Origin of the sequence: Prevotella sp. P3-92, from assembly GCF_002251205.1 — a bacterium.
Lineage (GTDB): Bacteria > Bacteroidota > Bacteroidia > Bacteroidales > Bacteroidaceae > Prevotella.
The window spans coordinates 57,672-115,342 of record NZ_NPJE01000059.1; the positions used below are offsets into that span (position 1 = coordinate 57,672).

Here is a 57,671-nt window from a genome sequence, read left to right on the forward strand (position 1 = left end):
TGGTTCATGTGCTAATGTTCTGGTGAATGATAAGATGTTTTTGCGTGACATAACCTCGATGAAACCGCAGAAAATTGACGACAACTACCTGTTGCAAGGTGATTGTGGCTATGTGGTATATAAGACAACCAGTACACCATTGAGTCTGCCGCTTGCCAGTTCTTCTACCTATAAATATATGCAGATAGATGCGAAAACTGGCGATATCACCGAGAAAGGAATGGTACGACGGCAAATAGAGTTTACCGAACGAGGTATATACTGGATTCGTAAAAAATGACTTAAATAATGGGAAAAATCGGTATTTCACGATTTTTCCCATTTTCTTATTTGTTTTTTCGGTTGATATAAATCAATTCTTCTTAACTTTGTCATCAGAAAACAAACAAACTACTACACACATATACTACCTAACAACGATGACTACAGAAACGCAAAGAGCGCGTACTCAGACGCTCCTCACCGAATTCAGCAAGGGCAGCGATGCAGCCTTTGCCGAGTTGTACGAAATGTATGTACAACCTTTATATACTTATGGATTGCGCATGACACATAATGAAGAGTTGCTGAAAGATTGCATTCAGGAAGTTTTCCTTAAGGTATATAGTAAACGAAGCGAGCAGACAGATATTAAGAATTTTGCCTCTTATCTGGTCATCTCTATGAAGAACCGTCTCCTTGACGCCTTTCGTCATCAGTCATTTTGCAGCGACAATGAAGTAGAGTGTTATGCAGGACGAGCAGCTGACTGCGATGTGGAACAAGGATACTTATTGATCGAAGACGAACAGATGCAATTTCAACAAGTGGCAGCATTGATGCAATGTCTCACACCGCGACAGCGTGAAGCCATCACCCTTTACTATTTGGAAGGTCGTAAATATCCTGAGGTGTGTGAGCGTATGCAGATGAACTACCATTCAGTACGTAACTTGATGCACCGTGGTATGTTGAAATTGCGCGAATCAGCAGGTGTCTTACAGACTATTCAGTGATGACAACAGATGTGCCTATACGTCATTAGAAAAAGACGAGGTACGTGAAAAAGCACTATTATACCCAGGTTGATGAGTTTTTGTGTGATGATGATTTCATCCGCTACGTACTCGACCGCGACACATCGATGGTTTCCCGATGGGAAACCTATATTACTGCGCCCTATCGTGCCCATCATGCATTTCTCACCGCATGCGATATTTTGATGCATCTTGATGATTGTTCATTCCTCAGCAGTGAGGAAACTGCTAGATTGAAAGAGCGAATTTTTCTTTCTTTGGGAAAGAAGTCTCGATAGCGTATTTGTCATGCAGTTCTTACATGTGCTTTTTTAATTTGCCTCTTACTACTATTCTATCTTGTCCTATGCCCTTAGGATAGTCCAAGTATGCTGTGTATAGATGATGACATAACGTGTACTCGTGCGTCCTTATTATAAAATAAATAACGACATGAAACGACTGATTTTTTCTGCTCTGGCTTGCATGGTTATCCTTGCAACTCAGGCTCAACCGTCGGTAGAAACCGAACGACAGTATCTCTCCGGGCACGGTGCTGACGATATGGTGCAGTGGGATTTCCGGTGTACTGATGGTCACAACAGCGGACAATGGACTAAGATTGGAGTGCCGTCGTGCTGGGAACTGCAAGGTTTTGGTACTTACCAATATGGTATGCGCTTTTATGGCAAGGCAACTCCCGAAGGCATTGCTGATGAGAAAGGACATTATCGTACTACCTTCCAATTGCCTGAAGCATGGCGGGGCAGACAGATTCTGCTTACCTTTGAAGCTGTCTTTACCGATGCGCGAGTGACCATCAATGGGCGTAAAGCTGGTTCTGGACTGCATCAAGGCGGTTTTACCCGTTTTCAGTTTGATGTTTCTGACCGTGTTTTCTTCGGCAAAAAGGCTAATCGCCTTGAGGTGGAAGTGTCAAAGGAGAGTGCTGATCCACAAGTGAATCTTGCTGAACGTCGTGCCGATTATTGGAATTTCGGCGGTATTTGGCGCCCTGTCTTCATCGTGGCGAAACCAGCTCTCAACATCCAGCGAATAGCCATAGATGCGAAAGCTGATGGTCGTATGCGAGCAGAAGTCAATCTGAACCGTGCTGTTCCCGGTTCTACAGTAGGAGTGGAAATTGTTGATGAGGGTGGTAAAACCATTGCCCATAGTAACAGATTTGCTGTTGGTAGTGACCATACCCTGATAGATTTCATGGTCAGCCATCCCCGCTTGTGGAATGCCGAACAACCTTATCGCTATACAGCAGTATTCTCTTTGCGTGATAGTGGTGGCCGTTTGCTTCATGTGGAACGTCAGAAGTTTGGTTTCCGCACCATTGAATACCGCCATACTTATAATGGCGATGCCGAAGATGGCGTGTTTATCAATGGCAAGAAAGTTATATTCAAGGGCGTCAACCGTCATTCTTTCCGTCCAGAAACCGGTCGCACCCTGTCAAAAGCCAAAAATATAGAAGACGTCAAGCTTATCAAGTCAATGAATATGAATGCAGTACGCTTGTCTCATTATCCTGCAGACCCTGAATTTCTTGATGCTTGTGACTCGCTCGGACTCTATGTAGAGTGTGAACTTCCTGGTTGGCATTGGGCACACGGCACTATTGTTGGGTCGCAACTAGCGGAAGAAATGGTCACTCGTGACTGCAATCATCCTTCTATCATCTTTTGGAGTAATGGCAATGAAGGCGGGTTTAACTACGACCTCGAACCTGTTTTCCATCGTTTCGACCTTCAACAGCGTGTGGTGCTCTATCCTTGGGCCAATCGCAATGGCTTTGAAACCAAACATTACCGTTCGTGGGGTGAAACGGCAGAATACATGAGACAGAAAGAAATCTTCATGCCTACCGAATTTCTTCATGGCCTCTATGATGGCGGACATGGAGCTGGACTGAAAGACTACTGGCACCTCATGATGTCCAATCCACGTTGTGCTGGCGGTTTTCTATGGGATTTGATGGATCAAGGTGTGGTGCGTACCGATATGAATGGGCTTGTCGATTGTATGGGTAACTTTGCCTCCGATGGCATTGTAGGTCCCCATATGGAGAAAGAAGGCTCTTATTATACTATCCGCGAAATATGGTCTCCCGTACAAATCAGTAGGGAGGGCAACCGATTGAAAGTGGCAAACCATTATGATTTTACTTCGCTGAAGGATTGCTGTTTTACCTATCAGTATGTGGTAATGCCTCGCTACGGGGAATCAGCCACTAAGGTATTGGCACAAGGCTCATTGCCTTCACCCGATATCAATCCTCATGGCGAGGGATATATTACTTTACCCCAACAGTCAGAAGGCACACTCCTCGTGACAGTATGTAATCCGCAAGGTGAGGAAATCTATACCTGGCGCTTCGCAGAGGAGTTCATTGCTGATAAACCTGTCGTAGCTCAACAGCTCCAACCGCATGAGACCGACACTACAACCACTGTTGCCGTGGGTGGTCGCCACTATACGTTCTCGAAGAAAAACGGTTGTCTTCAGTCTGTTACGGTGGCAAATCGTATCATTTCCTTTGCTAATGGTCCCCGTTTCGTAGCAGCCAAACGTAGCGACCGTTCCGATGATGGCTTCTATAACCATGATGATAAAGAGGCATTTAAGAAGAAAACCGACTATATCACTTATGCTGATCAAGGTACTTTCGATGGTTTTTCATGGAATGATTCCACACTCGTTGCTACCTACAGACATGGTTCTCTAAGTCAAGTGGAATGGACCTTTATGGCCGATGGTAGTGTGAGACTGACCGCCCATTGGTATTTCAATGGTGTGGTAGATCTGTTGGGTATTACTTTCGATTATCCAGAACAGCAGGTGAAAGGCAAACGCTGGGTGGGCAATGGCCCTTATCGTGTATGGCAAAATCGCCTCGATGGCCCACAATATGGCTATTGGACCACTGCCTATAATGATCCCATTCCTGGTGAAACCTTCGAATATCCTGAGTTTAAAGGTTATTTCTCTACCGTCAACTGGATGCAACTTGAAACAAAAGAGGGCGTTATCGGCATCCGTCAGCCTAATGCCTATGTAGGTATTTACCAGCCACGTGATGGCCGTGACCACTTGCTCTATACCTTGCCAGAAACTGGTGTTTCGCTCTTGAGAGCCATTCCTGCTGTGCGCAACAAGGTTAATACCACCGATCTCAATGGTCCTTCTGCACAACCCTATTGGGCAGAAGGTTCAGATTCCATCACCGCAATACTCTCGTTCGAATGAAGAAATATCTCATCAGCATTGCCCTTTTGACACTTGGCATGCAAGCACATGCCTCGTCGCGCCCCTGGACATTCTGGTATTGGATGTACGGTGCAGTAAGCAAACAAGCCATCAAGGCAGATCTTCAAGCCATGAAAGATGTGGGATTGGAAGGCTGTTACCTCATGCCCATACGTGGTGTGGGTGAACGGCCCGACTATCAAGGCACTGCCCAGCAACTCACACCCACCTTCTGGCAGATGGTTGACTATGCCATGGAGCAGAGTGATTCACTACAGATGCAGATGGGTGTGCATATCTGCGATGGCTTTGCCTTGGCAGGCGGTCCTTGGATTAGTCCTGAAGAATCGATGCAACAGGTGGTATGGACCGACACCATCGCACATATCGACCGACGTCATTCCACATTTGCCTTGCCCCAAGCTCATCCCGGCCATTTGGGTTTCTATCGTGATATTGCCGCTTTTGCCGTTCGTGTGGCATCACCATTGCCCCAACCCCATGAAGGCGGAACGATCAAACGCGATGAAAAGGGAGTGTTTCGTGCGAAAACACCCGGTTTTATCGAGTTTTCTTTCGATGCTCCGCAACAAGTACGAAGTATCCATATCGTGCCCAGTGGCAACAATGTGCAGGCGCAGCGATTGCGTATTGAAGCCAGTACGGATGGTGTAACCTATCAGTTGGTACGCCAATTGACACCTCCCCGACAAGGATGGCAGAATACCGATCAGAACTATACCTATAGTCTTCCTGCCACCACAGCCCGATATTTTCGTTGTTATTGGACGCCTGTAGGCACCGAACCCGGTAGTGAAGATCTTGATGCTGCTAAATGGGCACCTACGTTGAAAATACGTGATATCCGTTTGGGAGCCGATGCTGTCATCGATCAGTATGAAGCCAAGAATGGTAGTGTGTGGCGCATAGCCACCAACAACAGTCCTTCGACAGATTTTCCAGAAGTGGTGATGCTCGACAAGTATGGTAGCCCCAGACATCCGTTGGGCAATGGAATATGGCGTATTGTTCGTTTTGGCCATACCGCTACAGGTCACACCAATGCCACTGCAGGTGGAGGTAAGGGACTGGAGTGTGATAAATTCACACAGAAAACAGTAGAGAAACAAATTGATAGTTGGTTTGGACAGTTTATGAAAAGACCCCATTCCAACGTAGTGCGCTATATGCATATTGACTCTTGGGAATGTGGGTCGCAAAACTGGTCAGCGTCGTTTGCTGATGAGTTTCAGCGGCGTTGTGGTTACGACCTTTTACCTTTCCTTCCCGTTTATGCAGGCATTCCGATGCCAGGAGATGATCGCGTGTTGCGTGACATCCGTACCACCATTGACCATCTCATCAACGATGTGTTCTTTGCCACGGCAGCCCGTAAGGCCCGTCAATATGGGGTGAGTCTCTCCTCAGAGAGTGTTGCCCCCACTATGATTAGCGATGGACTGACCCACTACCGCTATGTGGATTTTCCGATGGGTGAGTTTTGGCTCAATTCTCCCACACACGACAAACCCAACGATATGCTTGATGCCATCAGTGGAGCGCATGTTTATGGCAAAACCATCGTTCAGGCAGAGGGATTTACCGAGATTCGTGGTGTTTGGAATGAAACTCCAGCCATGATCAAACCATTGCTTGATCGCAATTTGGCATTGGGCATGAATAGACTGTTCTTTCATGTCAACACCCACAACCCATGGATGGACCGCCGCCCCGGTATGACTCTCGATGGAATCGGACTTTTCTTCCAACGTGACCAAACTTGGTTTCGTGAGGCCAAGGGTATGGTCGATTACATCACCCGATGCCAAGAATGGCTTCAACGTGGTGTTCCCGTAGTAGATATTGCCGTATTTACTGGTGACGAAATGCCGTCTCGATCACTTACTCCCGACCGTCTTGTGCCCATGTTGCCCGGTCTTTTTGGTACCGACCGCATAGCTGATGAGGCACGGCGCCTTGCCAATGAGGGGCAACCCATGGAAGAAAGTCCCGTTGGAGTGCGCCATTCTGCAGGTATCATAGACCTCAAGAATTGGGTCAATGCCCTTCATGGCTACTGCTACGACTCGATGAATCCTGACGGATTGCAGAATGGAAGGTTTGATTATAAGGCGCTCGTCGTGCCACAAGGCTCATTCGTCTCCGATGCCTCCAAGCGTCGCATTGCTGAACTCGAAAGTCAAGGCGTGCGCATCATCCGCACACCTTATTGCCAAGACACCCTCGATGTCATCGGCCCTGATGCCTTATTGCCCGAAGGAGTGGCATTCAACCATCGTCGTGATGGCAATACAGAGATATATTTCCTTGCCAATCAGCTGGACAGCGCACGCACCATGACCATATCGCTGCGCACCACTAAAGGTGTTCCTCATATCTATTATCCTATCGATGGGAAGCAGGAACAACCAGTTTTCCGCCATTCCAACGGAAGAACCGAACTGATGTTAACCTTGTCAGCCTATGGTTCGGCATTTGTTATATTTACAGATGAGTCACAAGGAAATGCGCCCGAAACAACGCTTCAACACCATGTGCTCACCACAGCACCATGGGATATCCACTTCCACAACAATGGTGTCAGTCTCCAGCAGCAACCACTTGCTGATTGGACAGCGTCATCCAACGATAGTATCCGCTATTATAGTGGTCGTGCTACTTATACCACAAACTTCAAAATCAAGGTAAAAAAGGGACAACGCTATTATCTCTCGTTGCCTGATGTTAGAGATGTGGCGCAGATTTGGGTCAACGAAACCGACTGTGGCATTGTATGGACATCCCCTTACGAGGTAGATATTACCAATGCTGTGCATCGTGGCAACAATACGTTGCGCATCGCCGTTACCAACACTTGGCATAATGCTTTGCGTGGTGCTGATGCAGGCAAAGCCCCGTTTGATGGCATTTGGACCAATGCCCGATACCGCACCAAGGGCGACAGCCTATTGCCTGCAGGTCTCCTTGCCCAACCCATTATCCGTATTACTAAAGCAACAAAACAACAATAATGAAAAGACTTCTACTATCCCTTCCGCTTTTGTGTCTCTGCACCTTGGTGCAAGCCAAGGTCGTGATGCCTCGCTTTTTTGCCGATGGCATGGTGCTTCAGCAGCAAACTGAATGTCGGCTTTGGGGCACAGCGACACCTGGTGCCCCTTTGGTCGTTACTGCTTCATGGACTCATGGTAAATGGAAAAGCCGTGTTAATGCCGACGGCAGTTTCTCTATCACCATCACAACTCCCACAGCAGGAGGCCCTTTCACCATCTCTATCGACGACGGTGAAAAGACCATGCTTAGCAATGTGCTCGTTGGTGAGGTATGGATTTGTAGCGGACAGTCGAATATGGAGATGCCCATGAAAGGTTTCAAGATGCAGCCTGTAGAGGGAACAACCGAAGAACTCTTGCGCTGTAAAGATACAAAAATGCGCCTTTTCACCGTCAAACGCCATGCTGCAATCACTCCACAAACCGATGTAGAAGGCGAATGGAGCGAGGCCAACAGTGAGAGCGTGCGCAATTTCTCTGCCACCGCCTATTATTTCGGACGTGCGCTGCGTCAGCAACTTGATGTTCCCGTAGGACTCATCGTCACCGCCTGGGGTGGTTCTGCTTGTGAAGCATGGATGGCAGCCGACTGGTTGAAGGCATTTCCAAAGGTGACACTCCCTCGTGATGAGAAGGATGTGAATCGGTTGAAGCAGCGTTGCCCCACCGCTTTATATAATGGACAGCTTCGTCCCCTTATCGGTTATGCCATGCGTGGTGCTATTTGGTATCAAGGTGAGGATAATGTGCCCCGTTACGACTACTATGCCTCACTGTTGGAAACCATGGTACGAGGATGGCGTGCCGACTGGAAGCAAGGCGATTTTCCATTCTACTATTGTCAGATAGCTCCCTACGATTATAGTCTCATCAATTGGAGCGGTAGCCAACTCTTGCGCGAACAACAACTCTTGGCTGAGCAGCGCATACCCCATGCCCGTATGGCGGTGTTGATGGATGCCGGTTTGGAATATGGCATTCATCCACGCATGAAACGACAAGCCGGCGAACGACTGGCTCTGCTTGCCCTTACAAACACTTACGGCGTGAAGGGATTGCCCGATTTCGCTACTTATAGCAAAGTGGAATTTCAGGGAGATACTGCCGTGGTACAGTTTGACCGGAGTAAGGAATGGGTTTATTTCGAACATGGCACCACCTCAAAACTCTTTGAAGTGGCTGGTCGCGACAGTGTGTTCCATCCTGCTAACCATGTGTGGATAGCCCGTAATCGCGTTTATGTGAAGTCCGACTGCGTTGCCCATCCTGTGGCAGTACGCTATGCATGGTCCGACTGGGCAGTGGGTGATTTAATGCACGATGGTTTGCCTGTGTCATCATTCCGTACTGATTTCTGACCTTTGCCTCAGATGGTGTGTGGTCATCCATACATTCCGCCGAAGCAGGATGTAGCATGACGACAGACGTAAGAACAAAGATAAAATCGAACATATTCCCCTTTTTCGTGCAGATGGCCGATAGGGGCAGAACATAGAAACAAGTAATAAACAATGAACAGACTTTATACCTTATTACTCATGGTGACGCTTGTCATGGGACTCCATGCAGCCGATGTACCATCCGTTGCAGGATTGTTCCCTCTCGAAGGCAGTGGCAGAACCGTGTGGAATTTCAACAACGGATGGCGTTTCCATCTGGGCGATGTGCCTGAAGCCAACCGCACTGACTATGATGATCACGCTTGGGAAGTGGTTTCCACTCCCCATACCGTACAGTTGATGCCTGCCGAAGCCAGTGGCTGCCGTAACTATCAGGGTGTGGCATGGTATCGTAAACGCTTCGTGATGCCAACCCAAACTGCTGGTAAAGACGTCAGCCTCCATTTCGAAGCCATCATGGGCAAACAGGTGGTTTATGTCAACGGTCGTGAAGTGAAACGTCATGAAGGCGGCTATCTGCCTATTACCATATCGCTGACGAAGCTCGGACTGACTGCCGGCGATGATGTTTTGGTAGCTGTTATGGCTGATAATAGTGACGATAAGAGTTTTCCTCCAGGCAAACCACAGATGACGCTCGATTTTGCCTATCATGGCGGCATCTACCGTGATGTATGGCTGATAGCCAAAGGTATGGTGCATATCACCGATGCCATCGAGGCAAACCGTGTGGCAGGAGGCGGTATTTTCGTACATTGTGAGAACATCAGTAGCGAAAAAGCCGTGGTGTGTGTCAATACCGAAGTGGCTAATACTGGTCAGCAGCCTGTGACGCTGACCGTGACCAATGTATTGCAGGAGACAGGAAAACGTGTCGTTACCTCGTTGCGACTGGCTCCTGGCGAGACACGCACAGTCTGCCAGCGCATCAAAGTGGCTCGTCCCAAACTGTGGACTCCAGAGTCACCAACCCTTTATCATGTCAACACCTATGTGCGTCAAGGTCGTCAGCCCATGGATGGCGGTACTACCCGCATCGGCATCCGGTCATTTGAATTTCGTGGCAAAGACGGATTCTGGCTCAATGGCAGTCGTTACCACCAGTTGGTAGGTGCCAACCGTCATCAAGACTTTGCATACGTGGGCAACGCACTGCCCAACTCTCAGCAGTGGCGCGATGCTCGCAGACTGCGTGACGCTGGTTTCACTATCATCCGCACCGCCCACTATCCACAGGATCCTGCATTTATGGATGCTTGCGACGAACTCGGTCTCTTTGTCATTGTGGCAACACCGGGATGGCAATACTGGAATAAAACACCTGGGTGGGACGAGAAGGTACATGCCAATACCCGTCAGATTATCCGTCGCGACCGCAACCATCCATCGGTTCTGATGTGGGAACCCATCCTCAACGAAACGCGCTATCCCAAGAAATTTGCCCTCGATGCCTTGCAAATCACACGAGAGGAATATCCCTATGAAGGTCGTCCTGTGGCTGCTGCCGATGTTCATTCGGCAGGAGTGGCAGACCATTATGATGTTGTCTATGGTTGGCCAGGCGATGATTTCAAGGATGACAAACCCCGTCAGTGCATCTTTACGAGAGAGTTTGGCGAACTCGTTGACGACTGGTATGCTCACAACAATCTCAACAGGGCTTCGCGGTCATGGGGTGAACGACCTATGCTGATGCAGGCGATGAGTCTTTTCAAGAGCACCGACGAACTGTTTCATACCACCGGACAGTTTATCGGCGGTTGTCAATGGCACCCCTTCGACCATCAGCGCGGTTATCATCCAGATCCCTACTGGGGAGGTATTTATGATGCGTTCCGCCAACCGAAAACTGCCTTGCAGATGTTTTCTGCCACATTGCAACCGTTTGTGTCAGATCCGAAACCTCAGGTGTTTATAGCCCATGAAATGACGCAATTCTCTGATGCTGACGTCACCGTGTTCTCCAATTGCGATTCTGTGCGACTTTCTATCTACGATGGAGTTCATTCTTGGACATTGCCTGTGGTTCATTCCGTTGGTCATGCTCCCTCACAACCCGTGGTATTCAAAGGCGCATGGAACTTCTTTGAGGCACGCAACTGGAGTTATACGCAGAAAAACTGGCAGCGTGTGCACATGGTGGCAGAAGGTATTGTCAATGGTAAGGTGGTTTGTCGTGATGATCGTATGCCTTCACGTCGAAGCACCAAACTGCGTCTTCGTGTAGATACATTGGGACGTCAACTGGTGGCAGATGGCAGCGATTTTATCGTTGTGGTATGTGAAGTGACCGACGATCTCGGTCATGTACGTCGTCTTGCTAAAGACCAAATCCGTTTCACCGTATCGGGTGAAGGCTCTGTCATCGGCAATGCATCCATTGGCGCCAATCCCCGTGTGGTAGAATGGGGTAGTGCTCCTCTGCTGATACGTTCCACTCGCACTCCTGGAAAAATACGTGTTCATGCCGAAGTGGCATTCCCTGGCACTCACGCACCTACCGCGGCCGACCTTGAACTGACGAGTGTGGCAGCACCTTTACCCATGCTTTCGGGCGATATTCAGCCTACATCAGGTGAAAATGCCGCTGTTTCTACCACGAAAACAGCTTCTCGCCAACTTTCAGAAGATGAGCGCAACCGTCTGTTGCAAGAGGTAGAAGCCCAACAGGCCGACTTCGGATTGCAGAAATAAAGTATAAGGGCAGACGTCAAGCGATGCGTTGTTATTGTCCGTCTGCCCTTCGTAAGGCATAGTGCTGTTATGCGCAATGTTTTAAATTCGATTCAGACGCTTGCTTCCCTGTGTGTTCGGGATGTCAACGAGATATAGTTCGCGGAAATCTATAGGATCGGAGAGAGATAAAGACCTTATTATTCCTCGCATACATACGCGCACACGAGCGCACGCAGGCACACACGCGATGTCGAAAAAATCGACCACTCGACCACCAATGCCGCTTAACCGACAGAGATACAATGGCTTAACTGGTGGTCGATGACATTTTCCTGACGCGCTTCGACCACCATTCGACCACCAACTGACCAACTACAGGGCACATCCCCATCAAATACAGCCCACATTCCTATCAACTACCAACCATCTTTCCACCATCGGCTATCATCTGGGTTACGAGCACCAAAGCCACTTCTGCACTGCCTTCAAGCGCAAATATGGCGTATCGCCATCGCTGTTTCGCGACCAGCAAAACAAGGTCCTTGCAAGTGCATGACAGTCAAAAGGATAGTGCGCTGTTTTGCAAATTCATTGAATTTGGTCAGCAAATTCAATGAATTTACTCGGCAGTTTCAATGATTTTGCCCTACTGTCACGATGATATTCGTGCGCTAAAGAACTGCTGCATGTCTCAAACGAAAGTCGCTCTCACACTTCTATCCGGCTACTCCTATGAGGCACAGAATACCAGTAGTAGTATGTCGGCATGATTAGAATGAACTTTGAATATGCGTATCAACAACAAGGGCACAACCGTCATGGTTGTGCCCTTGCAGCTATAGGGATAGGATAGAGGTGGGTTAAAGCTTCTGTTCCACTTCGATTTCTGTAAAGGTCTCGATGATGTCGCCCACCTGGATATCGTTGAAGTTGACGAGTGAAATACCGCACTCCAAACCAGTGGCAACCTCTTTGGCATCGTCCTTATAGCGCTTCAGCGCATCGATGGCAGCGGTGTGAACCACAATACCGTCGCGGATGACACGAGCCTTGTCCTTGTTGTGTACTTTTCCTTCGGTCACCAAACCACCGGCAACAGTACCGACCTTTGAAATCTTGAACACCTGTTTTACCTCGATTTCACCAGTAAGAATTTCCTTCTTCACCTTGTCGAGCATACCCTCCATAGTAGATTTCACTTCATCGAGTGCATCATAGATGATAGAGTAGGTGTTGATCTCCACGCCTTCGCGCTCTGCCAGTCGGCGTGCATCAGCAGAAGGACGAACCTGGAAGCCGATGATGATGGCATCTGATGCAGAAGCCAGCATGACATCGTTCTCGCTGATCTGACCCACAGCCTTTGAAATGACGTTGACCTGTACCTTCTCAGTAGAGAGTTTGAGGAACGAGTCGCTGAGTGCTTCGATAGAACCGTCGGTATCACCCTTGACGATGATATTGAGTTCGTGGAACTCACCCAAGGCAATACGGTGTGAGATATCGTCGAGTCCAAGTGTCTTAGTGGTACGGAGCGACTGCTCACGCTGCAACTGTGTACGCTTGTTGGCTATTTCTCGTGCTTCCTGCTCTGTCTCCATCACATGGAACGAGTCACCGGCAGTAGGTGCACCATTCAGTCCGAGAATGATAGCGGGCTCTGCAGGTCCAGCCTTTTCAATGCGCTGGTTACGTTCGTTGAACATGGCTTTGATGCGTCCGAAAGCTGTTCCTGCAATCACCACATCACCTTGTTTCAGTGTACCGTTGCTTACCAGCACGGTAGAAACGTAGCCACGTCCCTTGTCGAGTGACGACTCGATAATGCTACCCGTAGCTTTTCTGTTGGGATTAGCCTTGAGATCGAGCATTTCTGCTTCGAGCAATACCTTTTCAAGGAGAGCATCAACGCCGATTCCCTTCTTGGCAGAGATTTCCTGACACTGGTATTTACCGCCCCATTCCTCTACGAGGAGGTTCATATTGGCAAGGTCTTCACGAATCTTGTCAGGGTTTGCACCGGGCTTATCAATCTTGTTGATGGCAAATACCATTGGCACATTGGCAGCCTGAGCATGTGCGATGGCCTCCTTGGTGGTAGGCATGACGCTGTCGTCTGCAGCGATAATGATGATGGCGATATCGGTCACCTGAGCACCACGGGCACGCATGGCGGTGAACGCCTCGTGACCTGGAGTGTCAAGGAACGTAATTTTTCTACCGTCTTTCAGTTTCACATTGTAGGCACCGATGTGCTGGGTGATACCTCCTGCCTCACCGGCAATCACGTTGGTCTTGCGGATGAAGTCGAGCAGCGATGTCTTACCATGATCGACGTGACCCATCACGGTGACGATAGGTGCACGGCCGATGAGGTCGTTCTCGTCGTCGGCTTCTTCGGTGATGGCATTTTGCACTTCAGCACTTACGTATTCGGTGGTGAAACCAAATTCCTCTGCCACGATATTGATAGTCTCTGCATCGAGGCGCTGGTTGATACTTACCATGATACCGATGCTCATGCAGGTGCCGATTACTTCGTTGACACCGACATTCATCATCGTGGCAAGTTCGCTAACCGTTACAAACTCGGTCAGCTTCAGTACCTTACTCTCTGCAGCCTGTTCGGCCATCTCGCTATTGAGGCGCTCTTGTACGGCATCTCGCTTTTCGCGGCGATACTTCGCACCCTTCTTGTTCTGACTTTTTGAGGTGAGACGGGCGAGCGTCTCCTTTACCTGGCGTGCTACAGCCTCGTCGTCAACTTCCAATGGCTTCTGTACTGGACGGTTCTTCTTGTTTTTCTTGCCGCCGCCCTGTTGTCCGTTTTGGTTGCCGCCTTGCTGTTGTCCACCGCCACCTTGGCGCTGTTGTCCGCCTTTGTTCTTTTTGTTGCCGCCTTGCTGCCCGCTCTGGTTGGCTGCAGCCTCTATGTCAACGCGTCCGCTACGGATGCGCTCACGCTTCTTGCGCTCGCCACCATTGCCATGCTGTGCATTCTTTTCTTCGCGTTCCTTACGGCGCTCCTCCTTCGATTTCTTCTTCGGACGAGTGCTTTGGTTGAGGGTGCTGAGGTCGATTTTACCCAGTACGTTGACCTTTGGAGCGTATTTTGTTTCGCTCTTCAGGGTGAATACCTTGGTTTCGGAAGCTTTTTCAGCATCCGCAGGCTTGTTTTCTACTGTGGCAGGCTTGGCCTCTTCGGTATTGGCAACGGGTGCTTCTGTCTTGGGCTTGGCTTCCTGCTGATGCTTAGCCTCTGTTTTTGGCTTGGTTTCCACTTTGACGTTAGGTTTAGCCTCTTCTGCCTTGACAGCCTTCTGCTCGTGGTTTGCAGGAGCAGCAGGGGCAGCCTCAGGAGCTTTCTGCTCAGCGACAGGTTTTGGTTCTTCTTTCTTTTCTACAATAGGCGATGCCTCTGTCTGGCTCACGGCAGCAGCCACAGGTGCAGTATCGCTATTGGCGGCCTTCTTTTTGCCTACGCTGTCGAGGTCAATCTTGCCCAAGGGTTTAAACTGTTGGCGTTGTTCCAACAGGTCTTCAGCCTTGTTGCTTTTCTTATCGGCCTTCTCTGCCTTTTTATCCTTGGCTTTCTTCGCAAATATCATTTCGGCCTGTGTCTTCACAGCCTTGTCACCACTGAATGCACCCACCAGAGCCTGGTATTGTGAATCGGTGATTTTGGTATTTGGCGTCATTTCTTCTTTGACTTCGCCAAGTTCTTTCTTGTTTTTCAGGAAATCAACTGCCGTTTGAAGTCCTATATTCAGTTCTGATAATACTTTATTTAATCTGACACCCATTTAATTTATTGCTTTACAATTCTGTTTTATTCTTATTATTCAAACTCCGCACGGAGCACGTTGAGCAGGTGGTCAACCGTTTCTTCTTCGAGGTCGGCCTTTTCGATCAGCATTTCGCGTGGAGCGTTGAGCACGGCCTTAGCGGTCTCCAGACCGATGGCCTTGATGGCGTCGATGATCCACTGGTCTATCTCGTCAGAGAACTCGTCGAGGTAGATGTCCTCGTCGTCGCTGTCTGAACCGTTGGATACACGGAATACGTCGATGGTGTATTCGGTCAGCATGGAAGCCAGTTTGATGTTCAAACCGCCTTTACCGATGGCAAGGCTGACTTCCTCAGGCTGCAGATAGACTTCGGCTTTGTGCTCTTCGGGATTGATGTTGAGGTTGGTCACCTTGGCGGGACTCAGCGCACGAGTAATGAAGAGCTGTGTGTTGCTGGAATAGTTGATGACATCGATATTCTCGTTGCCCAACTCGCGTACGATACCGTGTACGCGGCTACCCTTCACACCTACGCATGCTCCTACTGGGTCGATGCGGTCATCATAGCTTTCTACAGCCACCTTTGCACGTTCTCCTGGCATGCGTGCCACGCGACGGATTGTGATGAGACCGTCGTTGATTTCGGGCACTTCGGCTTCGAGCAGACGCTCAAGGAACACAGGGCTGGTGCGTGAGAGGATGATACGCGGATTGTTGTTCTCGTTCTGCACCTCCTTGATGATGGCACGTATGGTTTCGCCCTTGCGGTAATTGTCGTTGGGAATCTGTTCTGACTTAGGCAAGTGGAGTTCGTTGCCCTCATCGTCGATGAGCAGTACTTCGCGTTTCCACATCTGATACACCTCGGCGCTGATTACCTGACCTACGCGATCCTTGTACTTATTGTAGAGCGAGTCGTGCTCCAGTTCAAGAATCTTTGAGGCAAGAGTCTGACGGAGATTGAGAATGGCGCGGCGTCCGAATTTCTCGAAGCGCACTTCTTCACTCACTTCCTCGCCCACTTCGTAGTCGGGTTCGATTTTCTGTGCCTGTGTGAGCGAAATCTCTTTGTTTTCGTCCTGAACCTCACCATCAGCTACTACGATACGGTTGCGGTGGATTTCGAGGTCACCTTTGTCAGGGTTGACAATGACGTCGAAGTTCTCATCGCTACCGAACTGTTTGGCAAGTACGTTGCGGAGACTCTCTTCCAGCACGCTGACGAGAGTGGTGCGGTCGATGTTCTTGGTCTCTTTAAATTCCTTAAAGGTCTCAATCATTGACGGACCTTTGTCTTCTTTTTTTGTAGCCATTATATAATCTTTTTATTTTGTTTACTCTTTAGCTCACGTGTCAGAGATTATTTGAAGGCGAGGAGGTATTTGGCATATTTCACCTCGTTGGTATTGAAGGTCTTCTCCACATCCACCAATACGGGGCGCTTTTTCCCTTCAATCTTCTGCTTCTCCTTGACCACCACCACAAACGACAGTCCGTCGTCGGCTACCGACTGGAGCACGCCTTGGTATTTCTTACCGTCGGCAGCCAGCACTTCCACTTCTTTGCCAATGTGGTTGATATACTGCTGTACGACTTTGAATGGTTGTCCGATACCGGCGCTACCCACTTCCAGTTCATACTCGCCGAGTTCTTCTCCGAGTCTTTCCTGCAGGAAGCGGCTCAGCGCGGCACAGTCTTCAATCCATACACCATCGGCGTGGTCGATTTCGATCACGATGCGACCGTCGGGCGTCATGTCAACGTCCACGAGGAAGTAGTCATTCTGACTCAGCCATTCCTCTACTGCGGCCTTTACTACGTCTTTATTTATCATACACCTTTATTGGTATTAAAACAAGAATGAGAGGCTCTTGCGAGTCTCTCATTCCTCTGAACGTGTGCAAAGTTACGACATTTCTGTCAATCTTGCAAGTATTTCCACTTTTATTTCACTTTTTTGGGCGATAATAGTTTTTCGTATTCTCCTGATGTGTTGAGTATTCGCTCTGCTTCCTTCAGAGTTTTGTCTGTTTGCAGCATGTGGAGCAGTTGTCCGCTTTGGAAATAATAGGCGGATATGATATCTTGTTCTATCTGCCGTTGTATTTCGTTGCGGTGCTGTTGTAGATCGCGCTCAATATCATGGTGGTCGAGTTTGGCTTTCAGTGCTTCAAATTCAGCCTTTGCGTCGTCGTAGTATCCTTCGAATTTTGCGGTTTTGATGAGTTCTTCAAACTGTTTCTTGCTGATCTGGTCGTAGGTAAATCCTGCTTTCAGCACTTGTTGGGTGAAGTCGGCATATTCAGCATCGGTCAGATGAAACTTGTCGGCAGGAGCAATGGTAGGATGCTTGGATATATAATCCACCACATAGTCAAACATCACTTCGGTAGAGTCTATGCGGTCCAGATACAGGAGGATGTTCGACATGGTATCGGGTTTGATTTCGATATCGGGCATGATACCACCTCCGTCGCGTACCTCACGACCATTGCGTGTATAGAATACGTGTGTCAGCGAATCGGGCACATGTTCTTTATAGCCACCGCCGGTGTGTTTATAGTTGATGGCTTGGATGCATCGTCCGCTGGGGATATAGTATTTTGATGTTGTCAGCTTGAGGTTACCGTTGTAGGGTAGGTCAACATTAGGAATCTGCACCAGTCCCTTACCATACGTGCGCGAACCTATTATTAATCCGCGGTCAAGATCCTGTATCGAACCGCTGACAATCTCGCTGGCAGAAGCTGTCTCGTCGTTCACCAGTACGATGATGGGCATCACGGTATCGATGGGCTCCAGTCGGGTTTTGTAGTCAGAGTTGGCACGGCGCAACTTTCCTTTGGTTTCCACCAATGTCAAACCTTTAGGCAGCCACATATTGGCAATATCCACACATTCCGAAACCGAACCGCCACCATTACTTCTCAGGTCGAGTATGAGTTTTTTCGCTCCGCGTTGTTTCAGGTCGAGATATGCCAGACGCATAGGTTTGGCTGGTTCGCCAGAGAAAGTGTTCAGGTTGATATATCCCACGCCACCCAGGCGCATACCATAATAGGTTATTTCAGGTGTCTTGATGCTCTCGCGTGTCACTTTGAAATTCATCACCTTGCCCGTCGAAGGACGTTTAATCTTGATCATGATGGTGCTGCCTGCATCGCCACGCAGATGGTCGCTGACGTATGCCACGGGTTTGTTGGTCATCAGCGTGTCTTCAATCTGCAAGATGATATCTCCCTTGCGCAGTCCCACCTTTGCAGCGGGCATTCCCTCAAAAGGTTCGTCGATGACCACTTGTTTTCGCTTTTGGTGGTAGCGTACCACTGCACCGATACCCGCATATTTTCCTGTCATCAGCATCTTCAAGTCCTTTTGTTTGCTCTCAGGATAATATTCGGTATAGGGGTCGAGTGATCGCAGCATCGCATTGATGCCATTACCAATCACGGTATTGGCATCGAGTGTATCGACATACATTAGGTCGAGTGTCTTGTATATGGCATTGAATATTTCGATGTTCTTTGCCACATCTAAGTTGTGGTTTCTCGCTTCCTGTGCATTCATATTCATGGGAAGCCATACTAATAGTGCGGCAAAAGCTGTCAATCGGCATAGTTGGCATACGTTGTTTTTTCTCATGATCATATTGTTTTTCGTATTGTTTCTATGTTTATACGATGCAAAATTATAGAAAAATAACCGAAAAACGATTTTTTTTCTCAAAAAGTTTGTGTATTTCAAAAAAACGTATTACCTTTGCACTCGCAAAACAGAAAAACCTGCTTCAGTAGCTCAGTTGGTTAGAGCACCTGACTGTTAATCAGGGGGTCGTTGGTTCAAGCCCATCCTGAAGCGCGTTAAAAAGGAGTTAGACGAAAGTTTAACTCCTTTTTTTCTGTGTATTGGGCATGACACTAACCCAGTCGTGTTAATTAATGGCATCCAGAATTTGCCATTTTATGCTACCAACAAAATGGCGGCAATAGCCCCAAGTCCTTCTGCCACCATTCTGTTGTTCCAGAAGTCATCGGTTAGTTTATGTTCTACGATATACTCTCGCAGTTTCATTCTCCACACTTTGTTTTGCAGCAAAATCCATAATGGCTCGTCGAAATATGCATATTCTATATTCTCTTTCAACCATGTTTTTGATGGTGTATGGCCTTTGCTGATTTGTTCTCCTGGGTAATTCAAATGCCAGAAACCGTCAGTTTCCAAATGCCAGAAAGGTTTCGTTATTTCTGTTGTACCGTCAAACTGTGAGTCTTTGGTAAATTCCCGCATCAGTTTGTTATAATGTTCTTCTATCCAATCATTGAGAACAAACTGGTTGTTAGTGAACACGTTTTCCTCAATGCTATCAATCAGAGCCACCAGTAGCACAGGTTTGGCAACGATGGTTTCTCCATGAATTTTGGCCTGTCTAATATTCGTAATCCGCTTTGTATAGTATTGATAACACTGATCATAGTTAAAGAATTGTATCACTCTGTTCATAGTCCTTTGCCATTAAACAAAATAAAAGTACTCTTTTCATTGCCATGTTTTTTTATCTTGGTCCCAGAAATTTATCACCATTTAAATGAATCATATGATCAGGCATATCTGCAATCCAAACCTCGGTCTCCCATGCTAATTGCTCTGAAAATTTCTTGAATGTAGCAAAATCAAGGAATGCGGTAACATATATTTTACCAGCAGAAACATTCTTAGTCATGGCTTCTATCTCAATTATTCGTTTTGGATTCATTGGCCCAACCGAAGTAACAGATTCAATAAAATATATCCAGTTTTTGTCTTCGCGGTACAGAACAACATCGGGCATTTTGTCATGCAATGTTATATCGATTCCGAGTAGAGATAATTTCTCTATATTTTTTACCATGTCTTTTTGAATGGTATCGCCAACGTACAAGCACTCTGAATTTGGGGCGAATCTTGGAGCAAATTCTTCTATGATGGCCTTTTGCAGTTGATTATGTTTGCCTGGGCTAAAGGTGAAGTCTTGATTGTTTATGCGTACAGGCATCTTTCGCATTTTCTTTTTTGATGCATATAAATCAGCAAGGCTGTCATGCTTTGAAACAAATCGGATAATAAAAGGATTTTTTTCAAGTTCTGCACCTTCGTTCTCATTCATATTTCGAATAACACGTAGAAATTCTTTTGTTATGCGATAACGATAATTGGGGCTATTAGTGGCCATACCATTATCTTCTATCAATGCCGCTGTCCTAAAAGCATGCATTGCCTGTTTGCGAAATGTTTCACGAGAATTTTCTGCATAAGTCATTTCGTAATGCTCGCCTATAAAAGTTATTATGTCATGTATTCTGATCCAATTATTTGATGCTTTACGGCAAGGTGTATTTGGGGTTAGTTTGGCCATCGCTAACAATGCCAAGCAACAAAGAGTACTTTGCTGCTTGGGAGGCATTCCGACTTTCTCCAATAGATATTTTGCTAATTCTAATTTATCCATTTGTTTAATATTTTGTTGCAATTAACCACAGACAATTCTTGATGTATCAACTCTCTTCCCATTTCTTCAATTATATGCCGTTCAGGAACGGGCATTTGGTTGATTTCTGTGGAATTCACTTGTGTAGAACCATTGAGAATTCTGTAGTAGCAATCGTATAATGTTGAATTTAATAAAACATAAAGTCCATACGTTACACAAGGAGAGTCGCACTTTATGAAATTCACCTTGTTCTGTGTGCTAATGTATTTAAACTTGTCAAATTCCTTTTTTAAATATATACCACATTGCAGTCTTCGTGACTCTTCCTTTGATGTAAACCTCTTTACGATTAGGAAGTCTCCGTTCTCTTGTAGATATGATTTCTTGTCTGTTTTTATAACTTCACCTTCTTTGCCTAATGGCCACACGACTTTGCCATCCTTTATATGTTGAGAGTATAATAATGGGTAGGAGTTGTCTTCAAGCTCATTTCGCAGTACATCTCTTGTTCGGAAATCTACGATAATACCAGTTTGCATTTTCATGTTGATTTCTGGTAGAGTCTTATGAAAATGATTTATGGTACGAAGGATTTTTGCATCTTCCTCATTGGTCACAAGATACACAAATCGATTCTTTGACACAACGATTTCGTATGGAGCACAAAATCTTCGTATATCATCGAATTCCGATGTTGAAGAACTTGTAATGTTTATGCAATGTGGAGCGACTGATGTTTTCTTAACCTTGACAATCATTGTTTCTTGCAAAACCGATTCACCGTCAAACACCTTATCTCTGCTTTCAAACAAATGAATGTCTGTTATCACGCAATTGTCAAACAGATACTTTCGGAATTTACTGAAATATGCTCCAGATGTCCATGAACGCGGAATTATATAGACAAGTTCTTGGCCCTTTTTCAGGTTGTGGATGCCCATTGCCCAAAAAAGGAAATATAGGTTTGGTGCACCATAACAAACCTCTGGAATAGCTAACGCTTCGACAGCATCTTTTGCTATTTTCATATATGGGGGATTGCCTATGATATAGTCATATTGATAGTTTTCATTATCAAATAATGTAAAGTCAGAGAAATTCTGTGATGTAACATAGTTCTCTCTTTTTATGGTATAAGATACGTTGTGCAACTTATTGCATAATATCATATTTTTCTCTAAAAGAGGTAGTACGAGTTCATCTTTTTCGTAGCATGTGACATGGATTTGTCCCGTATATCCAAGTTCAAGTAATTTCTGAATAACAGCAGCAGCAAGTATTCCTGTTCCTGCACCGGCATCTAGAATTTCGACTTGTTTTTTAGAGAGGTCGAAACAGAAAAGGGATGCCATAAACTTAGCTGTGGTCGCATTCGTAAAGAACTGACCATATTTCTTTCGCTTTGTTTTTGGAACAGAAGACATGAAGCGTTCTGTGTTTTCTAAAACCTCATTTAACATTTTTCCTTTTATAGTTTTATCAACAATCAAGTCTTTTAGGAACATAGGGACTTTACCCTTCATTTCGCTATTTGCATGCAAATATATAAAAATAAAATGAGAGTGGCGAAGATGTTGACTTAAAAAGTCATTCTTTATCTTTATTTTCTTTGGCTTAATCCTTATTGAAGATAATTCCATGAGAGAAAAGTTCCCCTGCTTGATTTACAAAAACAGTTATATTGTAACAGTAACGCTTGTTTCGCTTTTTCCGAAAACAGTCAAATATTACCAAGTATGTGATTGATGGCATTGATCTGTTTTTATAGCATCCAGAATCTGCCAGTTCTCCAAGTGGTGCCCCTTCTATTGGAAGGTAAGTATAGTGACAACAATCATCTTAGATGGGTGACATGTTGCCCGCACCTGGAATCTATAAAAATTTAGTTTTTCTAAAAATTTCGACCACACGACCACAGATGTGGTGTAATCTGTTATGAGACAGAAATATAGACTGTGGTCGATTGCTCCGAGGCGCGTGCTTTCGACCACACTTCGACCACACATGATTTTCCCGATAATCATGGTGGATATTTACGCGAAGTAAATAAAAATTATTTTCAAACATTTTCAAACGGCTGACAAAGTTATTGTCCAACGTTGGATAAAGGTGTTATCCAACGTTAGATAAGAGTGTTGTCAAACGTTAGATAAAGGTGTTATCAAACGTTGGATAAGAGTGCTGTCAACCGTTAGATAAGGGGCTTTTCAACGTTGGAAAAAAGTTGTTTCAACTATCGGAAAAGAGTGACGTCAAATATTATGCAATAGTTTTGCCCTACGTTTGACAAGGGTGTTGTCCGACATCAGAACATACAAATCATGTATTGGCGGCTATTGTGGATGGACTGTTTCTGTGATGGCAACGGTAGAGGACCTGGTGGTCGAAGGGTGGTCGAATACCGCGAGTCAGCGTAATCGACCACACATGTAAGCTGCATATATATAGCGCGTTATGCGGTTGTGGTGGTCGAGTGGTCGAAATTTTGCGACATTGCGTGTGCGCGTGCATACATGCGCGTACCTATTATATAACTGAACTTTCGCATGTGGGGAAGTTAGGGAAGTTAGGGAAGTTAGGGAAGTTAGGGAAGTTAGGGAAGTTAGAGAGAAGTTAGAGGGAAGTTAGAGAGAAGTTAAGGGACAAATCCCTTAGTTGCGAAACTTGAATTATATAACATATAAAAGGGTTGCCTCAGTCTTTCTACCTACATGGGAAGAATTGCTGTCCTCCGCGTAGCGCCTAAACATCCGATGGCTTCTTTTCTAATATCACTTTGTGAGTCTGCTCATCAACGTTCATGTTGTAGGCTTCCTTCAGCAACTGGCATAGGGTAGCGATAATCCGATCCTGATGCTCTGTGCCTGGAACTACATAGTCACTTAATTGAATTTCAAGGGCGTTTTGATAATTCCAATATGCTTTCGTTGTGATCTCTTTCAGCACCTTTCGCCAGTCTATTGACTCCCAGATATCAAGGTGAAGTGCACCCACAAAGTTGGACGGGTTAATAACTGTGAACCTGTCCCCGATGATTCTGTGAACACCCTTCAAGCCAAGCAAAAAAGTTGTTAAACGATAAAAAGTTGCCGAAAAGTTTGGCAGTTTCATTTTTATTTCTCACTTTTGCACCGACATTTGCAAGTTGCCCAACTCGCTTGGGCTTCTGAGCCAATAGAGTTTGGCTCCGCATTTGTTTCTATTTATGGGAAAGCGTCTTCATGCGCTTTGTTTCTGACTTCTCGAAATCTGGACAATTTCTTGTGTTTGTCGGAACTTAGCAACGGTAGATGCTCATGTAGTGTTTATACATGATTCTATGCACAGAAAGCGGACTATTCCAATGGTCTGCCATTATGTGTTATAGAAGATTATATAAACTCCACTGCGTGGGTTCTGCGTTGCCTGTTCAACAAACACGGGTAGTCCAGAACCTCGAGAAGTGGAACAGGCAAGTGTCAGGTTCCACGCTTTTTTATTTATAGGTTAACCTTATCCATATTATAACAACCAGCCGACTCCGAGAACCTATAGGCAACCGAGAATCAAGAAACACAAAAATGGAAAAAAAAGAAAAGAAAATCTATCAATCTCCTATTATGACGGTTTATGAAATCAGCAGGACACAGATTTTAGCGGGAAGTACTAATGGAGAAACAGAAACACTTGTTGAAGAAGAATATAAATGGTAAAAAGAATGAAAATGAAGAAATATATTCAATCTATGATGGCTTTTGCAGCCATCGTGTCCTTTGCGTCATGTTCGTCGGAGGACAACAACACTACAATTGAAAATGAGAGTGCGGTAAAGGTAATGACCTTTACTGCAACGCAAGAAGGTAATGAGGCAAGCACTAGGGCTATACTAAGCGGTACCAATATTCACTGGGTCTCAGAAGACGAAATAAGCATCTTCGATGGGACGAATAATAATCAGTTTACGCTAACTGACGGTGCTGGAAGTACATCGGGCAAGTTTTCAGGTGAGGCAGGACAATCAACTTCTTATACAGCCGTTTATCCATATCAGTCAACTGCATCTCTTTCGGGCAATGGTGTTACAAAAGTAACCCTTCCTGCCACTCAAACCGCTACCGATAACAGCTTCGATAAGAATGCTGCATTAATGATGGCTCAGAGCAATAGCAACACGTTGAATTTTAAGAATGTCGTAGGCTATGTAAAAGTGAAACCTACTTTCAATTGCACAAGAATAGATTTAAAGGCTTTTGACAACTCTGCGGTATTGGCAGGAACTGGCACAGTCTCTTATAACAACGGAAAACCAACACTTGATCTTTCGGAAACAAAGGATTATGCCATCACACTGAGAGGAGACATCAAGGCAAACAAATACTACTATATTGCAGTACCCCCAGTTACACTTAAGGCTGGTTGGACTATACAATTCACAGCGTCTGATGGTAAAGTATATTCCCGCAAGGGAACAAATGACATAACTTTCACTCGCAACAAGGTGACCAACCTTGGTGTGTTTGATATCAATGGAACAAATTGGTATAATCCAAGAGGAGATAAAGTTAGAGCCGACCAAGAGGTAGATTTGGGATTGACAATAAATATTGGCACAAAGAATTATAAAGTTATATTCGCCAAATCCAACCTGACAGCCGCAGGTCTTGCCGCAAGTGAATATGATTATGGTGATTACTTTGCTTGGGGAGCAACAGAGCCTTGGTACAAGTCTTATACTATTGATGTAGAATATTGCCCAACGGTAACATCAGATGGTTGGAAAGATGAACATAAAAGCGGTTATGCAGATGGAACAGCCCCAACCTTCTCCCGCAAATATACGTCTGGACAAGATTTTGAAATGTCAGATGACCCTGCTCGCAAGATTCTCGGTGGTGACTGGCAGTTGCCCACAAAAGAGATTTGGGAGAAATTGACTTCAAGTTATAACTGGACTTGGAATGATGAAATTAGTACAACTAGAAAAAAAGGTATGGAGGTAAAAAACAAATCCACAAGTAAATCAATCTTCTTGCCTGCAGCTGGCTACGTCAATGAGAAATCGTTCGTTTATGTCCGCTCTTACGGCTACTACTGGTCAGGCACAGCCGGCATCTGGAGCTCGGATGCGTATCGCCTGTACTTTGCCAACAGCCGTACCCCTGATCAGAGCAGCTCCTATCGCTTCTTCGGTTGTTCGGTGCGCCCAGTGCGCTTGGTTCCAGTAGATTGAAACTTGAGCAATAGCGCAAAGGGTCAAGGGTCATGGGGACAGGTACATTGGTTCACTCTTTAGGGTCGATGAACCTGTCCCCGATGATTCTTTTAACCCCTCTCAATATAACGTGATAGACTCCGCTATCTGAATGCTTTCTTGCTGTACGTGCCATTTCTCAATTGTATATAGATGGTTCAAGTACCTGTCCCCTGACCCTCGATAGTTTCCGAAATCGCGAGTTGCACATAGATTGGAAGGAAGGTGAGACTAATGATGACGTTCAAAGTGCAAAAGGCGCAGTTCAAAGTGCAAATTTTGCACTTAACCTTCCCCTAAAGTGCAAATCCTGCACTTTGGAAGAGATTGCTGTGCTCCGAGTTGTGCAAACAAATCCAACAGCCACACAGAATCAGATGGCTGCCATGATAGGAAAGTCGGAACGGACTGTTAAAAGCATCACTGTCTCACTACAGGAAAAAGGAATCCTGCGACGTGTTGGAGGAAAGCGAGACGGCAGATGGGAAATAACGGACGACTAAAAGGGTCATGGGACAGGTACCAGGGTCATGGGGACAGGTACCTTGGTTCACTCTTTAGGGTCGATGAACCTGTCCCCGATGATTCTGTGAACACCCTTCAAACCAAGCAAAAAAGTTGTTTCAACTATCGGAAAAGAGTGACGTCAAATATTATGCAATAGTCTTGTACAACGTTTGACAAGGGTGTTGCCGGACATCAGAACATACAAATCGTGTATTGGTGGCTATTCCGGTTGGGCTGTTTCTGTGATGGCAACAGCAGAGGACCTGGTGGTCGAATGGTGGTCGAATACCGCGAGTCAGCGTAATCGACCACCAACGTAAACTGCATACACATAGTGTGTTATGCTGTTGTGGTGGTCGAGTGGTCGAAATTTTGCAACATCGCGTGTGCGCATGCATACCTGCACGTACCTATTATATAACTGAACTTTCGCATGTGGGGAAGTTAAGGGAAGTTAAGGGAAGTTAGGGAAGTTAGGGAAGTTAGAGAGAAGTTAGAGGGAAGTTAGAGAGAAGTTAAGGGACAAATCCCTTAGTTGCGAAACTTGAATTATATAACATATAAAAGGGTTGCCTCCGTCTTTCTGCCTACATGGGAAGAATTGCTGTCCTCCGCGTAGCGCCTAAACATCCGATGACTTCTTTTCTAATTGACTTCTGGTTTTGGGCATGTCGGCAAATTCGGAACTTAGATTGTCGAACAGAATCTTTTGCTCGTCGGTAAGTGCGACGAGTCCGTGCCCCACTTCTCTGAACCATTTTCGCAATTCAATCTCATTGCGATCGCCATCCATGAAAGGATAACGCTTGTTTTGGATGACAAAGAGACGGAAGCGGGAAAGTATTTCATAAAATGATCCTGTGGGGAAGGGTACTGCTTGTCCGTCTTGGTCGTAATCGTATTTTTGAGGTATTATCACTTTGTGAGTCTGCTCATCAACGTTCATGTTGTAGGCTTCCTTCAGCAACTGGCATAGGGTAGCGATAATCCGATCCTGATGCTCTGTGCCTGGAACTACATAGTCACTTAATGGAATTTCAAGGGCGTTTTGATAATTCCAATATGCTTTCGTTGTGATCTCTTTCAGCACCTTTCGCCAGTCTATTGACTCCCAGATATCAAGGTCGATATTGTAGCAGACTCCTTTTATGGTAATCTGGTTTTTGATTTTCTTTTTCTTTTCTTTGGGTTCTGCAGGTGTTTCGGGCGTGACAGAAACGTCTGGAGTCTGAGACTTCTGATGTGCTGATACATATTGTTGGATTAGTCCGATAAACCGTTCGCCGTAAGTATTGCATTTGTGTTCACCGATGCCATAGGTGTTGCCGAATGCTGATAGTGTTGTGGGCATATCTGTGGCCAGGGCATGGAGAGACTTGTCGGACATCACGACATACGCAGGATAGTTGTTCTCATTGGCAATTTCCTTTCTCAGCGTTTTCAGTTGTTCAAACAGTTCCATGTGCTCTGTTGTTGCAGATGCTGCTGTCGTTGCCTCTTCAGCAGTCTGTTTCTGACGACCTCTTGTGCGAGCCTCCCTACTGACAACTACCAATTGCACTTTGGCTTTTCCGTGAAGCACATCCTGTCCGAGTGGAGTGACGTGTAGATGGTTGTCTTCGTTGTAGGCAATCTCTATATATCCCATTTGCAACATTTGAAGCAGATAGTCGCGCCAGTCTCTTACAGGGACATCTCTGCCGGCTGCAAAGGTCTTGATTTGGTTATAACCACGTGACACGAGTTCCGGCGAGAAGTTTCCGTGCAGGATGTCTATGGTGAGCGTGAATCCTATTTGCTCATCGGTTCTGATAATGGCAGAAAGCGCCTTTTGTACCAGTTCTGTACCGTCGAATGTCGTTGGTGGAGTCTGGCAGACATCACAGTTGCAACAGTTCATGTCGCTTGTTTCTCCAAAATAGTTCAACAGAATGCGTCGGCGACATATTTGTGCTTCGGCATATTCCTGCATGCGTTGTAGCTTTTCGGTGTTGATTTCGCGTTGTCCGCTTTCCTCTGCGAAATGGCGTAGCGTGATAATATCCTGCAAGTTGTAGAACAAGATAGTCTCGCAAGGCAGACCGTCACGTCCGCCACGTCCAATCTCCTGATAGTAGTTCTCTATAGTTTTGGGCAGATTGTAGTGGACAATGAAGCGCACGTTGCTCTTATTGATGCCCATACCGAATGCAACAGTAGCACAAACCACCTGGATGCGATCGTTGATGAAGTCCTCTTGTATTCGATTGCGTTCGTCGGTGGGTAACCCTGCATGATAAACACCAACGGAAAAACCTTCTTTCCTAAGTTTCTCTGCAACCGTCTCGGTGGTCTTCTTTGCCAGACAATAGATAATGCCGCTATCGCCCTGATGGCGCTGAATCAGATTGGTTATTGTGCGTAGCTTCTCTTTGGCAGCGTATCCCCTTCTGACATCCAGACTCAGATTAGGCCGGTCGAATGAACTGATAAAGGTTTCGGCATTTTGCAGACGTAACTGTTCTATAATGTCGGATCGCGTAATTTTGTCGGCAGTAGCCGTAAGTGCCATTATGGGAACATCAGGAAACAGTTCGTGCAGATTGCCCAACTGACTATACTCTGGTCTGAAGTCGTGACCCCATTGTGAGATACAGTGTGCTTCGTCGATAGCAAAGAGAGAAACTTTCAGCATGGTTTTCATCCATCCCAATTCCGTGATGAGTCGTTCGGGCGAGATGTACAGCAGCTTTATTTCACCTCGCAGACACCTTTCAGTAATTTGCCGATTGGCAATCTCGTCGTTTGCGCTATTCAGTGCCTCCGCTGCAATACCGTTGGCTACCAGCGTTTCCACTTGATCTTTCATCAGCGAGATGAGTGGGGAGACTACTATGGCTGTGCCCTCCATCATCAAGGCAGGTATCTGAAAGCAGATGGATTTTCCACCTCCAGTGGGCATGAGTACCAGTGCGTCCTTGTGTTGCAGCACGTGATTGATGATTTCTTCCTGTAAAGGACGGAAGGAATCGTAACCATAATATGACTTGAGCGTTTCTAAAGCTGTATTCATCGTTGTAAAGAACTTGTATTGTTTGTATCTTGTCATTCCCTCCTATGTACCTACCTATTTAGTCCCAATGATCGATTGGGGTTAGAATATAGATTCCTCGGTTTTCGAGGTGAAGAGTTCGAGGGCTTTCATGCCCATGATAGAATTTCCTTTGGCGTTGAGGCGCGGACTCCATACGGCAATGGAATAGCGGGAAGGATAGATGGCAACAATGCCTCCGCCAACACCACTCTTGCCAGGTAAACCGACCAGAAAGGAGAACTCGCCAGCCTCGTCATAGAAACCACAGGTTTGCATGATGGCATTGATGCGCTTCACTCTCGATATGGTGAGATTGACACCAGCATGGGAGAAGGGTTCGTTGCTCTTGGCAAATGCCATGAAGGCGCGTGAGAGATCCTCACAACTCATCTCCAACGAACACATCCTGCAATAGAGGTGCAACACTTGGTTGACATCGTTGTGCAGATTGCCGTGATGCTTCAACAGGTAGGCTATCGAGGCATTGAGGTAACTGCAACTCTGCTCTGACTGCGCCACCTCGTCGGAATAGTCGATGGTGGGGTTGCCGCTGATGGTGCGCACGAAATTCAGGTAGAATGCTTCGGGATCGTCAAGATTGGAGAGCAACACATCGGCAGAGACCAGAGCTCCTGCATTGACGAAGGGGTTGCGAGGAATGCCGTGCTCATACTCCAACTGCACCAATGAGTTGAAGGCAGACCCAGAAGGTTCTTTCGCCATGCGCTGCCATAGGTCTTTACCCATGATGCTCAGGGCAATGGCGAGGGAGAATACTTTCGAGATACTTTGTATAGAGAACTTCGTGGCGGAGTCTCCTAAGCGGTAGGTCTTACCATCGAGCGTGTTGAGGCATAAGCCAAACTGGTCGGGGTTGACACGAGCCAGTGCCGGGATGTAGTCGGCTTGTTTTCCTTCGTGTGCATATACCTCTATTTCCTTCCTTATTTTGTCTAATATAGGCTGATAGTCCATAGTTTTTTTCGGTTGTTGGTGAGTCTTGCAATTGCAAAGCTAAACATTTTTTTTCAATCCTCAAAACAGTATTGCTGTTTTTTCGCCATCGGAGAGGTTTTTATCATCGGAATTTAAACAGAATCTAAACGGATTTTTGGAATTATGAAACTACGGAGATATAGAAAATATGGAAAATCTGTACAAATCTGTATGCTCTGTGGATTTCGGTTCCGTGTATGATGGCTGATGAACGAAAGAATTTCGCGAGAGATGTGTGACATTACAGATTTTATTTGTAATTTTGTGACATAAACTAAAAAAACGAAGTATTATGATTCAACGACTATTATCCTTTCTCGATGCTTCGCCAGTGAATTTCCTGGCAGTGAAGAACATTGCTGATGAACTCGAACGTCATGGCTTCCGCCGTATCAATCCTAAGAAACCACTGGGAAAACTGGTGGCTGGCGACAGATTCTATGTCACTAAGAACGATTCTGCGGTCTTTGCCTTCCAGATCGGAAGTATGCCGATGGCTGATCGGGGCTTCCACATGATTTGTGCGCATAGCGATTCACCGACCTTCCGCATCAAACCGAATGCTGAGATGGACTGTGAAGGCGGTATCGTGAAACTCAATACTGAGGTGTATGGTGGACCTATCATGTCCACATGGTTTGACCGTCCGCTGACTCTTGCGGGTCGCGTGATAGTGAAAGGTGAGGATGCGATGCACCCACAGACTCGGCTGTTGCATATCAAACGGCCTCTGTTGCAGATTAGTAATCTCGCCATCCACTTCAACAGACAGGTGAACGACGGTGTGAAACTGAGCAAACAGAAAGATGTGCTGCCTATCCTTGGCATCATCAACAATGAGTTGGAACGTGGCAATCTGCTGATGAATATCATTGTGGAAGCACTCGACGGAGTGAAAGCCAGCGATATTCTCGACTTCGACCTCTATCTGGCTGACACCACACCTGCCTGCACTTTCGGTGCACACGATGAGTTTATCTCCTCTGGCAGGCTCGACGACCTGTCGATGTGTTATGCCGGCCTTGAGGCTTTGCTGGCATCACAACCCACCACGACCACGCAGGTACTTGCCATCTTCGACAACGAAGAGACGGGATCGCAGACCAAACAGGGTGCGGGCAGTCCGTTCCTATCTTATATGTTGAAGCGCATTGCCCTGGCACAAAGCGGTAGCGAGGAAGCATACTACCAGGCAGTGGAGCGTGCGTTTATGATTTCTGCAGATAATGCACACGCTTGGCATCCTAACTACAGTGAGAAATTCGACCCCACCAATCATCCTAAACTGGGCGGTGGTCCCGTCATTAAGTTTAATGCAGCGCAGAAATATGCCAGCGATGCGGTGTCGGCTTCTATCTTCGCCAGCATCTGTCAGGAGGCAGGAGTGCCTTGCCAGCGCTTTGTGAACCATAGCGATGTGGCAGGAGGAAGCACGCTCGGCAATATCCTGGCATCGAGCATTCCTGTGAAGGGAGTGGATATGGGCAATGCCATCCTCGCTATGCACAGTTGCAGGGAGACCGGAAGTGTTGCCGACCATGAATACTGTGTGAAGGCTTTCACTGCGTTCTATGGTATGGAATAATATCTCAGACCGAACGAACAACCCTTTCACACAATAAACGACAACGATACACTAAAAGATGAAACAACAATACACCACGCTGCTATTCGACCTTGACGGAACCTTGGTGGATAGTGGCGAAGGTATTATGCGCAGTGCCGAACATGCACTCAACCATTTCGGCATTGAGGTTGCCGACTACCGTACGTTGCGACCCTTTGTGGGTCCGCCACTCGAAGACTCGTTTATAGATTTCTACGGCTTCACTCCAGAACAGGCTGCTGAGGCCGTCGAGGTCTATCGCGAACGCCATGCAGCCATCGGTATGTATGAAGAGGAACTCTATCCCGGCGTGCTCGATTTCCTGCGTGAGGTGAAACGCAGGGGTTATACCACCGCTATTGCCACGAGTAAGATGCGCTTTCAGGCGGATATCGTCGTGAAGGAGATTTTTCCAGAACTATCTCCTTATATAGATAAAGTGTTTGGCAGAGATGACGAAGGACTGATCCACACCAAGGCGGACGTGATCAATGACGGACTGAAACAGTTGCAGATTACTAACCTCCATGAGGTGTTGATGATAGGCGACCGCCGTTTCGATATTGAAGGGGCGAAGGTCTGTGGACTCGATTCCATGGGTGTGCTCTTTGGTTATGGTGATCGTCCTGAGATGGAGCAAGCCGGTGCCGATTATATCTGCGAATCGTATGACGAAATGCTGCAATACCTTTAAACTCCAACAATGATGAAGACAAAGAATAATCATGGAATGAGGCTGATGGCGGTGACGGTGACAATCATGCTGCTGACGGCAATGTCGTGGTCATCTTGTATCAAGCGACTGCCCGGTAGTGACCAACAACCGCGATCTGCCAGCCGCCCACTTATGGGAGGTAATCTGCATCAAGAGCGTAAAGCGCTGAAAGCTACGATGGCTTCTCTGCCTCCTGACAAGCAAAGGGCTATGTCAAGGGAGGAACTTACATATACCCTGACGCGTACTGCCAAGGGAGTGAAGGCGCAGGAGATACGTCACTTTGGCTATTTGACTTGTTGGAACTCGGATTGGCTTATCCCCAACTGGGTGGCGTATAGTCTGAATCCAAGGAAGGTAGTTGGTATCGTGAAACGTCCTAAACGCCAGTTTGAACCCGACCCACAGGTGAAGGGTCGTTCGGCAGAACATAGTGACTATACGCATTCAGGGTATAGTCGTGGTCACATGGCTCCTGCTGCTGATATGAAATGGAGTGAGCGGGCGATGAACGAGAGCTTTTATCTGAGTAATGTGTGTCCGCAGGTGCAAGCCATGAATGGTGGTGTATGGGAACATGTGGAGCGCAAATGCAGGCAGTTGGCAAAAGAGACAGAGATTTTTATCTGTACTGGTCCTATCATGGGCAAACGTCCAGAGCGCATCGGTAGAAACGGTGTGGCTGTTCCGGAACGATTCTTCAAGGTGGTTTGTATGCAGCGCAACGGTAAATGGCAAGCCATCGGCTTTGTTGTTCCTAACAGTGATTGCAAGGGAAGTATGTTTCGCTATGCTTGTTCGGTAGATCAAGTTGAAGCGTTGACAGGCCATGATTTCTTCTATGAATTGCCTGATTCGATAGAAAACAAAATAGAGGCGGCATGGGGAACGCAAGCCGATTGGCAATAACTTATTCGTGTGGATAAGTTGAATGCCATATAGATATTATAGAGCAGCGAAAGCATAGTGAAATTGAATTTTCACTTTGCCTTCGCTGCTGTATTATCGAGATGTGATGTTAACGATTGGCGATTAGTAGTCGTAAAGACGGATGTGGAGAATCTTCCAATCGTCGCACGAGATGCGGGCGTGACGGCCCTGATGGTCTTGGTCGCCATTGTGGCGGCGCAAGAACTGTAGGCTTCCATCGGAAGCAATAGTTACCTCATCCACAAAACCGATACCTTTGCGCTTGCCAGTGAAACGACCTTTTTGTTGTTTGGCGGTCTGTTGACCAGCCAAGGCAAAACCATCTTCACCCAGCGTTTTCTGTTCTTCGCGGTTCTTCTCGTATTCGGTGGCAAAGCTCACGACGATGCCAGAACCCGCCAACAGATATTCGTTGGATGCCAAACGGATGATCATAGCACCACCTTCGGGCCATGTTGAACCATCGGTGGCACGAGCGTCCCAAGGTAAGGTGTAGTAATGGCGCGCGGTAATCATCGTGCCTTTATCGTTGATGATGCGCTCTTTGTCCTCTTGGTCGAAGAGCAGTCCCCACGAAGGTTTGTTCATCAAGGGGCGCAACTGGCGTAAGAGTTCGTACGACTTGCTGATGCCATTGGTTTCCGCCTTACTGGCTTGGTCGATGGCAAAGGGTGAAAATCCCAATGCCTGATGTTCGCCGAAGGCATACATGGCACGCACACCACTGTTGGCGCAGCAACGCGTTTCGGGAATAAACAGACGATTGTTGGCAAGCGCATATTGACTTGCCCAACCCTTGAAGCCCGTGTCGTAGATGTCGGGAGCCAGCAACAACAGTTGTGGAGCTCCAGCATGCCAGAAGTCGATGAGGTGGGCGAGCGGTCCTGCCGAAGGATATTGTCCCGGCAGACGTCCTCGGCTGTTCATGGCAGCATTGACATAGAACGGCAGTTGCGTGATTTTTCTGCCAGCCTCACACAGTCTGCCTACATATTTCGCATAGTTGTAAGCCATAAAGACCTCGTCGGCATAGACATCGGTGCCAAACATGCCATTCCATGTGCGTTCCTTGAGGTTGAGACGATTCGTCAACCAAGGGTGGAGCGACTTCTGGTGTTTCTTCAGATAACTTATCAATTCGTCGGGCACAGGCTTTTGCCATTCGCGTTCTGCCAATGGTGCATGGTCGCGAGCATCTTCCAACATACCTATTTCATTCTCCACTTGAATCATGATGACCACATCCTTGCCCCGTTCTTCCACTCGTTTGAGCAGTGCTTCGAAGGCACGGCGGTCTGCTTGGAACACCTCTTCGGAGAAGCAACTGGCAATTTCCAATGGTTTGCCATCTGCTGTTGTGGCGCGAGGAAAACGTTTGGTGTCTTGTTTGAACCATAGTGGTGCGTAACACGACATGGAGTTTTTCCATGCTCCAAACCACAATAATACGAGTTGCAACTGATTCTCACGTGCTTGGTCGATAGTGCGGTCCAAGAGTGTAAAGTCGAACTTTCCCTCTTGTGGTTCAAGAAATTCCCAGTAGATGGGCGCCAGTACGGTGTTCAGTCCAAGGGCTTTCATGCGAGGCATGACCTTGTCGATGTCGGCAACCGATGTGGTTGCCGAGTTGCTGAGCTCTCCGCCGAGCATGAAGAAATCGTTTTTCTGCTGTGCATGAACAGGCGACAGAAGACCTAAGAATAATATAAAGGAGAATAGAATCTTCATATACTATTGTTTTTTATTTGCGAATCCACCGAAATACTTCAAGCAAACATCGCGCCATTCACGTGCATTCTGTAGCTGATCTTCCAAGCGATCATCCACTTCGCGCCATCGCTGTTCATCAACATAATGGCGCATTTTGTTGTGCCAGATGTTATGATAGGTCTCTACGTTGATGACACCTTGGTTGTAGTGATACTGCAGCGACTCCCACAGGGTGCTTCCGTCTTTCATTTGATAAGTCCAAGGCACATGATGGAACCACAGCAGGAGATTCTCCGGACAGGTCTCCAACTTATCGTACATCGACGCATAGGGTTCGCGATACTGGCTCACAGCATCGGTACCCTTAGACGAACGGTCGAAACCAATGCCGTTGGCGTCAGCCTGATGATAATATACCGGGCACCATTCCAATGGATATTCAGCCTTGAAGCCATCTGGTTCTGGACCATAATGGTGGTCGAACTTGAAGATATGGTGTAAGCCCAATGGCATCATGTAATCGACACAGGTCTCACGACTCTCTTCCATGATGGTTGACATCATATAGACGAAATTCTCATCGGTACTGAAAGTTTGTCCCAACCATTCTTTGGCAATATCCTCAGACGATAGTGATGGATCCCAAGCCAAACGTCCGAAAGCATACCAGTTGGCTTGCGAGAAATGGTGACCACACCAGTTGCGGTCCTTGCCGATATTGGCTACGCCTGAAATGCCCGCCAGCCATTCGGGTTCCACATACTGGAAAAACTCTTTCCACATAGGACCGAGATAGACCAGATGGTGTGACTGACCAGTGTATTCCTGTGTGATTTGCAGTTCAGCCATATTGGGCGTCTCGCTAATCTGATCGAATATAGGACTGTAAGGTTCACGTGGTTGGAAGTCGAGCGGACCGTTTTTGGTTTGCAGAATGACGTTTTCGCGGAACTTACCGTCGAGCGGTTTAAACTCCGACACCGCCTGTTTCACGCGGTCTTCCCCTTTATGGTTAGCGCCATAGACGAAGCAACGCCAGATGACGCTACCGTTGAAAGGTGCTAAAGCATCAGCCAACATATTGGCACCTTCGGCATGTGTGCGATGATAGTCGCCCGGTCCGGGTTGTCCTTCACTATTGGCTTTCACCAAGAAACCGCCGAAGTCGGGGATGATACTGTAGATTTCCTTTGCCTTTCGCTTCCACCATTGACGCACACGCTTGTTTTTTGGATCAGCGGTGCGTGTATCGCCAAGTGCCATTGGTGTGGCGAAATTGATAGAGAGATAGACGCGAATGCCGTAAGGGCGCAACAGATCGGCAATCTTTCTGACCTCGTCGAGGTATTCACGCGTCAGCATCTTAGGCGAAGCGTTGACATTGTTGAGCACCGAACCATTGATGCCGATAGAGGCATTGGCGCGTGCATACTGATGAAGCAATGCTTCATCGAGGTGGAACCACTCGAAGATACTCTCTCCTGCATAGCCACGTTCGATGCTTCCGTCAAGATTGTCCCAGTGGTTGAGCATTCTCAAACGAAACCTTGGGTGCTGTTCCACGTGGTTCATGTTGCCTTGTGTGGCTTGACGACGCAGTACGTCGTAAGCGCCATAGAGCAGACCGATGTCGCGTCGGGCACGTACCACGACACTGTCTTCATTGCCATTGATGGTAAAACCCTCGTCGTCTGTAAGGGCAGGGTCGATGAGTAATGTTGCCTTTGTACCAGCGAAATAGTCGGTAAGTTCTTGTTTTGCCAAGTCTATCGTTGCCGATTGTGCATTGGTGCTCACGTGTGCTGTTTGGCTTTTCTGTGCCGGCAACCATAAACGATGGCCGTCTTCAGCCCATGAAGATAGGGTGAAGACGGTCAGAGTAAGTAGTGTGAATAGTTTTTTTTTCATTTGCTTTATTGTTGTTTCAACAGGTTCATGGGTTGTTGCAGTGGCAGAGCATCGGTTGTTTTCTCAGTATATTCTGTGAGTTTCAATGTGGCAGAAGCCTTGATGGTCTCTACATCAGTACCGATTTGGAAGGTATAAACGCCAGCATCAACTTTCCATTGGCATCCAGCTTCATCGTAGCTTGCCAAGTCGCGCTTGTCAATTTGCATGGTGAGGGTCTGACTCTCGCCTGGCTTCAACTCTTTGGTTTTGCCGAAAGCCTTCAACTCGCGAGTTGGTTTCTCATAGTTGCCTTTAGGTGCTTTCACATAGACCTGAGCCACCTGCTTACCAGCAACGTCACCCGTGTTTTTCACATTGATGCTCACATTGATGGTGTTGCCGTTGAGTTTCACTACCGGTTTGGTGAGTTCGAAAGTGGTGTAGCTCAGACCGAAACCGAAAGGATAAGCCACCCGCTTGTTGAATGTGTCGAAATAGCGGTAACCCACGTAGATATCTTCCTCGTGGTTAGTGTAATCCACATTCTTCACATGACCACTTCCCTCCATATTTTTATAGGTGTACATATCGTAGTCTTGTGGGAAATTGGCAGTTGAAGGATGGTCGGTGGCAGCGATGGGCCATGTCATGGTGAGGCGTCCAGAAGGATTTACCTTACCTGTAAGAATGTCAGCCACAGAGTTTCCACCCTCAATACCCGGTTGCCAAGCCACGAGAATGGCATCTACACGGTCGCGCCAACTGGCAGTTTCCATGACCGAACCAGAGTTGATGATGACAATAACCTTTTTGTTTTTAGCGTGGAAAGCATCTGAAACGCGGAAAATCATGTCTTGCTCGTCCTTGGTGAGATTAAACTCGCCGTTGATGTTGCGGTCCATTCCCTCGCCAGCTTGGCGTCCGATGGTGATAATAGCCGCGTCAGCCAATGGTTCTTCATGGGCTACACAACGCTCAGTAATCTCTATTTCATCGTATTTGGGCTGTCCCTGATTGAGGAACCACATCATCGGATTCTTGTCAGCTTCAAGTTTTGCCTTGGCATACTTCACATAGCTCTGGTAAATCTCCGTCAGTTGTGGAGTGGTGTTGACGCCGATATTCTTCAGTCCTGTTACCATATCGACAGAATATCCTACGTTGACACAGCCGCTACCGAGACCACCCGACATGAAGTTGTAGGAGCTGACACCAAACAGCGCTACTGTTTTCAGCGAACGTATAGGCAGTGTATTGTCGTTTTTCAGCAGTACCATACCCTCAGTACTACTTTGTCTGGTGATGGCAGCATGAGCTTTGAGATCGGGTTCGCTACTGAATTTATAACCTTTGAAGCGTGGTGTTTTCACGATATACTCCAGCATGCGGCGTACATTGCGATCTACATCGGCCACGTTGAGACGTCCGGCTTTCACCGCAGCCACGATATCTTCCACCTGAGCAGGGAATCCCGGCATCATCAAATCGTTGCCGGCAGCCACCTCTGTTTCTACGGGAAGGTCTTTGCGCTTGCCAATCCAGTCGGTTTCAACAATACCTTTATAGCCCCAATCCTCGCGGAGCACCTTGGTAAGGAGGTCTTTGCTGCCTTGTGCATAGTGTCCATTCACTTTGTTGTAAGCTGACATGATGGTCCAAGGATTGCTGCGGCGCACCACCATCTCAAATCCTTTCAGATAGAGTTCTCGCAGTGCACGTGGGCTGACGCGCTCATCCACACGGGTGCGGTCAGTTTCTTGTGAGTTGGCAACATAGTGCTTTGCACTGACACCAACGCCCTGACTCTGCACACCTTTGACGAAGGCAGTACCGATGAGTCCCGTCACGATAGGATCTTCTGAATAGTATTCGAAGTTGCGTCCGCATAGCGGATTGCGGTGAAGGTTGAGGCCAGGACCCAGAATCACATCACATCCGTATTCCCGAGTCTCGTTGCCGATGGCTTGTCCCACCTGTTCTACGAGGTCGGTATTCCATGTGGAAGCGAGACAAGTGCCGATGGGGAATCCCGTAGCGAAATAGTTTTTACTATCGCCCTCACGGTGTGCATCGATATGTACGCCGGCAGGACCGTCGCATTGCACTGTCGATGGAATGCCCAGTCGTGGTATGGCTACGGTGTAACCAGCCGCTCCAGGTACGAATTTCTTCTGGTGTCCCAACATGGCACCACTACCCACGAAGCCGTCGTTGCCGCCGCCTACCAGCAGTTGTGCCTTTTCTTCCAACGTCATGGCTTTAACGATTTCGTCGATGTTGTCAGCAGTTAGTTTGGGCTGCGCCGTCATCGATGCAGCCGTCATGGCAATTGCAATACCTGTCATCAGTGTTCTTTTCTTCATAGATGTTATTGGAATTTTGGTTATTATCGTAATTGTTGTAGGTGTATATTGCCTACAAAATTACGATATTTCTGTCATATTCGCAAATTTCCGATAGTGTTTCCCTAAAAAATAAAATGTCCGCAGGGATGCTGCGGACATGATGTATGGTAGGAGGTTCCCGTATGTCTCTCTTATTCGTGGACGTAGATGTTCCATCCGAGATAGGTCTCGATGGCCTCTTGCAGAATATCAACAACATCGGTGCGACACATGGCAACGTGGTGTTCGAAACCGTTTTTGCAGATGTATTTCATCAGTTTTTGCAGGTTATCTACCTTTGTTACAGCGATGCAACCGTCCATTCCGTAGGGATCGTCGGTCAGTTCGCCCTTGCCCAGATAGGTTTTGATGCAGCCCTTGGTATCGTCGGTGGAAAGTCGGAAAAAGGTGAAGTCGCCCTTCGACACTTTCGCATAGACCGCACCAAAGGTGTTGATCTTGCCCAAAGTGCGTCCGAGCACACCGAGAGGACCGAGCCGGAGTTGGTCGTTGCCGATAAACGAGCGTGGGAAGTTACCGCAGTGGGTACATACACACTTATTGCGGTCGTCGGCAAAATTGTTGTTCCAGTCGAGCAGGGCAGGAGCTTGTCCTGATGCCAGACTGAGTGCATACATCGATACAGCGCCAGCCAAGTCTGTTTCGCAAGCCGCAGGAATGAGTTTGTCGCTGAGCATTGACATGGTGACGCACGCTGCACAACCATAATTCTGCTCCAGCGAATCCCAACACTGAATGGCAACAGCCTGCACATCGTTGTCAGCAATCCAGTTTTCCACTGCCACTCCAAACTTCACTTGCAGTGCCAGTTTGCTGTTGTAAGCCTCAGGCACTTCAGCATAGTGGCGTATGCGGTCGCACATGGCTTTGAATTTCGGGTCGTCATCGCTGATGCGTTGTGCCGCAAAGAGAATTTCCGAGAGGTCGGCAGGCACTACGGTAATTCCTGAACGCTGTAGGAGTTTCTCGCTGGCGCGGCATGTATTGAATCCTAAGGGACGTGTACCAATCTGTCCGATACGGCAGTGTCGCAGTCCGTTGACCACGCGGCAGATGGCAGCAAAGCGGTTGATGTCCTGTAAGAGTAGTGGACTGTAGATGGAATAAGTATGCAGCGAGGTGTCGGTAAAGGGGATGCCATACTGATAGAGGTTGTTGCAAACCGATATTTTACCGCAGAACGCATCGCGTCTGCTATCCAAATCCACTTTATCGTTATCATCGTCGCAGGCTTGAACCATGACGGGCACGTTGAGATCAGCATCGCTGATGGCATTGATGATACCGATTTCAAAACCGAAGTTTGGCAGTGAAACGATGATACCATCTATCTCGTCGCGGTGTTCGCGAAACTGTTTTGACACCTTCAGACCGTCTTCGCGTGTTTCAATGCTACTGCTTCCTGTGGGTGTAGCATCCTCTGGAAGGATGACATATTCATAACCATTGGCATCGAGAGTAGCCAGTAATTGTTTGCGAACATCGCGTGCCAGTTCTGAATTGAAGTATGCTCGTGTGCCAATAATCACTCCAAAGCATGTTTTTCCATTTCTCATATAGTAGTGGTTTTAGTTTAGTAATTCTTATTTGCAGAGTTGTCCGACAGCCTTTCGCCATTCGCCATAGAGTCTGTCGTGTTCTGTTGTGTGGTGAGGCAATACCGTGCGCGTCACTTTTCGTAGTGATGCGACCTTGTCGAAACTGTTCCACAGTTGGCGTGCAAACCCATTCATCACTACAGCTCCCAGTGCCGAAGCATCTTCCACCTCGGTGCAAACGATGGGAGTTCGCAGCATATCGGCTTGAAACTGCATGAGGAAAGCGTTTCTCGTAGGTCCACCATCGGCACATATCTCAGTGAGTGCGCCCCCCGTGGCTTGTGCCATAACGTCAGCCAAGTCCTTCACTTGATAGGCAATAGACTCAAGTGCTGCCCTCACCACATGGGCTTTTGTGGCAGCAAAGGTCAGTCCGAAGACCGCACCTTTCACTTGGCTGTTCCACCATGGAGCGCCCAAACCTGCAAAAGCCGGTACGATATAGACTCCGCCGTTATTATCTACCGATGTGGCGATGGCTTCCATTTCAGCCGGATGATCTACGAGTTGCAGTTGGTCAGCCATCCATTTGAGTGTGGCTCCTGTGCTGTAAATGTTTCCCTCGTAGCCATAGCAGGTGCGTCCCAATGCTGTGAATGCCACACTGGTGACGAGTCCTTGTGGTGCCGGCAACGGATTTTCTCCGATGTTGACCATCACGCTCGACCCTGTGCCATAGGTCACTTTTCCCTGTCCGGTATTGAAACACATCTGTCCCACCAGTGCACCGTGAGAGTCGCCGAGTACTCCTGCAATCTTGATGGGTGCAGTGAAGATGCCTTCCACGGTTGTTTCGCCATAACAAGCATCGCATGGGCGCACCTCCGCCATCATTGTTCGTGGAATATTGAACAGTCGGAGCAGTTCGTCGTCCCAGTCCATGGTATGGATATTGAATAGCATGGTGCGTGATGCGTTAGTATGATCGGTGGCAAATACCTTGCCTTGGGTGAGCCGCCACACGAGCCATGTGTCGATGGTTCCCATCAGCAAGAGTCCCGCTTCGGCTTGTTGCCGAGCCCCGTCGATATGGTCGAGCAACCATTTCACACCACTTGCCGAGAAGTTTGGATCGATGAGTAGTCCGCTGCGTTGCATCACCATCTCGGTCATGCCCCGTTGGCGCAGGTCGTTGCAACAGTCTATACCGCGTGTGTCCTGCCATACTACGGCATTGGCGATGGGGTGTCCGGTCGTTTTATTCCATACCACAGCCGTCTCTCGCTGATTGGTAATAGCAATAGAGTAGGTGTGTTGGCTGGTCTTTGCCTCGTCACCCACCAGTTGGTGGATAGCCTCTACCATGTTGTGGTATATTTCTTCGGCATCGTGTTCCACCCATCCTGTCTGTGGATAGTACTGTTGGTGATCCACGTTGGTGCGTGCCAACAGTCGGCACTGATCGTCGAACAGCAGTGCTTTGGTCGATGAAGTGCTTTGGTCGATGGCTATGATACGCTGGCTCATGATGGTTGTTATTTACGGATAAAATCGAGGGTTTTCTTCACTATGCCTGCGGCATCGAGTCCGTAGTGATGGAATATTTCGGTGTTGGAACCGTGTACTACGTTCTCGTCGGGAATGCCGATGATGCGTACCGGAACAGGATTTTCTGATAATGTTTCGCAGACCATGGCACCCAATCCACCATATTGGCTGTGTTCTTCAACGGTGATGATGCGTCCAGTCTCTGCAGCTGCGCGTCGAATGGCAGCTTCGTCGAATGGTTTCAGCCATGAGCAATCGAGCACACGGGCGCTGATGCCCTGTGCTTTGAGTTGCAGTCCAGCCTGCCAGGCATGATAGACAGTTTCGCCAGTGGCTATGATGGTGAGATCGGAACCATCGAGTACGGTGATGGCTTTGCCCACTTCAAAATCGAAATTATCGTCGGCATAGACGTCGGGCACAGCCGCACGTCCCACCCGTACATAACACGGTTGTTGGAAATCGACCAGTGTGTTGACCAGTTTGCGAGTCACTCGCCAGTCGCTGGGCAGACAAATGGTCATGCCAGGGAATGTGCGCAACACGGCAATATCGTGGAGCGAATGGTGGGTAGCACCGAGAGCACCGTATGCCACGCCGCCGCTAACACCGAGAATGGTCACAGGATTCTCGCTATACGCCAAATCCACTTTCACCTGTTCGAGTGATCGTGCCACATAGAAGCATGCCGGTCCGCAGCAGAATACCTTCTTTCCACTGTGTGCAAGTCCAGCCGAAATACCCACGGCATCCTGTTCGGCGATGCCACATTCCACAAACTGTTGGGGCAATGCGGTAGCATAGTCGCCCAGTGTGACCGAACCACGTGCATCGGTGGTAACGGCTATAATATCTTTGTCCTTACGTGCCAGTTCGAGCAACGTATCGGTAAACATCTTTCTGCAAGCAATCATATCTGATGGTTTAATGCGTTAATTATATAGAAATCAACTCTTGAGGGCGTCTATACGCTGTTGTATTTCAGCTACAGCAGCCTCACACTGTTCGGCATTGAGCACGCCGTGGTGCCATTTGGCAATGCCCTCCATGAAGCTGACCCCCTTACCTTTCGTAGTGTCTGATACGAGGAGATGAGGCTTTCCGTTGTTATAGTCGATGTTGTCGAAGGTGCGTATGATGTCATCCATACTGTCACCGTTCATCAAAATGACGTCCCAACCGAAGGCAGTCCATCTGTCGTGGATATTGTCGATAGGCATTACATCCTCTGTGTTGCCACTGATCTGCAGGTGATTGCGGTCTATGATTGCCACGAGATTGTCGAGATGATAGCGATTGGCAGCCATTGCCGCCTCGTAGATAGACCCTTCGCCCTGTTCACCATCGCCCATCATGACATAGGTGCGCCATGGCTGTTGGTCCATTTTTGCAGCGATAGCCATGCCCACGCCGATGGACAGTCCATGGCCGAGTGCTCCTGAGTTGACCTCGATACCTGGTACTTCGATGGTGGGGTGACCACTGAGAATGGAACCGAATTGTCCTAAGGTGTCGAGAACTTCGGGTTTCAGATAGCCTTTAGCCTCCAGCGTGACATAAAGTGATTCCACGCAATGCCCCTTGCTGAGTACGAATCTGTCGCGTAGGGGTGCTTTCGGATCTTTTGGATTGAGTCCGTTCATGACATGGAAATAGAGTGCCGTCATCACGTTGAGGCATGACAGGTCGCCTCCAATATGTCCCGCTTTGGCGGCATACACCACCTCGACGAGTCGTTTGCGGTTTTGCTCGGCGATGAGTTGCAGTTGTTTTGTATCCATAATATTGTCTTAGTAGTTGCTTTATATAATGATGCACGAAAGGACGAAATGTAATCACTTGAAGGGGGAAAAACGACAAAAACGATGTCTTAGGGGCATCTTCAAGTCTTATATGTAAGATTTAGCGTGTTGCTTCAATGGTACTCTCGCTCGGAAATAAAAGAAAAATCGAATTTTTTCTTTGTATTTCTCTCGCTTATTCGTACCTCTGGTGCTACGCGTCGAAGGTACTTGCGTTCGGAAATACAAAAGAAAAACGAGTTTTCCTTTTGTATTTCTCTCACTTATTCGTACCTTTGATGCTACGCGTCGAAGGTACTTGCGTTCGGAAATACAAAAGAAAAACGAGTTTTCCTTTTGTATTTCTCTCACTTATTCGTACCTTTGCAGTCTATATGAATAAGGTATAAGAAAACAGATAATATTATGGCAAAGAAAGCATTATTGATGATTCTCGACGGATGGGGAATCGGCAAACATGGTAAAGGTGACGTAATCTACAACACACCAACACCGTATCTTGACTATCTGACAGCCGTTTCGGCACACTCACAACTCGCTGCTTCAGGCGAAGATGTAGGTCTGCCCGACGGACAAATGGGTAACTCTGAGGTGGGACACCTCAATATCGGAGCAGGACGCGTGGTATATCAAGACCTCGTAAAGATTAACCGTGCATGCAAAGATGGCTCTATCATGGACAACGCACAGGTAAAGGCAGCTTATACCTATGCCAAGGAAAACGGTAAAAAGCTCCACCTCATGGGATTGACATCAAATGGCGGCGTACACTCAAGCCTCGATCATTTGTTTAAACTCATCGAAGTGGGAAAAGCATACGGACTGAAGAATCAGACCTTCATCCACTGCTTTATGGATGGTCGCGATACCGACCCGAAGAGCGGTAAGGGATTCATTGAGCAGCTCACCAAGGTGTGTGCAGACAATGATGCTGCCATTGCCGACATCGTGGGACGCTTCTATGCCATGGACCGTGACAAGCGTTGGGAACGTGTGAAAGAGGCTTACGACCTGATTGTGAAGGGCGAAGGCAAACAGTCGGCTGACATGGTGGCTGCCATGCAGGAGTCATACGATGAGGGCGTGACCGACGAATTTATCAAACCTATCCACAACAGTTCAGTAAACGGTGTGATTGAAGAGGGCGATGTGGTTATCTTCATCAACTTCCGCAACGACCGCGCTAAGGAACTTACCGTTGTGCTCACCCAGCAGGATATGCCCGAACAGGGTATGCAGACCGTGAAGAATCTGCAATACTACTGCATGACTCCATACGATGCATCGTTCCAGGGTGTACACATCCTCTTCCCTAAAGAGAATGTGGAAGATACACTCGGCGAATATCTCTCTCGCCAAGGCAAGAAACAGTTGCACACTGCAGAGACAGAGAAGTATGCACACGTGACATTCTTCTTTAACGGCGGACGCGAGCAACCTTACGAAGGTGAGGACCGCATACTCGTGCCATCTCCTAAAGTGGCTACTTACGACCTCAAGCCAGAGATGAGTGCCTACGAGGTGAAGGATAAATTGGTGGCTGCCATCAATGAAAACAAGTATGATTTCATCGTGGTAAACTTCGCCAATGGCGACATGGTGGGTCATACCGGTGTTTACAACGCTATCGCTAAGGCAGTATGGGCTGTTGACCACTGCGTGAAAGACGTGATTGAGGCTGCTAAAGCCAACGACTACGAGGCTATCATTATTGCCGACCACGGTAATGCTGACAATGCTATCAACCCCGATGGCACACCAAACACAGCACACTCACTCAATCCCGTTCCATTCATCTATGTGACCAACAACAACAGCGCTACCGTGAAAGACGGTCGTCTGGCTGACGTTGCTCCATCTATCCTCCATATTATGGGACTGGAGAAGCCTGCCGATATGACGGGTGAAAACCTGATAGAAGACTAATCTATATCAAGTATAAAACATTCCGAAGAGTGCAAAGCCCTATGGGTTTTGTGCTCTTTGTTTTTTATAGATGATCCATTTGAAAGCCACATCGCTCTGCAAAGTAAATTGGTTTGCTGAGGAAAACAAATTGATTTGCTGAGGAAAACAAATTGATTTGCTGAGCAAAGTAAATTGATTTGCTGATCTGTATGACGTTTTTGATGTTGTAAAATGCAGTAGGAGAGTGATTTATATCATATCTTCAGGCCATGAAAAATCGCTGTCTTTTCATGCTGCGAAATAAAAGCTTGTATATTAGCGAATTTTCAGCAACAGAAAAGTTGCTGACTGAAGCCCATCAACACCACGCACTGACGACCGTCACGGCGGTTGCGAGCATCGGAAAAGCGAGGCTGGCAGACTAAGAAACAAAGATGCTGATTTGGCATTATGAAATATTTTGCGTAACTTCGCAGCCAGAAATATACACCCTGACCGATGGGCTGAACAGGGACTGAAACGATAGGATGACATCTTGTCAGCACCACGATTCAGCCGCACGACCTATCGGGCATAAATGCAGAACAAGCAATGAACGTAGAGATAGAACCATCATGGGCGCAACGGTTGAAGCCGGAATTTGACAAACCCTATTTTCAACAACTCACCCAAACGGTGCGCATGGAGTACAGCCAGTATTCATGTTTTCCACCAGGACGACTGATATTCAATGCCTTCAACCTTTGTCCGTTCGACAAAGTGAAGGTGGTCATTCTCGGCCAGGACCCGTATCACGAGCCAGGACAGGCTCATGGACTGAGCTTCTCGGTGCTCGACGGTGTGCGTTTCCCTCCCTCATTGCAGAATATCTTTAAGGAGATTCACGATGATTTGGGTACGGATATGCCTTTTTCGGGCGATTTGACGCGATGGGCACAACAGGGTGTGTTGCTGCTCAATGCCACACTTACCGTGCGTGCGCACCAAGCCAACAGCCATGCTGCCTTTGGTTGGCAACAGTTTACCGACGCTGCCATCCGTGCACTGGCTACCGAACGCGAGGGCGTGGTCTATATGTTGTGGGGCGGATTTGCGCGCGGCAAGGCTTATATGATAGATAAGCAGCGCAATCTTGTATTGGAGTCTGTCCATCCTTCTCCACTTAGCGCCAACCGCGGCGGATGGTTCGGACAACATCAGTTCTCGCGTTGCAATGCCTATCTGACCGAACATGGACAGCAACCTATCGTATGGTAAACCCGAAAATAGATAAATGATGAAGATACCACCTATTATAGATATTGACGGCATACTGGTGTCGTCGGACATATTGACAGAGTGTTTTTGTTGCGACCTCGATGCCTGTAAGGGTATCTGTTGCGTGGAAGGTGATGCCGGTGCACCGGTCACTACCGATGAAGTGATGGCTATTGAGGACAGTCTCGATACCGTTTGGGAAGACCTTTCGGCATCGGCACAAGCCGTAATTGACCGTCAGGGGGTGGCTTACAGCGATCCCGATGGCGACTTGGTGACGAGTATTGTGGGCGGAAAAGACTGCGTGTTTACTTGTTACGACAACGGATGTTGTCTCTGTGCACTGGAGCGTGCCTATCGTAATGGTAAGGCGAAATTCTGTAAACCCATCAGTTGTGCACTCTATCCCATTCGCGAGAAACGATTCTCCAGTGGGCTCGTAGGACTGAACTACAACCGCTGGGCGGTGTGTAAAGATGCGGTGAAGAAAGGAAACGAGTTGCAACTTCCTGTCTATCGTTTCCTCGAAGGCCCGTTGACACGTCGCTTTGGCGAAGCGTGGTATAAAGAACTCTGTGAAGTGGCACAGCAGTTGTTGGCTGCCGAATAGCATTCAGGTAGCCCATGCCACTTGTTGAAGGGAGCAGGTCGCTATGAACGGCGGTATTCCGAGGGACTCATACCGACGTGCTCCTTGAAAAACTTTCCGAGAAACGACTGATTGGGAAAGTTCAATGCTTCAGCAATCTCCTTGATATTCATATTCGTATTCTTCAGCAACACGCGCAATTCGCGGGTCACATAACTGTTGATCCACTCGTAAGGCGTACGCTTGCTCACCTTTTTGATGGCTTCCGACAGATATTTCGGCGTGATGCAGAGTTGCTCTGCATACCAGCTGACACGGCGCTCGCTGCGGAAATTGGCTTCGAGCAAATGGATAAACTGTGTGAAGAGTTGGCTGCCGCGCAACACACGGTGCTCGGTTGGCTTGCGCGTGTGATAGACCAAGTCGCTCAAATCGTAGAACATGGCAAGCAGAAGGGTGGAGACTAACTTCTTGCGGTAATGGTGCCCCTTGTTCTCCAACTTACCCTTGATGAAGTTGTAGTAGTTGCTGAAGGTGGTCATCTCCGATTCAGTCAGGCTCACCACATGGTTGTTGAGCGAGAAAAGCAGCAACGACGACATGTCGGTGATGTCTTTCATAAACTCATAGTAGAAATCCTTGGACAGCATGATACACTGCGCTTTGAGGTCTGCCGATGGCACAAAGCGCTCGACAATATGTCGGTCGGAAATCATGATGAGGTCGCCAGGATTGACAGTGACCTCTTGGGTGTCGATAGAACATACGGCATGACCCTCCTGACAAAGGGCTATCAGGATGAAGTTCATGCGCTTAGCCTCTTTCGGAATAGGCGCTTCGGCAATCTCTTCGCTCAACACAATGTCGTCGTCGAAGAAATGTATGTTTTGCCAATGCTTGGTATTCTGCAGGTTGGTTTCTACTATTTTTCGCTTTTCCATGTTGTTACTGTTTTTGTTTCACCGGCTTTCAGTGTCAGTACGGCTTGGTCTTGACCGCAAACCAATGTTACTTTGCCTGATGCTTTGGCGGTGACAGTCACCTTGGTGGGACGCCCTTCCTGCCAGGTCATTGTCACAACGTAGCCTCCGCGAGCGCAGAGTCCACTTACGCTGCCGTTGCTCCAAGCTGAAGGTAAGGCAGGTAGCAACTCGATGGTTGCCTTGCCGCCCTCATAACTGCTTTGCACCAGCATCTCGGCAACACCGGCTGTTCCACCGAAGTTACCGTCAATCTGGAACGGGGGATGGGCATCGAACAGGTTGGGGTAGGTGCCGCCAGCATGGGGCAACGTAGAGTTGCGGTCTTCTTCAGAGCGCACAGGAGTGAGCAGCTTGCGATAGATGCGGTAAGCGCGCTCGCCATCGTGGAGACGTGCCCATAGGTTGATGCGCCAACCGGTGCTCCAACCTGTGGTTTCATCACCCTTCTGGATGAGCGTTTGGCGGCATGCTTCCTGCAAACGGGCATCTTGCAGATGGTGGCCGGGATAGAGGCCGATGAGATGTGACTGGTGGCGATGTTTCGGATCCTTATCGCGCCAGTCGTAATACCACTCGTTGAGATCGCCATCCTTACCGATGGTATAGGGGCGCAACTGGTTCAGGCGGCGCTGCATGGCCGACAGTTGCGATGATTTGGCACCAATGGTGCGAAGTGCCTCCATGAGGTTTACTTTCAGTTCGCGTATGATGGCGAGGTCGGCTGTGCCGCCGTAGCAGGTCACACCCATGTAGCCTTGGTCGGTGATATATTCGTTTTCGGGAGAAGTAGAAGGCGCTGTGATGAGTTGGTGCTTACCGGATTGCTTGGGATCTTCTATCAGCCAGGCATCGCAGAAATCGTGGGCACCCTCCATCAGTGGCAGGGCAATCTGGCGCAGATAGTTGCGGTCGCGAGTGAAGAGGTAACGCTCCCACAGGGTGTTGACGAGCCATGCACCACCCATGTTCCAACAGCTCCACATCGGACTCTCGCGGTTTTCTCCAACAGGATTGGTCATTGCCCATAAATCACTATTATGGCAGGCACACCAACCACGGTCGATGCCATAGAAATGGTGGGCGGTATGCTTGCCGTTTTCTGCCAGTGCTTGTATGAAAGCATCAAGCGGTTGCGCCATTTCTGCTAAGTTGGTGGTGAAGGCGGGCCAGTAGTTTTCCTCCAAATTGATGTTCATGGTGTAGTTGCTGCGCCATGGCGACCACAAATGTGGCGTCCACAGGCCTTGCAGATTGGCAGGTATGCCGGGCGTGCGCGAACTGCTGATGAGCAGATAGCGACCATATTGGAAGTAAAGCGTTTCGAGATAGGCATTGCCGCGAGGTGTGGGCAATGGTTTTCCATCGGCAGTTTTTCCATCGGCGGGAGGCAGTTGTGGCACTTGTGACCGCAACAGGCTATCGGTAGTGACGGTGGGTAGCTCGCCACCGAGGTTGAGTTTCACGCGGTTGTAGTGTTGCTGGTAGTCGCTGACATGGGCGCTGCGCACTTGTTCGTAGTTGGTATTGGCAGTGTGCCAAGCATCGTCGGCAGCATTTTCCAAATAGGGTGCTCCGGCTGTGACGGGGTGGTTGCGGGGACCGTTGTAGCTTGTGGCATTGACAAAATAGATGGTTGCTTCGCTGCCGTGACGCAGTGTCAGACCCTCACTGTCAGCTGTGACGGCGCCATCGGTCTCGCAGAGGCGCACAATGGTGCAAAAGTGGACACTCTCTTTTGCATCGCCAGTGGCATGACCAGTCATGGTGAGCTGTCCGCCCTGACTGGCTTTCACCTCATGAGGCAGTTGCGAACCGAGGGCAATACGGAAGTTGAGCGCTCCTTTCTCGCTGGCTGTCAGTCGGATGGCAATAGTGCGGTCGGGATTTGATGCGATATATTCGCGCGTAAAGGTCACGCCGTTACGGTCGAAACGGTCGGAGGCAATGGCTCGGTCGATATCGAGTGTGCGCTGATAACGCTTCACTTTGCCTTCGTTCCAATCGTAGAGATGAACCGTGGCAAGCGGCTGGTAGTGGGCTGAGTTATGGCCTTCCACATGCAACTGCAGGCTGTCGGCACGCTGATAATCCTCGGCAAAGAGGGCTTTGCGTATTTCGGGAATCCACTTGGAGGCACCTGCTCCTTCGTTGTGATCTACAGGACTGCCGGTCCAAAGCGTGATATCGTTGAGATAGAGAAGGCAGTCGTCGGTGCCGCCATATACTAATGCCCCCATTTTACCATTACCGATAGGCAGCGATTCTTCGAAGAATTGTGCTGGACGGTTGTAGGTGAGGCGCATCGGGAGTTGTTGGGCTGAAGTGCTGATGGCTGTGAACAGCGACAGGAGCAATAGGATTTTTTTCATATTTACAGTCTTATTCAGGCGTAATTTTGATGTTGGTATAAGTTGTTATGTTAGTCTTTGACACATCTGTAATCTGTGTGATAGACCTCCAAAATGATAGACACGAGGGCGGACACCATTGCTGGTTCCGCCCTCGTGTTGATATGGTAGTTGGCCTTTATGCATCAATATTGGCATAGGTGGCGTTCTTCTCGATGAATTCGCGACGTGGTTCTACGTCGTCGCCCATAAGCATGGAGAAGATTTCGTCTGCCTCGGCGGCATTCTCGACAGTAACCTGTTTGAGCAAACGGTTGGCAGGATTCATTGTCGTCTCCCACAGTTGCTCGGCATTCATCTCACCAAGACCTTTGTAACGCTGTGTGTGCAGACTCTTGTCGTCATCGCGACCATCCACGTATTTGTCGATGAAAGCCTGGCGCTGTTGGTCGGTATAGCAGTATTCTGATATCTTCTTGTAGGTGCACTTGTATAGTGGTGGAGTGGCAATATACAGGTGACCGCCCTGAATAATCTGGGGCATGAAACGATAGAACAATGTCATGATGAGGGTGTCGATGTGTGAACCATCGACGTCGGCATCGGTCATGATGATGATCTTGTCGTAGCGCAGCTTGTCGATATTGGCTTCACGGTCGCCTTCGCCTTCAACGCCAAAGCGTACACCGATACTCTGGATGATGTTCATCACTGATTCGGCTTCGAATACACGATGCCACGGAACCTTCTCAACATTAAGGATCTTACCACGCAAAGGTAGGATGGCTTGGAAGTGACGGTCGCGACCTTGCTTGGCAGAACCACCGGCTGAGTCACCCTCGACAAGGAATATTTCACACTCCTTCGGGTCTTTATTGGAACAGTCGGCAAGTTTGCCGGGGAGTCCACCACCCGTCATGGGGTTCTTGCGCTGTACACTTTCGCGGGCTTTGCGGGCTGCAATACGTGCTGTGGCAGCCAGAACAACCTTGTCGCAGATGAGCTTTGCCTCCTTGGGATGCTCCTCCAGATAGTTGCTCAATGCTTCGCCAACTGCCTGCTGAACGGCACCTGCTACTTCAGAGTTGCCCAACTTGGTCTTGGTCTGACCTTCAAACTGTGGTTCGGCTACCTTGATAGAGATAACAGCGGTAAGACCTTCGCGGAAATCCTCACCTGCAATTTCTATCTTTGCCTTCTCGATTTGCTTGGAAATCTGCGGATCGGCATCGGCATAAGCCTTCAGCGTGCGGGTCAATGCCATACGGAAACCTGTCAGGTGGGTACCACCTTCGATGGTATTGATATTGTTGACGTAGGAGTGAATGTTTTCGGTATAGTCGGTATTGTACATCACGGCAACCTCAATTGGGACTCCTTGCTTTTCGGTCTTCAGATAGATTACATCGTCGAAAAGGTGGGTGCGATGGCGATCAACGTAGCGCACAAACTCTTTCAAACCGTCTTTGGCATGGAATACTTCTTCCTTAGTCTTGCCTTCTTCGTCGGGGCGCATGTCGCGCAACGTGATGGTGATACCGGCATTCAGATAAGCCAACTCGCGCATACGCTTGGCGATGATGTCATACTTGTAGATGGTGGTGGTAAAGATATTGGGATCGGGCCAGAACTGCTGGCGAGTTCCGGTCTTATCGGTGTCGCCCACAATCTTAACGTCGTAAAGGGGCTTGCCCTTCTCGTATTCCTGCTGGTAGATATGACCATTGCGGAACACCTGTGACATCATGTGGGTAGAAAGTGCATTCACACAACTTACACCTACACCATGCAGACCACCGCTGACTTTATAACTTCCCTTGTCGAACTTACCACCGGCGTGGAGCACGGTCATAACAACCTCAAGGGCCGATTTGTGCATTTTTTTGTGCTGGTCAACGGGGATACCACGACCGTTATCCTGCACGGTTATAGATTCATCTTCGTTGATCGTTACTTCTATATGTGTGCAATAGCCTGCCATCGCTTCGTCGATGGAGTTGTCAACGGTCTCGTTCACCAAATGGTGCAAACCCTTTTCACTGATATCGCCGATGTACATCGCTGGGCGTTTGCGCACGGCTTCAAGTCCCTCGAGCACTTGAATATTGCTCGCGGAATAGTTGCTTTCTTTCGTAATGTCTTCTGCCATTGTTATTTTAGAGCTATTATAGGTTGCAAAGATACAAAAAATCTGCGACTTATCAGAATCTTTTGCGCACAAAAATAACAAAGACCACATCCTTTTTGCAGAATGTGGTCTTTGGGAGAATATTCTTGGATTGTTTTTATCCGAGTTTGTTGATGTACTTGGTGAGGCTTGACTTCAAGTTAGCTGCCTTGTTCTTATGGATGATGTTGCGCTTTGCGAGCTTGTCCAGCATCTTCTGTACGCAAGGATACAGCTTGGTAGCTTCGTCCTTGTCGGTCATGGCACGCAGTTTGCGAACAGCGTTGCGCATGGTCTTTGCATAGTAGTGATTGTGCAGGGCTTTAACTTTGTCCTGACGGATTCTCTTAAGAGATGACTTGTGGTTTGCCATTGTTGTTGAATTGTTTAAAATTGATAATGTTGATTTAAAGCTTCTGGGTCTTGCGTTAAAATAACTGCCCTGGGCGGTCTCTATTAAGGATGTACCTAAAATAAAAACCTCCGTCACCTTTTCCCGATTATTATCAGTAGCGCATCGCTGCGCAGATGGCGGACTTAAATGTTGTAGTCCCTAGGAGAGTCGAACTCCTCTTTAGAGAATGAAAATCTCTCGTCCTAACCGATAGACGAAGGGACCATGCGTTTTCTTAGCGGGTGCAAAGGTACGGTATTTTTTTTATTCTGCAAAACTTTCTCGCAAAAAAATGCATTTTATTCGTGTTTTTTTTGTAATTTCGCCCTCATGATAGCAAAAACAGACGCAATAGTGCTGCATACCATTAAATATGGTGATAAGAAAATTATAGTCGATATGTTTACCAAAGAAATGGGTAGAATGGCGTTTGCCGTGACTGTAAGCAGCAAGAATACGGGAAAGATGAAGAAGCAGTATTTCCAACCGATGACTATGTTGGAACTGACTTGTGACCTCAGGCCTGGACAGCAGTTGCAACGACTGAAAGACGTGAGGTTGACGGCTCCGGCATCTTCCATTTGCCTCTGTGCTGATAAGTTAGCTATTGCGCTCTTTGTTGCTGAGTTCCTGTATTACAGTCTCCGATCAGAGCAACGCAATGTGACGCTCTATGATTATATTTGTGACTCATTGCAGTGGTTGGATGCTGCAAATGACGGTTATGCCAACTTCCATCTGACGTTTCTCATGCGCATTTCAAGATTTCTGGGTTTCTTTCCTAATCTTGAAGATTATCATGAAGGATGTGTGTTTGATATGAGAAACAGTTGTTTCTCTATGACGGTTCCTATGCATCACGACTTTATTGCGGCTGACGATGCGGCATTGTTGCAACAGTTGATGCGGATGAATTTTGCCACCATGCGGCTTTTCCGTATGTCGAGACATGAACGAAATCGTATTGCGGAAGTGCTCGTGGAATATTACAGAATACATATTCCGGGATTCCCTATGCTTAAGAGTCTTGAGGTTTTGCAACAATTGTTCGACTGATTGCTGGTGTGTGTCATGGGTTTAAACGAACTCTGACTGGTGTTGGATAGATGTTCGATAGGTGTTGATAGACGTTGTTGAAAATGTATCGAACATCTGTGTAATGACTTGTCAATTAGAAGACTATGCAAGAAAGGTGCTTGGTGCTGACAAAATGAATGACTTGCGCGTGTGCGTATATGTACGTGTGTGCGCGCGTATATCATTAATGTGATGGTTATGGGATTTCGATAGCTTGGTTATTATACAATCGGCGGACACCCTTATCAACAAGGTGTCCGCCGATGGTTGTATATGATATGTGGTGTTATGCAAACACGATAGTTCCCTGTATGTCTTCCTTAGGGGTTTCATCTACAGTAGTAGGATGTCCGTTTGCCTGGTTGTGGATGTTTTCCAGTATCTCGCGTGTGCGCTTGTAGGTGGGACTTTGTTCTACTGCAGAGATGACATTCTCGTTATCGAGGTCTTCGGCATTAAAGCGATAGATATGCGGACGACGACGGTAGCGTGTCTTGTTGGGGGTGTCGTGATAGTATCGGTCTCGGCGATCTTCCCTCTTGGCTTGTGCTTCGATGGCATCGGCATCTTCTTGGGCGAAGCGGTCTTTTATGTGGTCTTTCATGCCTTCCACATGTTCTACACCAAAACCAGTGGCAAGGATAGTGACCTTTACCTTCTTTTCCAATTCAGGATTGATGGCAAGTCCCCACTTGATTTCAAAGTCGCTAAACTTCTCCATGAACTCGTTGACATCGCCCATTTCATCCATCATCAGGCCGTTGCCATTCTTTCCACCTGCGAATGTGATGTTGAGAAGAATCTTCTTGGAGTTGAAAACATCTTTCTCGTTGAGCAAAGGTGAGTTGATTGCGGCTTCGATGGCTTTCTTTACACGACCTTCGCCCTCACCGTAACCTGTTGACATGATGGCCACACCACCGTCTTTTAATACGGTCTTCACATCGTTGAAGTCAAGGTTGATCAGTCCATGCTCGGTGATAATCTCAGAAATGGACTTTGCTGCTATTGACAATGTGTCGTCGGCTTTTCCGAAAGCGTCCTGTACGGACAGGTCGGGATATATCTCGCGAAGGCGGTCATTGTTGATGACAAGCAGGGCATCAACATGCTTGGCCATTTCTTCTACGCCGTCGAGGGCTTGGTCTATCTTTTGCGTGCCTTCCCAACGGAAGGGAATTGTCACGATACCTACAGTCAGAATGTCCATCTCTTTGGAGATGCGTGCAATGACAGGTGCGGCACCTGTACCTGTACCACCGCCCATTCCGGCAGTGATGAATGCCATGCGGGTACCATCGTTGAGCATTTCTCGAATGTCATCTGCGCTCTCTTCGGCAGCCTTTCGGGCTTTTGCGGGTTTGTTGCCGGCACCGAGTCCTTCTTTGCCCAACTGCAGATGGACAGGGACGGGAGAGTCGTTGAGGGCTTGGTTGTCGGTGTTGCAGAGCACGAAGGTTACATCGTGGATGCCTTTCCGATACATGTGGTTGACTGCGTTGCCGCCTCCGCCACCTACACCGATAACTTTGATGATGCTGTTGCTCTTGTCCGGATCGCCAAAATCCAATATATTGTTTGTATTATTTGTCTCGCTCATAATTCTTTGATTTTGTGGTTTAGTCTTCATCCTTGGTAAACTCCTGGCCGACTTTCTTCAGCCATCCCATCATCTTGCCGACAGGATTGTTCTTCTTGCGCTCTTCGGCTGCAGCACGGGCTTTTGCTTCTTCTGCCTCGCGATTTTTGTCTTCTTCCTGCTTCTTTCGCTTGGCTTCTTCTGCAAGGGCTCTTTCGTCTGCTGTGGGAACTACTCCAGGAGGAATCTCGCCGACTGTGCGTACTGGACGATGGATGCCTTGTGTGACAGTGGCGGTATGTTCGCCGGTGCTAAAGAGGTCGGTCTTGTTTGCGAGATCGCCACCGGCACAATTGATGTCTCCCTTTGCCAATATTCCAAGTACGGTATTCATTGTTCCGTCTTTGGCTGTTATCTCGGGCTGGTTGCCTGTGATGGTCATGTTGACGGTCTTAGCAATGCGAATCTTTTCGATATTGGTATAGGAACGGAATGCCTTTTCTATATTCTTCATCTTAGAACCGCCACCAGTGAGGATGATGCCACCCAGCAGTTTGTCGCAGTATTTGTCGGGTATCTGATACAATACATTGGCGATAATCTCTTCTATGCGACTTTCGACAATCTCGATAAACTTACTGCTTTCTACCTGACGGTCACTGTCGATGGGATATTTCTTCTCATTGTCGATTTCATTGGGATCAGTAAAGGCTGAGGCATATTTCAGCTTCATTTCCTCTGCATCGTTTTCTTCTATTGAC

Annotated in this window: 40 protein-coding genes, 2 tRNA genes and 1 pseudogene (2 of these 43 cut by a window edge); 19 read left to right on the forward strand and 24 right to left on the reverse strand. The window is 47.7% G+C overall.

The genetic code is table 11. From position 1 onward, the window contains the following. The 8 genes from CIK93_RS09465 to CIK93_RS14100 form a co-directional block, all read left to right on the forward strand. A protein-coding gene (locus tag CIK93_RS09465; protein WP_254046778.1) for a DUF6298 domain-containing protein crosses the window boundary here: on the forward strand, positions 1 to 280 show its 3' end. 2,720 nt of this gene lie to the left of the window's left edge; the window shows 280 of its 3,000 coding nt (coding positions 2,721–3,000); the start codon falls outside the window, past its left edge; its stop codon occupies positions 278 to 280. A gap of 139 nt (positions 281 to 419) precedes the next feature. Next, the gene (locus CIK93_RS09470) at positions 420 to 995 is read left to right on the forward strand and encodes an RNA polymerase sigma factor (protein WP_094434718.1); all 576 of its coding nucleotides are present in this window, start codon (positions 420 to 422) and stop codon (positions 993 to 995) included. Positions 996 to 1,039: 44 nt separating this feature from the next. Next, positions 1,040 to 1,294 (forward strand): hypothetical protein, encoded by a 255-nt coding sequence (locus CIK93_RS13485; protein WP_094439902.1) that lies wholly within the window; start codon positions 1,040 to 1,042, stop codon positions 1,292 to 1,294. 154 nt (positions 1,295 to 1,448) lie between these two features. Then, complete coding sequence (locus CIK93_RS09475) at positions 1,449 to 4,253, forward strand: glycoside hydrolase family 2 TIM barrel-domain containing protein (RefSeq protein WP_094447198.1); 2,805 nt, start codon at positions 1,449 to 1,451, stop codon at positions 4,251 to 4,253. Beyond that, positions 4,250 to 7,285, forward strand: coding sequence for a glycosyl hydrolase (locus tag CIK93_RS09480; RefSeq protein WP_094447199.1), 3,036 nt, complete (start codon positions 4,250 to 4,252; stop codon positions 7,283 to 7,285). The genes CIK93_RS09475 and CIK93_RS09480 overlap by 4 nt, the downstream gene beginning before the upstream one ends. Further along, positions 7,285 to 8,685, forward strand: a complete 1,401-nt coding sequence (locus tag CIK93_RS09485) for a sialate O-acetylesterase (protein WP_094447200.1) — start codon at positions 7,285 to 7,287, stop codon at positions 8,683 to 8,685. Before CIK93_RS09480 ends, CIK93_RS09485 begins: the two co-directional genes overlap by 1 nt. Before the next feature lie 153 nt (positions 8,686 to 8,838). Next, a complete protein-coding gene (locus CIK93_RS09490) occupies positions 8,839 to 11,421 on the forward strand; it encodes a glycoside hydrolase family 2 TIM barrel-domain containing protein (protein WP_094447201.1) in 2,583 nt (860 codons plus the stop codon). Between the two features lie 430 nt (positions 11,422 to 11,851). Then, on the forward strand, positions 11,852 to 11,959 hold the full coding sequence (locus CIK93_RS14100; RefSeq protein WP_371597801.1) for an AraC family transcriptional regulator: 108 nt from the start codon (positions 11,852 to 11,854) through the stop codon (positions 11,957 to 11,959). 304 nt (positions 11,960 to 12,263) lie between these two features. On the opposite strand, the gene infB is transcribed toward CIK93_RS14100, so the two are convergent. From infB to CIK93_RS09515, 4 genes are all read right to left on the reverse strand, one after another. Next, a complete protein-coding gene (infB, locus tag CIK93_RS09500) occupies positions 12,264 to 15,206 on the reverse strand; it encodes a translation initiation factor IF-2 (protein ID WP_094447202.1) in 2,943 nt (980 codons plus the stop codon). Between the two features lie 35 nt (positions 15,207 to 15,241). Beyond that, positions 15,242 to 16,504: a transcription termination factor NusA gene (gene nusA / locus CIK93_RS09505; protein ID WP_094391461.1), complete on the reverse strand. Its 1,263-nt coding sequence runs from the start codon at positions 16,502 to 16,504 to the stop codon at positions 15,242 to 15,244. A gap of 47 nt (positions 16,505 to 16,551) precedes the next feature. Further along, positions 16,552 to 17,025 (reverse strand): ribosome assembly cofactor RimP, encoded by a 474-nt coding sequence (gene rimP / locus CIK93_RS09510; protein WP_094391460.1) that lies wholly within the window; start codon positions 17,023 to 17,025, stop codon positions 16,552 to 16,554. A gap of 110 nt (positions 17,026 to 17,135) precedes the next feature. Next, positions 17,136 to 18,833, reverse strand: a complete 1,698-nt coding sequence (locus CIK93_RS09515; RefSeq protein ID WP_094447286.1) for a S41 family peptidase — start codon at positions 18,831 to 18,833, stop codon at positions 17,136 to 17,138. 142 nt (positions 18,834 to 18,975) lie between these two features. Between CIK93_RS09515 and CIK93_RS09520 the strand changes: the two genes are divergently transcribed. After that, positions 18,976 to 19,049: transfer RNA gene (locus CIK93_RS09520), tRNA-Asn, on the forward strand. Positions 19,050 to 19,151: 102 nt separating this feature from the next. Here the strand turns inward: CIK93_RS09520 and CIK93_RS09525 are convergent. The 4 genes from CIK93_RS09525 to CIK93_RS09540 all read right to left on the reverse strand — a co-directional run bounded on the left by CIK93_RS09525 (position 19,152) and on the right by CIK93_RS09540 (position 23,769). Then, positions 19,152 to 19,691 (reverse strand): hypothetical protein, encoded by a 540-nt coding sequence (locus CIK93_RS09525; RefSeq protein WP_094447203.1) that lies wholly within the window; start codon positions 19,689 to 19,691, stop codon positions 19,152 to 19,154. A 52-nt stretch (positions 19,692 to 19,743) separates the two neighbouring features. Beyond that, on the reverse strand, positions 19,744 to 20,676 hold the full coding sequence (locus CIK93_RS09530) for a BsuBI/PstI family type II restriction endonuclease (protein WP_094447204.1): 933 nt from the start codon (positions 20,674 to 20,676) through the stop codon (positions 19,744 to 19,746). After that, positions 20,664 to 22,298, reverse strand: coding sequence for an Eco57I restriction-modification methylase domain-containing protein (locus tag CIK93_RS09535; RefSeq protein ID WP_254046779.1), 1,635 nt, complete (start codon positions 22,296 to 22,298; stop codon positions 20,664 to 20,666). The genes CIK93_RS09530 and CIK93_RS09535 overlap by 13 nt, the downstream gene beginning before the upstream one ends. A 1,102-nt stretch (positions 22,299 to 23,400) precedes the next feature. Further along, positions 23,401 to 23,769: a hypothetical protein gene (locus CIK93_RS09540; protein ID WP_094447205.1), complete on the reverse strand. Its 369-nt coding sequence runs from the start codon at positions 23,767 to 23,769 to the stop codon at positions 23,401 to 23,403. 449 nt (positions 23,770 to 24,218) lie between these two features. On the opposite strand from CIK93_RS09540, the gene CIK93_RS14030 reads away from it, so the two are divergent. From CIK93_RS14030 to CIK93_RS13925, 3 genes are all read left to right on the forward strand, one after another. Continuing rightward, positions 24,219 to 24,350, forward strand: coding sequence for a hypothetical protein (locus CIK93_RS14030; RefSeq protein ID WP_256387581.1), 132 nt, complete (start codon positions 24,219 to 24,221; stop codon positions 24,348 to 24,350). Positions 24,351 to 24,355: 5 nt separating this feature from the next. Then, a complete protein-coding gene (locus CIK93_RS09545; RefSeq protein WP_094447206.1) occupies positions 24,356 to 25,867 on the forward strand; it encodes a fimbrillin family protein in 1,512 nt (503 codons plus the stop codon). A 338-nt stretch (positions 25,868 to 26,205) separates the two neighbouring features. After that, positions 26,206 to 26,391 carry a helix-turn-helix domain-containing protein gene (locus CIK93_RS13925; RefSeq protein WP_094447207.1) on the forward strand — a complete coding sequence of 62 codons (186 nt, stop codon included), beginning with the start codon at positions 26,206 to 26,208 and terminating at the stop codon, positions 26,389 to 26,391. 1,253 nt (positions 26,392 to 27,644) lie between these two features. Here the strand turns inward: CIK93_RS13925 and recQ are convergent. Together recQ and CIK93_RS09560 are read right to left on the reverse strand one after the other, a co-directional pair. Continuing rightward, a pseudogene (gene recQ / locus CIK93_RS09555) lies at positions 27,645 to 29,447 on the reverse strand (DNA helicase RecQ); the annotation flags it as partial. An 81-nt stretch (positions 29,448 to 29,528) separates the two neighbouring features. Next, positions 29,529 to 30,443, reverse strand: a complete 915-nt coding sequence (locus CIK93_RS09560) for a glutaminase (protein WP_094447209.1) — start codon at positions 30,441 to 30,443, stop codon at positions 29,529 to 29,531. A 313-nt stretch (positions 30,444 to 30,756) separates the two neighbouring features. Between CIK93_RS09560 and CIK93_RS09565 the strand changes: the two genes are divergently transcribed. The 3 genes from CIK93_RS09565 to CIK93_RS09575 are packed head-to-tail and all read left to right on the forward strand — an operon-like array spanning position 30,757 to position 33,694. Continuing rightward, positions 30,757 to 32,049, forward strand: coding sequence for a M18 family aminopeptidase (locus tag CIK93_RS09565; RefSeq protein WP_094391719.1), 1,293 nt, complete (start codon positions 30,757 to 30,759; stop codon positions 32,047 to 32,049). 58 nt (positions 32,050 to 32,107) lie between these two features. Continuing rightward, positions 32,108 to 32,764: an HAD hydrolase-like protein gene (locus CIK93_RS09570; RefSeq protein ID WP_094447210.1), complete on the forward strand. Its 657-nt coding sequence runs from the start codon at positions 32,108 to 32,110 to the stop codon at positions 32,762 to 32,764. A 9-nt stretch (positions 32,765 to 32,773) separates the two neighbouring features. After that, a complete protein-coding gene (locus tag CIK93_RS09575; RefSeq protein ID WP_094447211.1) occupies positions 32,774 to 33,694 on the forward strand; it encodes a DNA/RNA non-specific endonuclease in 921 nt (306 codons plus the stop codon). Positions 33,695 to 33,817: 123 nt separating this feature from the next. Here the strand turns inward: CIK93_RS09575 and CIK93_RS09580 are convergent, their stop codons facing one another. The 7 genes from CIK93_RS09580 to CIK93_RS09610 form a co-directional block, all read right to left on the reverse strand. Continuing rightward, positions 33,818 to 35,443 carry a DUF5597 domain-containing protein gene (locus tag CIK93_RS09580; protein WP_094447212.1) on the reverse strand — a complete coding sequence of 542 codons (1,626 nt, stop codon included), beginning with the start codon at positions 35,441 to 35,443 and terminating at the stop codon, positions 33,818 to 33,820. A 3-nt stretch (positions 35,444 to 35,446) separates the two neighbouring features. Further along, on the reverse strand, positions 35,447 to 37,333 hold the full coding sequence (locus tag CIK93_RS09585; RefSeq protein ID WP_094447213.1) for an alpha-glucuronidase: 1,887 nt from the start codon (positions 37,331 to 37,333) through the stop codon (positions 35,447 to 35,449). Between the two features lie 5 nt (positions 37,334 to 37,338). Further along, a complete protein-coding gene (locus tag CIK93_RS09590; protein ID WP_094447214.1) occupies positions 37,339 to 39,678 on the reverse strand; it encodes a glycoside hydrolase family 3 protein in 2,340 nt (779 codons plus the stop codon). Between the two features lie 173 nt (positions 39,679 to 39,851). Continuing rightward, complete coding sequence (locus CIK93_RS09595) at positions 39,852 to 41,276, reverse strand: L-fucose/L-arabinose isomerase family protein (protein WP_094391725.1); 1,425 nt, start codon at positions 41,274 to 41,276, stop codon at positions 39,852 to 39,854. Positions 41,277 to 41,303: 27 nt separating this feature from the next. After that, positions 41,304 to 42,785: a glycerol kinase GlpK gene (locus tag CIK93_RS09600; RefSeq protein WP_094447215.1), complete on the reverse strand. Its 1,482-nt coding sequence runs from the start codon at positions 42,783 to 42,785 to the stop codon at positions 41,304 to 41,306. An 8-nt stretch (positions 42,786 to 42,793) separates the two neighbouring features. Then, complete coding sequence (locus CIK93_RS09605; RefSeq protein ID WP_094447216.1) at positions 42,794 to 43,720, reverse strand: transketolase family protein; 927 nt, start codon at positions 43,718 to 43,720, stop codon at positions 42,794 to 42,796. Between the two features lie 33 nt (positions 43,721 to 43,753). Beyond that, positions 43,754 to 44,587: a transketolase gene (locus CIK93_RS09610; protein ID WP_094391728.1), complete on the reverse strand. Its 834-nt coding sequence runs from the start codon at positions 44,585 to 44,587 to the stop codon at positions 43,754 to 43,756. Between the two features lie 426 nt (positions 44,588 to 45,013). On the opposite strand from CIK93_RS09610, the gene gpmI reads away from it, so the two are divergent. The 3 genes from gpmI (at position 45,014) to CIK93_RS09625 (ending at position 48,383) form a co-directional block, all read left to right on the forward strand. Continuing rightward, positions 45,014 to 46,534: a 2,3-bisphosphoglycerate-independent phosphoglycerate mutase gene (gpmI, locus tag CIK93_RS09615; RefSeq protein ID WP_094391729.1), complete on the forward strand. Its 1,521-nt coding sequence runs from the start codon at positions 45,014 to 45,016 to the stop codon at positions 46,532 to 46,534. A gap of 573 nt (positions 46,535 to 47,107) precedes the next feature. Next, positions 47,108 to 47,773, forward strand: coding sequence for a uracil-DNA glycosylase (locus CIK93_RS09620; RefSeq protein WP_094391730.1), 666 nt, complete (start codon positions 47,108 to 47,110; stop codon positions 47,771 to 47,773). A gap of 16 nt (positions 47,774 to 47,789) precedes the next feature. Next, positions 47,790 to 48,383, forward strand: coding sequence for a DUF3109 family protein (locus tag CIK93_RS09625; protein WP_094391731.1), 594 nt, complete (start codon positions 47,790 to 47,792; stop codon positions 48,381 to 48,383). Positions 48,384 to 48,424: 41 nt separating this feature from the next. Here CIK93_RS09625 and CIK93_RS09630 read toward each other — a convergent pair whose 3' ends face one another. The 5 genes from CIK93_RS09630 to CIK93_RS13700 all read right to left on the reverse strand — a co-directional run bounded on the left by CIK93_RS09630 (position 48,425) and on the right by CIK93_RS13700 (position 54,479). Beyond that, positions 48,425 to 49,303, reverse strand: a complete 879-nt coding sequence (locus CIK93_RS09630; protein ID WP_094434663.1) for a helix-turn-helix domain-containing protein — start codon at positions 49,301 to 49,303, stop codon at positions 48,425 to 48,427. Continuing rightward, complete coding sequence (locus CIK93_RS09635; RefSeq protein WP_094447217.1) at positions 49,285 to 51,714, reverse strand: glycoside hydrolase N-terminal domain-containing protein; 2,430 nt, start codon at positions 51,712 to 51,714, stop codon at positions 49,285 to 49,287. The genes CIK93_RS09630 and CIK93_RS09635 overlap by 19 nt, the downstream gene beginning before the upstream one ends. Before the next feature lie 157 nt (positions 51,715 to 51,871). Further along, the gene (gyrB, locus tag CIK93_RS09640; RefSeq protein WP_094447218.1) at positions 51,872 to 53,842 is read right to left on the reverse strand and encodes a DNA topoisomerase (ATP-hydrolyzing) subunit B; all 1,971 of its coding nucleotides are present in this window, start codon (positions 53,840 to 53,842) and stop codon (positions 51,872 to 51,874) included. Between the two features lie 136 nt (positions 53,843 to 53,978). Continuing rightward, complete coding sequence (gene rpsT, locus CIK93_RS09645; RefSeq protein ID WP_094434657.1) at positions 53,979 to 54,233, reverse strand: 30S ribosomal protein S20; 255 nt, start codon at positions 54,231 to 54,233, stop codon at positions 53,979 to 53,981. A 174-nt stretch (positions 54,234 to 54,407) separates the two neighbouring features. Further along, positions 54,408 to 54,479: transfer RNA gene (locus tag CIK93_RS13700), tRNA-Glu, on the reverse strand. Between the two features lie 105 nt (positions 54,480 to 54,584). Here CIK93_RS13700 and recO point away from each other — a divergent pair. Next, on the forward strand, positions 54,585 to 55,310 hold the full coding sequence (gene recO, locus CIK93_RS09650; RefSeq protein WP_094391736.1) for a DNA repair protein RecO: 726 nt from the start codon (positions 54,585 to 54,587) through the stop codon (positions 55,308 to 55,310). A gap of 307 nt (positions 55,311 to 55,617) precedes the next feature. Here recO and ftsZ read toward each other — a convergent pair whose 3' ends face one another. Continuing rightward, positions 55,618 to 56,931 (reverse strand): cell division protein FtsZ, encoded by a 1,314-nt coding sequence (ftsZ, locus tag CIK93_RS09655; RefSeq protein WP_094435028.1) that lies wholly within the window; start codon positions 56,929 to 56,931, stop codon positions 55,618 to 55,620. Positions 56,932 to 56,950: 19 nt separating this feature from the next. Next, positions 56,951 to 57,671: the 3' portion of a cell division protein FtsA gene (gene ftsA, locus CIK93_RS09660; protein WP_094447219.1), read on the reverse strand. Its footprint extends 725 nt past the window's final position; only the last 721 of its 1,446 coding nucleotides appear in the window; its start codon lies beyond the right edge, outside the window; the stop codon is at positions 56,951 to 56,953.

What these genes read in the sequence shown, in the direction of transcription:
- CIK93_RS09470 (WP_094434718.1), top strand. Translation starts at nt 420, where the DNA reads ATGACTACAGAAACGCAAAGAGCGCGTACTCAGACGCTCCTCACCGAA.
- CIK93_RS09475 (WP_094447198.1), top strand. Translation starts at nt 1,449, where the DNA reads ATGAAACGACTGATTTTTTCTGCTCTGGCTTGCATGGTTATCCTTGCA.
- CIK93_RS09480 (WP_094447199.1), top strand. Translation starts at nt 4,250, where the DNA reads ATGAAGAAATATCTCATCAGCATTGCCCTTTTGACACTTGGCATGCAA.
- CIK93_RS09485 (WP_094447200.1), top strand. Translation starts at nt 7,285, where the DNA reads ATGAAAAGACTTCTACTATCCCTTCCGCTTTTGTGTCTCTGCACCTTG.
- CIK93_RS09490 (WP_094447201.1), top strand. Translation starts at nt 8,839, where the DNA reads ATGAACAGACTTTATACCTTATTACTCATGGTGACGCTTGTCATGGGA.
- infB (WP_094447202.1), bottom strand. Translation starts at nt 15,206, where the DNA reads ATGGGTGTCAGATTAAATAAAGTATTATCAGAACTGAATATAGGACTT.
- nusA (WP_094391461.1), bottom strand. Translation starts at nt 16,504, where the DNA reads ATGGCTACAAAAAAAGAAGACAAAGGTCCGTCAATGATTGAGACCTTT.
- rimP (WP_094391460.1), bottom strand. Translation starts at nt 17,025, where the DNA reads ATGATAAATAAAGACGTAGTAAAGGCCGCAGTAGAGGAATGGCTGAGT.
- CIK93_RS09515 (WP_094447286.1), bottom strand. Translation starts at nt 18,833, where the DNA reads ATGAGAAAAAACAACGTATGCCAACTATGCCGATTGACAGCTTTTGCC.
- CIK93_RS09525 (WP_094447203.1), bottom strand. Translation starts at nt 19,691, where the DNA reads ATGAACAGAGTGATACAATTCTTTAACTATGATCAGTGTTATCAATAC.
- CIK93_RS09530 (WP_094447204.1), bottom strand. Translation starts at nt 20,676, where the DNA reads ATGGATAAATTAGAATTAGCAAAATATCTATTGGAGAAAGTCGGAATG.
- CIK93_RS09535 (WP_254046779.1), bottom strand. Translation starts at nt 22,298, where the DNA reads ATGGAATTATCTTCAATAAGGATTAAGCCAAAGAAAATAAAGATAAAG.
- CIK93_RS09540 (WP_094447205.1), bottom strand. Translation starts at nt 23,769, where the DNA reads ATGAAACTGCCAAACTTTTCGGCAACTTTTTATCGTTTAACAACTTTT.
- CIK93_RS14030 (WP_256387581.1), top strand. Translation starts at nt 24,219, where the DNA reads ATGGAAAAAAAAGAAAAGAAAATCTATCAATCTCCTATTATGACGGTT.
- CIK93_RS09545 (WP_094447206.1), top strand. Translation starts at nt 24,356, where the DNA reads ATGAAAATGAAGAAATATATTCAATCTATGATGGCTTTTGCAGCCATC.
- CIK93_RS09560 (WP_094447209.1), bottom strand. Translation starts at nt 30,443, where the DNA reads ATGGACTATCAGCCTATATTAGACAAAATAAGGAAGGAAATAGAGGTA.
- CIK93_RS09565 (WP_094391719.1), top strand. Translation starts at nt 30,757, where the DNA reads ATGATTCAACGACTATTATCCTTTCTCGATGCTTCGCCAGTGAATTTC.
- CIK93_RS09570 (WP_094447210.1), top strand. Translation starts at nt 32,108, where the DNA reads ATGAAACAACAATACACCACGCTGCTATTCGACCTTGACGGAACCTTG.
- CIK93_RS09575 (WP_094447211.1), top strand. Translation starts at nt 32,774, where the DNA reads ATGATGAAGACAAAGAATAATCATGGAATGAGGCTGATGGCGGTGACG.
- CIK93_RS09580 (WP_094447212.1), bottom strand. Translation starts at nt 35,443, where the DNA reads ATGAAGATTCTATTCTCCTTTATATTATTCTTAGGTCTTCTGTCGCCT.
- CIK93_RS09585 (WP_094447213.1), bottom strand. Translation starts at nt 37,333, where the DNA reads ATGAAAAAAAAACTATTCACACTACTTACTCTGACCGTCTTCACCCTA.
- CIK93_RS09590 (WP_094447214.1), bottom strand. Translation starts at nt 39,678, where the DNA reads ATGAAGAAAAGAACACTGATGACAGGTATTGCAATTGCCATGACGGCT.
- CIK93_RS09595 (WP_094391725.1), bottom strand. Translation starts at nt 41,276, where the DNA reads ATGAGAAATGGAAAAACATGCTTTGGAGTGATTATTGGCACACGAGCA.
- CIK93_RS09600 (WP_094447215.1), bottom strand. Translation starts at nt 42,785, where the DNA reads ATGAGCCAGCGTATCATAGCCATCGACCAAAGCACTTCATCGACCAAA.
- CIK93_RS09605 (WP_094447216.1), bottom strand. Translation starts at nt 43,720, where the DNA reads ATGATTGCTTGCAGAAAGATGTTTACCGATACGTTGCTCGAACTGGCA.
- CIK93_RS09610 (WP_094391728.1), bottom strand. Translation starts at nt 44,587, where the DNA reads ATGGATACAAAACAACTGCAACTCATCGCCGAGCAAAACCGCAAACGA.
- gpmI (WP_094391729.1), top strand. Translation starts at nt 45,014, where the DNA reads ATGGCAAAGAAAGCATTATTGATGATTCTCGACGGATGGGGAATCGGC.
- CIK93_RS09620 (WP_094391730.1), top strand. Translation starts at nt 47,108, where the DNA reads ATGAACGTAGAGATAGAACCATCATGGGCGCAACGGTTGAAGCCGGAA.
- CIK93_RS09625 (WP_094391731.1), top strand. Translation starts at nt 47,790, where the DNA reads ATGATGAAGATACCACCTATTATAGATATTGACGGCATACTGGTGTCG.
- CIK93_RS09630 (WP_094434663.1), bottom strand. Translation starts at nt 49,303, where the DNA reads ATGGAAAAGCGAAAAATAGTAGAAACCAACCTGCAGAATACCAAGCAT.
- CIK93_RS09635 (WP_094447217.1), bottom strand. Translation starts at nt 51,714, where the DNA reads ATGAAAAAAATCCTATTGCTCCTGTCGCTGTTCACAGCCATCAGCACT.
- gyrB (WP_094447218.1), bottom strand. Translation starts at nt 53,842, where the DNA reads ATGGCAGAAGACATTACGAAAGAAAGCAACTATTCCGCGAGCAATATT.
- rpsT (WP_094434657.1), bottom strand. Translation starts at nt 54,233, where the DNA reads ATGGCAAACCACAAGTCATCTCTTAAGAGAATCCGTCAGGACAAAGTT.
- recO (WP_094391736.1), top strand. Translation starts at nt 54,585, where the DNA reads ATGATAGCAAAAACAGACGCAATAGTGCTGCATACCATTAAATATGGT.
- ftsZ (WP_094435028.1), bottom strand. Translation starts at nt 56,931, where the DNA reads ATGAGCGAGACAAATAATACAAACAATATATTGGATTTTGGCGATCCG.